The organism is Bacteroidota bacterium (assembly GCA_013696965.1).
Classification (GTDB): Bacteria; Bacteroidota; Bacteroidia; order JACCXN01; family JACCXN01; genus JACCXN01.
This window is the reverse complement of the sequence record JACCXN010000093.1, coordinates 1-57,671: the sequence shown is the minus strand read 5'-3', so window position 1 is coordinate 57,671 and position 57,671 is coordinate 1. Positions and strand designations below refer to the sequence as shown.

Annotated in this window: 41 protein-coding genes and 3 tRNA genes (1 of these 44 running past the window's edge); 22 read left to right on the top strand and 22 right to left on the bottom strand. The window is 35.2% G+C overall.

Features of this window, described 5'->3' with window-relative positions:
* Nucleotides 1-1,460: the 5' portion of a polysaccharide biosynthesis tyrosine autokinase gene (locus tag H0V01_14235; protein MBA2584534.1), read on the bottom strand. It extends 907 nt beyond the left edge of the window; the window shows 1,460 of its 2,367 coding nt (coding positions 1-1,460); the start codon lies at nucleotides 1,458-1,460; its stop codon lies off the left edge, out of view.
* Nucleotides 1,461-1,688: 228 nt separating this feature from the next.
* Between H0V01_14235 and H0V01_14230 the strand changes: the two genes are divergently transcribed.
* From H0V01_14230 to H0V01_14210, 5 genes are all read left to right on the top strand, one after another.
* Nucleotides 1,689-4,784: a T9SS type A sorting domain-containing protein gene (locus H0V01_14230; protein ID MBA2584533.1), complete on the top strand. Its 3,096-nt coding sequence runs from the start codon at nucleotides 1,689-1,691 to the stop codon at nucleotides 4,782-4,784.
* A 34-nt stretch (nucleotides 4,785-4,818) separates the two neighbouring features.
* Nucleotides 4,819-5,046, top strand: a complete 228-nt coding sequence (locus H0V01_14225; GenBank protein ID MBA2584532.1) for a hypothetical protein — start codon at nucleotides 4,819-4,821, stop codon at nucleotides 5,044-5,046.
* A 27-nt stretch (nucleotides 5,047-5,073) separates the two neighbouring features.
* The gene (locus tag H0V01_14220) at nucleotides 5,074-5,595 is read left to right on the top strand and encodes an exosortase/archaeosortase family protein (protein MBA2584531.1); all 522 of its coding nucleotides are present in this window, start codon (nucleotides 5,074-5,076) and stop codon (nucleotides 5,593-5,595) included.
* A 300-nt stretch (nucleotides 5,596-5,895) separates the two neighbouring features.
* Nucleotides 5,896-6,267, top strand: a complete 372-nt coding sequence (locus H0V01_14215) for a GxxExxY protein (protein ID MBA2584530.1) — start codon at nucleotides 5,896-5,898, stop codon at nucleotides 6,265-6,267.
* 424 nt (nucleotides 6,268-6,691) lie between these two features.
* The gene (locus H0V01_14210) at nucleotides 6,692-7,162 is read left to right on the top strand and encodes a hypothetical protein (GenBank protein MBA2584529.1); all 471 of its coding nucleotides are present in this window, start codon (nucleotides 6,692-6,694) and stop codon (nucleotides 7,160-7,162) included.
* Between the two features lie 108 nt (nucleotides 7,163-7,270).
* Here the strand turns inward: H0V01_14210 and H0V01_14205 are convergent, their stop codons facing one another.
* On the bottom strand, nucleotides 7,271-7,879 hold the full coding sequence (locus H0V01_14205; protein MBA2584528.1) for a YceI family protein: 609 nt from the start codon (nucleotides 7,877-7,879) through the stop codon (nucleotides 7,271-7,273).
* A 250-nt stretch (nucleotides 7,880-8,129) separates the two neighbouring features.
* Between H0V01_14205 and H0V01_14200 the strand changes: the two genes are divergently transcribed.
* The 6 genes from H0V01_14200 (at nucleotide 8,130) to H0V01_14175 (ending at nucleotide 15,416) form a co-directional block, all read left to right on the top strand.
* Nucleotides 8,130-9,428 carry a serine hydroxymethyltransferase gene (locus H0V01_14200; GenBank protein ID MBA2584527.1) on the top strand — a complete coding sequence of 433 codons (1,299 nt, stop codon included), beginning with the start codon at nucleotides 8,130-8,132 and terminating at the stop codon, nucleotides 9,426-9,428.
* 194 nt (nucleotides 9,429-9,622) lie between these two features.
* Complete coding sequence (gene fahA, locus H0V01_14195; protein ID MBA2584526.1) at nucleotides 9,623-10,894, top strand: fumarylacetoacetase; 1,272 nt, start codon at nucleotides 9,623-9,625, stop codon at nucleotides 10,892-10,894.
* Nucleotides 10,895-10,945: 51 nt separating this feature from the next.
* A complete protein-coding gene (locus H0V01_14190; protein ID MBA2584525.1) occupies nucleotides 10,946-13,150 on the top strand; it encodes a bifunctional (p)ppGpp synthetase/guanosine-3',5'-bis(diphosphate) 3'-pyrophosphohydrolase in 2,205 nt (734 codons plus the stop codon).
* A gap of 76 nt (nucleotides 13,151-13,226) precedes the next feature.
* Nucleotides 13,227-13,736, top strand: a complete 510-nt coding sequence (locus H0V01_14185) for a transcriptional repressor (protein MBA2584524.1) — start codon at nucleotides 13,227-13,229, stop codon at nucleotides 13,734-13,736.
* 2 nt (nucleotides 13,737-13,738) lie between these two features.
* Entirely contained in the window at nucleotides 13,739-14,107 is a 369-nt protein-coding gene (locus H0V01_14180; protein MBA2584523.1) for an STAS domain-containing protein, read from the top strand.
* 28 nt (nucleotides 14,108-14,135) lie between these two features.
* Nucleotides 14,136-15,416, top strand: coding sequence for an adenylosuccinate synthase (locus tag H0V01_14175; protein ID MBA2584522.1), 1,281 nt, complete (start codon nucleotides 14,136-14,138; stop codon nucleotides 15,414-15,416).
* Nucleotides 15,417-15,777: 361 nt separating this feature from the next.
* Here H0V01_14175 and H0V01_14170 read toward each other — a convergent pair whose 3' ends face one another.
* From H0V01_14170 to H0V01_14140, 7 genes are all read right to left on the bottom strand, one after another.
* Complete coding sequence (locus H0V01_14170) at nucleotides 15,778-17,025, bottom strand: MFS transporter (GenBank protein ID MBA2584521.1); 1,248 nt, start codon at nucleotides 17,023-17,025, stop codon at nucleotides 15,778-15,780.
* The gene (miaA, locus tag H0V01_14165) at nucleotides 17,022-17,936 is read right to left on the bottom strand and encodes a tRNA (adenosine(37)-N6)-dimethylallyltransferase MiaA (protein MBA2584520.1); all 915 of its coding nucleotides are present in this window, start codon (nucleotides 17,934-17,936) and stop codon (nucleotides 17,022-17,024) included. Before miaA ends, H0V01_14170 begins: the two co-directional genes overlap by 4 nt.
* On the bottom strand, nucleotides 17,936-18,556 hold the full coding sequence (locus tag H0V01_14160; protein ID MBA2584519.1) for a hypothetical protein: 621 nt from the start codon (nucleotides 18,554-18,556) through the stop codon (nucleotides 17,936-17,938). The genes miaA and H0V01_14160 overlap by 1 nt, the downstream gene beginning before the upstream one ends.
* Before the next feature lie 41 nt (nucleotides 18,557-18,597).
* On the bottom strand, nucleotides 18,598-20,031 hold the full coding sequence (locus H0V01_14155) for an HD domain-containing protein (protein MBA2584518.1): 1,434 nt from the start codon (nucleotides 20,029-20,031) through the stop codon (nucleotides 18,598-18,600).
* Nucleotides 20,032-20,038: 7 nt separating this feature from the next.
* Entirely contained in the window at nucleotides 20,039-20,602 is a 564-nt protein-coding gene (locus H0V01_14150) for a Sua5/YciO/YrdC/YwlC family protein (protein ID MBA2584517.1), read from the bottom strand.
* Nucleotides 20,603-20,683: 81 nt separating this feature from the next.
* Nucleotides 20,684-21,853 carry a glycosyltransferase family 4 protein gene (locus H0V01_14145; protein MBA2584516.1) on the bottom strand — a complete coding sequence of 390 codons (1,170 nt, stop codon included), beginning with the start codon at nucleotides 21,851-21,853 and terminating at the stop codon, nucleotides 20,684-20,686.
* The gene (locus H0V01_14140) at nucleotides 21,850-26,268 is read right to left on the bottom strand and encodes a translocation/assembly module TamB domain-containing protein (protein ID MBA2584515.1); all 4,419 of its coding nucleotides are present in this window, start codon (nucleotides 26,266-26,268) and stop codon (nucleotides 21,850-21,852) included. Before H0V01_14140 ends, H0V01_14145 begins: the two co-directional genes overlap by 4 nt.
* Before the next feature lie 90 nt (nucleotides 26,269-26,358).
* Here H0V01_14140 and tsaD point away from each other — a divergent pair, with 90 nt between their 5' ends.
* The gene (tsaD, locus tag H0V01_14135) at nucleotides 26,359-27,390 is read left to right on the top strand and encodes a tRNA (adenosine(37)-N6)-threonylcarbamoyltransferase complex transferase subunit TsaD (GenBank protein MBA2584514.1); all 1,032 of its coding nucleotides are present in this window, start codon (nucleotides 26,359-26,361) and stop codon (nucleotides 27,388-27,390) included.
* 1 nt (nucleotide 27,391) lies between these two features.
* Nucleotides 27,392-28,066: a hypothetical protein gene (locus H0V01_14130; protein MBA2584513.1), complete on the top strand. Its 675-nt coding sequence runs from the start codon at nucleotides 27,392-27,394 to the stop codon at nucleotides 28,064-28,066.
* Here the strand turns inward: H0V01_14130 and H0V01_14125 are convergent.
* From H0V01_14125 to H0V01_14115, 3 genes are all read right to left on the bottom strand, one after another.
* Nucleotides 28,037-28,903, bottom strand: a complete 867-nt coding sequence (locus H0V01_14125; GenBank protein ID MBA2584512.1) for an alpha/beta hydrolase — start codon at nucleotides 28,901-28,903, stop codon at nucleotides 28,037-28,039. The two genes, H0V01_14130 and H0V01_14125, sit on opposite strands and share 30 nt — an antisense overlap.
* Before the next feature lie 14 nt (nucleotides 28,904-28,917).
* Entirely contained in the window at nucleotides 28,918-30,966 is a 2,049-nt protein-coding gene (locus H0V01_14120) for a M13 family metallopeptidase (GenBank protein MBA2584511.1), read from the bottom strand.
* 222 nt (nucleotides 30,967-31,188) lie between these two features.
* Nucleotides 31,189-34,344 (bottom strand): UvrD-helicase domain-containing protein, encoded by a 3,156-nt coding sequence (locus tag H0V01_14115; protein ID MBA2584510.1) that lies wholly within the window; start codon nucleotides 34,342-34,344, stop codon nucleotides 31,189-31,191.
* 149 nt (nucleotides 34,345-34,493) lie between these two features.
* Here H0V01_14115 and H0V01_14110 point away from each other — a divergent pair, with 149 nt between their 5' ends.
* From H0V01_14110 to H0V01_14100, 3 genes are all read left to right on the top strand, one after another.
* The gene (locus tag H0V01_14110; protein ID MBA2584509.1) at nucleotides 34,494-36,641 is read left to right on the top strand and encodes a S8 family peptidase; all 2,148 of its coding nucleotides are present in this window, start codon (nucleotides 34,494-34,496) and stop codon (nucleotides 36,639-36,641) included.
* Between the two features lie 254 nt (nucleotides 36,642-36,895).
* Nucleotides 36,896-37,291, top strand: a complete 396-nt coding sequence (locus H0V01_14105) for a hypothetical protein (protein ID MBA2584508.1) — start codon at nucleotides 36,896-36,898, stop codon at nucleotides 37,289-37,291.
* 4 nt (nucleotides 37,292-37,295) lie between these two features.
* The gene (locus tag H0V01_14100; protein ID MBA2584507.1) at nucleotides 37,296-38,759 is read left to right on the top strand and encodes a hypothetical protein; all 1,464 of its coding nucleotides are present in this window, start codon (nucleotides 37,296-37,298) and stop codon (nucleotides 38,757-38,759) included.
* 124 nt (nucleotides 38,760-38,883) lie between these two features.
* On the opposite strand, the gene H0V01_14095 is transcribed toward H0V01_14100, so the two are convergent.
* Nucleotides 38,884-40,353 (bottom strand): NAD(P)/FAD-dependent oxidoreductase, encoded by a 1,470-nt coding sequence (locus H0V01_14095; protein MBA2584506.1) that lies wholly within the window; start codon nucleotides 40,351-40,353, stop codon nucleotides 38,884-38,886.
* Between the two features lie 82 nt (nucleotides 40,354-40,435).
* Here H0V01_14095 and H0V01_14090 point away from each other — a divergent pair, with 82 nt between their 5' ends.
* Both H0V01_14090 and H0V01_14085 read left to right on the top strand, forming a co-directional pair.
* Complete coding sequence (locus tag H0V01_14090; protein ID MBA2584505.1) at nucleotides 40,436-41,134, top strand: hypothetical protein; 699 nt, start codon at nucleotides 40,436-40,438, stop codon at nucleotides 41,132-41,134.
* A gap of 57 nt (nucleotides 41,135-41,191) precedes the next feature.
* Nucleotides 41,192-41,710 carry a YkgJ family cysteine cluster protein gene (locus H0V01_14085; protein MBA2584504.1) on the top strand — a complete coding sequence of 173 codons (519 nt, stop codon included), beginning with the start codon at nucleotides 41,192-41,194 and terminating at the stop codon, nucleotides 41,708-41,710.
* A 48-nt stretch (nucleotides 41,711-41,758) separates the two neighbouring features.
* Here the strand turns inward: H0V01_14085 and H0V01_14080 are convergent, their stop codons facing one another.
* The 5 genes from H0V01_14080 to H0V01_14060 all read right to left on the bottom strand — a co-directional run bounded on the left by H0V01_14080 (nucleotide 41,759) and on the right by H0V01_14060 (nucleotide 49,828).
* Entirely contained in the window at nucleotides 41,759-44,395 is a 2,637-nt protein-coding gene (locus H0V01_14080; protein MBA2584503.1) for an aminotransferase class III-fold pyridoxal phosphate-dependent enzyme, read from the bottom strand.
* Complete coding sequence (locus H0V01_14075) at nucleotides 44,392-45,564, bottom strand: N-acetyltransferase (GenBank protein ID MBA2584502.1); 1,173 nt, start codon at nucleotides 45,562-45,564, stop codon at nucleotides 44,392-44,394. The genes H0V01_14080 and H0V01_14075 overlap by 4 nt, the downstream gene beginning before the upstream one ends.
* A gap of 2 nt (nucleotides 45,565-45,566) precedes the next feature.
* Entirely contained in the window at nucleotides 45,567-47,066 is a 1,500-nt protein-coding gene (locus H0V01_14070) for a radical SAM protein (GenBank protein MBA2584501.1), read from the bottom strand.
* Nucleotides 47,063-48,412: a cytochrome P450 gene (locus H0V01_14065; GenBank protein MBA2584500.1), complete on the bottom strand. Its 1,350-nt coding sequence runs from the start codon at nucleotides 48,410-48,412 to the stop codon at nucleotides 47,063-47,065. Before H0V01_14065 ends, H0V01_14070 begins: the two co-directional genes overlap by 4 nt.
* 81 nt (nucleotides 48,413-48,493) lie before the next feature.
* Complete coding sequence (locus H0V01_14060; protein MBA2584499.1) at nucleotides 48,494-49,828, bottom strand: radical SAM protein; 1,335 nt, start codon at nucleotides 49,826-49,828, stop codon at nucleotides 48,494-48,496.
* A gap of 138 nt (nucleotides 49,829-49,966) precedes the next feature.
* On the opposite strand from H0V01_14060, the gene H0V01_14055 reads away from it, so the two are divergent.
* Entirely contained in the window at nucleotides 49,967-51,052 is a 1,086-nt protein-coding gene (locus tag H0V01_14055) for a GNAT family N-acetyltransferase (protein MBA2584498.1), read from the top strand.
* 271 nt (nucleotides 51,053-51,323) lie between these two features.
* On the opposite strand, the gene H0V01_14050 is transcribed toward H0V01_14055, so the two are convergent.
* The 3 genes from H0V01_14050 to H0V01_14040 are packed head-to-tail and all read right to left on the bottom strand — an operon-like array spanning nucleotide 51,324 to nucleotide 55,906.
* Nucleotides 51,324-52,643 carry an ABC transporter permease gene (locus H0V01_14050; GenBank protein ID MBA2584497.1) on the bottom strand — a complete coding sequence of 440 codons (1,320 nt, stop codon included), beginning with the start codon at nucleotides 52,641-52,643 and terminating at the stop codon, nucleotides 51,324-51,326.
* A gap of 2 nt (nucleotides 52,644-52,645) precedes the next feature.
* Nucleotides 52,646-54,139 carry an ABC transporter permease gene (locus tag H0V01_14045; protein MBA2584496.1) on the bottom strand — a complete coding sequence of 498 codons (1,494 nt, stop codon included), beginning with the start codon at nucleotides 54,137-54,139 and terminating at the stop codon, nucleotides 52,646-52,648.
* Nucleotides 54,140-54,145: 6 nt separating this feature from the next.
* Nucleotides 54,146-55,906: an ABC transporter substrate-binding protein gene (locus H0V01_14040; protein ID MBA2584495.1), complete on the bottom strand. Its 1,761-nt coding sequence runs from the start codon at nucleotides 55,904-55,906 to the stop codon at nucleotides 54,146-54,148.
* A gap of 344 nt (nucleotides 55,907-56,250) precedes the next feature.
* On the opposite strand from H0V01_14040, the gene H0V01_14035 reads away from it, so the two are divergent.
* From H0V01_14035 to H0V01_14025, 3 genes are all read left to right on the top strand, one after another.
* Nucleotides 56,251-56,337 (top strand) — tRNA-Ser (locus tag H0V01_14035).
* A gap of 65 nt (nucleotides 56,338-56,402) precedes the next feature.
* Nucleotides 56,403-56,477, top strand: a tRNA-Pro gene (locus H0V01_14030).
* A 97-nt stretch (nucleotides 56,478-56,574) separates the two neighbouring features.
* Nucleotides 56,575-56,648: transfer RNA gene (locus tag H0V01_14025), tRNA-Arg, on the top strand.
* 118 nt (nucleotides 56,649-56,766) lie between these two features.
* Here H0V01_14025 and H0V01_14020 read toward each other — a convergent pair.
* A partial coding sequence (locus H0V01_14020) for a RimK family alpha-L-glutamate ligase (protein MBA2584494.1) occupies nucleotides 56,767-57,671 on the bottom strand: 905 nt, incomplete at its 5' end.

The following is a 57,671-nucleotide window of genomic DNA, read 5'->3' as shown; positions in this document are numbered from 1 at the left end:
GACATTGCAGATTCGATCACTTTTGTTTCCGGTATAATACCTGCTCTGGCTATCACGGTATTTGCCTTTTTCTCTAACAAATAAAGGTACATTTTTTCATTTACCTGCAGCTTCCTGTTGATATTCAACATGTCCCGCTGAGTTTTAGGAATACTTTTTATAATTGTTTCATACTGCCTTATTTGAGCTTTAATATCCTCAATTTTAGATCTAATTGCTTTTTTAGAATTAGTTAAATAAACCAAAATGTCTTTTCTTAAAAATTCAACTCTTTCTTTCATTTGCTGTAAACCGGCATTTTCTTCCTTTGCGCTGAAATACATGGAATTAATTCCAATTTGCATGGTATATAATTCATTTACACTTTTTTTCAAAAAATCATCATCATCATTTATATAGACAGCAGGAGGTAATAATCTTGTTTCCTTAGCATCTTTAGAACTTATTATATATTCTTCTAGTGATGCAATAGATTGAAGCAATAACTCCAGGCTTCTCTTTTGAGAGTCATAAGTTAACAATTTATCAAAATACTCTTCTGCTTCTCTTGACAAATTAAGAATAGATTTATTGCTCCTGTATTTCTCCAGGTCATCTTCAATTTCCGACATCATATCTATAGCCTCTGTCAATTGCCTGTCAATATAAGTTAAGGTGTTTTCATTTACATCAATTTTTGATCGAAGGGTATAATCTATATAAACTTTTGACAAAGTATCCAAAAAAGTAACTGCCCTAGCTGGTATTTCGTCCTCCAAAGTTATTTGTAAAACACTTGTATATTCCACATTTTCCACAGACAATGCATTTTTATATTTCCTTACAAGACTGCTTTTTGTATGTACTTTAAAAAAATAGTCTATCTCTTTTAAATTGGCAATTGTCTGACTTGTAATTCCAGGACTTTTATCTACCCGAATAACAAAATCAGTTTCGTGAATATCAGCATCAAAAGATAACACTTTTTTTATATTCACCTTGTCTTCTTTTTCATAAATCAACTGATACTTATTTTCATCAATTATTTTAAATTGAACGGGCTTTTCAAAGAGTTGATTATTTAATAGAGTTATGTGTATACGAAAAGGCATTGATTCATAAACTTCTGTTGTTTTAAGTCGGCCAATAATGAAATAGGATACATCTAGATTAAGTTTTGCAACTGTTTGTTCTATTAAATTGTAGGAGGTAATTACTCTTTTCTGATTTGAAATATCTTCATATGCTCCATAATAACCTAAACCTTTGTATAGTTGATTTTGGTAATCATAAGTTTCAGATGATTTTATTAAAATTTGTGTACGTCCAGCGAAAACATCTGTGAGCTTATAGGTATAAATATATGCTATGCTAGCTGAAATTAAAACAAACAAAAGCATAATATACCAGTTTTCGATAAAAACCTTCCATACCTGTTTGAGGTCTTTACTATCAATAATACTTCCTTTGTCTATAGCCATTCAAGTGATAATAATTCACAAATTTAGAATTTTAAACGAATTTTGATTATATTAATTGTATTTTTACGGCTTATCAAAGACTAATTATATTTATTGTAATCTTGAATTTTAATATTAATAGGTGAAAATTAAGTAAAATTCATGTAGTTCTTGTTAATAACTCCTGAAACAATTTATTTGACTAGACGTATAATCTAAATAAGCAACAAAATAATTAAAATGATTCCCATGAAAAAATTTATACTTTTAATTTCGGCTCTTTTGCTTCTCTGCTTATATTCTTATTCCCAAACTGGTCCTGGTGGGGTAGGAAATAGCTCAAGCAATGCTGTATGGTTTGATGCTTCAAAAATGAGTTTGAACAATAATGATTTGGTACCCTCTCTGTTAGACTTTTCAGGCAACATCAGAAATGGCAGCCAAGCCACCGGTATAAGAAGAGCCAGATTTTTAACAAATCAAATAAATGGTTTACCAGCTTTTAATTTTGATGGAAACGATTTTTACACTACTGGATCCATTGCTGCTTTAAATACTAATACGATCAGTTATTTTATTGTTGCAAGGACAAGTACCACTAGTGAAAATCAAGATCTAATTTCAGCTAATTTTTCTTCCACTAATACGGCTTATTCTGACAGGTTATGGGGAGCACAAATAAGTTCATCTACTGGAACCTATCGGACTTTTAATAGAAGTTCAACAGGGGCGAACATTATTAATTTAGGCTATCAGGCTGGATTTCAATTTATTTCATCAGTATGGAATGGCACAACTGAATTTAATGGTTATAGAAATGGGAGTAGCTTTGGCAACCTAACCAATGTAAACAGCAACCCTATTGGCAATAATTGGCTGAGAATTGGAGCTTCATCTTCAACAAATTTAAACTTTTATTATCGCGGAGATATTTCAGAAATAATTGTTTATAATACAAACCTTAATATTACCCAAAGGTTAATTGTAGAGAATTATATTTCATCAAAATACAATCGTTTAATTCCAACTGATTTATATGCTTTCGATACCCCTGGAGGTCACGGATTTGAAGTTGCAGGAATAGGACAAACAAGTATTACGGACAATCATACTAACGCCCGAGGCACAGGAATTGTCCAAATCTCTACTCCTTCCGATTTAAACAACAACGAATTTTTATTGTGGGGGCATGACAATGCAGCACTAACCATAAATACCAGCAATGTCCCTACTGGATTTATAGGGGGGGAACGATTAAACAGAACCTGGAGAGCCGGTCATACTGGCAATTTAGGAACAGTAACTGTTAGTTTTGACCTTACTGGAATTTCATTTAATTCCAGCAGTTTGGCTGTTTATATTGACAATGATGGTAATTTTACCGATGCTATTGCTCATACTACAGGCTTTGTATATGATGCTAATACAAATACAGCTACTTTTACAGGGGTTCCTCTTTCCAATGGGAATTATTTCACTATCGGTACAGCTGGTCCAATTATTAGCGTTCAGGATGGAAATTGGTTAAACCCAAACACCTGGAATTGTACTTGCATACCAACCACAATAGATGCTGTTATTATTATGCCGGGACACACCGTAACCGTTGACCCTAACGGAGTAGCAGAGGATTTAACTATCAATGGAACTTTGAATTTTGGTGCAAACGGGGTTTTATCTATTTACAGGAACATTGCAAATAACGGGCTAATCGGTTTTTCCAATGGAACCATAGTATTTACCGGCACAGTAAGCCAAAGCTTTACCGCAACTCAGCTTACCAGGCTAAGGAATATTACGGTCAACAACGCTAATGGCTTAGCCATTTCATCAGGAACCTATGAACTTTATGGATCACTTGAAATTTTAGCAGGAAACTTGGATAACTCAGCCAACAATTCCTTTACCTTGGTTTCTAATATTGCTGGAGATGCAAGGATCGGGGCTATACCAGCAGCATCATCTATTCTTGGTAATTTTATTGTTCAGCGCTATGTAGCTGCAGGACTAACGGGATACAGGTTTTTAACCTCAACAGTATCAGGGAGAACCCTAGCCGACTGGAATGACGACTTTGAAATGAGAGGATTTCCAGGAATATTCTCTGGCACAGTTAGTGGCAATCCTTCCATGTATTATTATGTGGAAGCATTAAGTACACCTAATGATGCTGCCGGATTCCGGGTTCCTGCAAATATATCTCATCCATTGAATCATGGCGAAGCATGGTGGGCCTATATGGGTACGGGACAAACTAATACAGCACCAATAAACATAGATGTAACCGGTCCACTTTATACCGGAACAAGAAACATCTCTCATATAACTTACACTGATCATGCCCCGGTTGGTCCTGATGCGCATGATGGATGGAATTTAGTGGGAAATCCTTTTGTTTCAACAATTGATTGGAATTCTTTAAACAGAACTAACCTTTACAACAGAATACAGATATGGAACCCTGCAACGGGAAGTTTCGGTGTATACGATGGAGTTGCCGGAACAAGTACCAATGGTGTTACAAATCTGATTGCTTCTTCGCAAGGATTCAATGTTCAGGCATTTGCCACTCCAACACTTTCGATTCCTGAAAATTCAAAATCTGTTATCAACAAAACTTTTGTAAGAACTGCTTTAACTGATGCAAATGCATTTAAACTGAATCTTTCAAATAACATGGACATTTATTCTGATGAAATTGTTGTACGGTTTAATCCAAAAGCTTCATTAAAATATGACGAAAATGATATTTTGAAATTGGCTGTTCCTGATAATTCAGCTTCTTTTATAGCCACAAGATCAGATAATGTATTGCTTGCTTTTAATACACTACCAGAGGCACAGGAAGAATACTTCATACCTGTAGTAGTTAAAGCCGGATCAGCGGCAAGGTATACAATTGGTTTTGAAAACATTAATGCCATCGCCAACAATTATAATGTCTATTTAAAGGACCTTAATAATGAGGTTAAATTGGATATTTCCAAAGACCTGACTTATTCTTTTAATATAACTGACCCAAGTTCAGAAAAAAATCTGGTTTTACACTTAGTATCAAAAGGACATGGTAGCGAGGTAACTCTTACTACTGATGAAGTGCGCAAGAACAATGAACAGGTAAATGTTTTTTCAAGCCAAAATGTGCTTAACGTAAATTTTGATTTAAATACACAATCTGATGCAACAATTACCGTTTATAGCCTGCTTGGGCAACAGTTGTTCACACAGGTAATTAAGAATGCACACAAAAACAGTGTTCAGTTAAATTCAAATTTAATTGAAGGTGTTTATATTATTTCAGTTGAAACAAAGGATTTAAAAATTGCAAGAAAAATAAATTTTTAAATTTGCACTTTAAAATCAATTACAAAAAAGAACAATGACAACTAAAAAGCTTAACACAGTACTGTTCCTTACACTTCTTTTTATAGTATTCCCATTATTTATACAAATTGGTTTTGGCCAACCTGGCCCTCCAGGTGGTGGCACGCAACCTTGCTGGCCCCCTTCAGCCTGCATTCCTATTGATGGAGGTTTAGGCTTTCTTATGGCAGCAGCTGTTGCACTCGGAATAAAAAAAATACACGATAAGAAAAAAACAATTTAACCGGGAATTTTCCCGGTTTTTTTTATCATGCATAAATCCGTAATCAAAAATCCTGTTTCTCTTTTTTTCTTTAAAGCTATTGGTCTTTATATTGTATGGTACCTATTATATGATTTATGGATTCATCCTGCAGGAAAATTGGATCTATTGGTTATAGATAACCTTATTTATGCAAGTTCAGGGATTTTAAAATTGTTGGGATACCAGTTAATTGATTACCCCTACTCTGCTGCAATCCGAAGCATGGGTATTGATGGGGCTCACGGTCTTTGGGTTGGAGATGCTTGTAATGGTTTAACGCTTTTTGCTCTTTTTACAGGATTTATAATTGCTTTCCCTGGTCCGGTTAAAAGTAAATTATGGTTTATTCCTTTGGGGTTGCTTTCGATACATCTTATTAATATTTTAAGGATTACAGGTTTGGCTGTAACTCAGCTTTACTTTCCGGATTCACTTGATTTTAATCATACTTATACCTTTACTTTTTTAGTTTATGGTTGGGTGTTTTTGTTGTGGCTGGGTTGGGTACGCTTAGCCGGAAAAGTTTAGTGAAACTCTGTGACTCCTCTGTGGTCTCTGTGTAATTTAAATTGCAGGGACACAGCAAAAAGCAAAGACACGTTATTGTTTCACAGAGTTGCACGGAGAAGGCACAGAGGACCACAGAGAGGTTTGGGAATTGAAATTAAAGTTCGGAGAAACTCAGTGTAACCTTGTGACTCCTCTGTGGTCTCTGTGTAATTTTTAATTGCAGGGACACAGTTAAAAGCAAGGACAGTTTTTGTTTCACAGAGTTGCACGGAGTAGGCACAGAGGACCACAGAGAGGCTTGGTATAATTTATATTTTTATGGAAATTAATTCAATTACTGAAAAAATTATTGGTTGTGCGATTGAAGTACATAAATTTCTGGGGCCTGGTTTATTGGAATCTGCTTATGAGGAATGTTTAGTATTCGAATTGCAAAAAGCAGGATTAAGTTTTGAAAGACAAAAAGCTGTTCCTGTTATTTATAAAGAAATAAAATTAGATTGTGGTTATAGAGTGGATATTTTAGTTGAGAACAAAGTTCTGATTGAATTAAAAACTGTTGATGTTTTAAATCCCGTTCATGAAGCTCAAATTTTAACTTATTTGAAATTTTCCAATAAAAGAATAGGTTTACTAATAAATTTTAATGTAACTCTTTTAAAAAACGGTATCAAAAGATATAAACTTTAAGTGACACAGCAAAAAGTAATGACAGTATTGTTACACAGAGTTGCACAGAGAAGTCACAGAGGACCACAGAGAGGTTTGGGAATTGAATTAAAGTTTTGGGAAACTCTGTGCCTCCTCTGTGGTACTCTGTGTAATTTAAAATGCAGAGTCAGAGCAAAAAGCAAGGACAGTGTTTTTTCACAGAGTTGCACGGAGAAGGCACAGAGGACCACAGAGAGGTTCAGAAATTGAATTAAAGTTAGGAGAAGGCACAGAGGGCCACAGAGAGGTTTGGGAATTGAATTAATGTTTTGGGAAACTCAGTGTAACTCTGTGCCTTCTCTGTGGTACTCTGTGTAATTAAAAATGCAGGGACACAGGACAGTTATTGTTTCACAGAGTTGCACAGAGAAAGCACAGGGACCACAGAGAGGTTGGGAATTTTATGAAAAAAAAGGTAATAATATATTCTTTATTAATTTTGGGCTTATTGCTGGGGCTTGGGCTATTCAGGGATTTTCTGTTTACTAATATTAATTTTTGGTTGTATGAATTGTATTACCAAAGAGGGGATTTTGAGCTTCCTGCCTCTCTTAGCTCATTCAATAACTTTAGTTATGCACAACTTTATTACTTTAAATGGGTATTAACTGTCCTGTTTAGTTTGTTGTATTTATTGGTTTATTTATTGGGAATATGGATTATTTTCAGACAGAAAAAATTTTTAATCTGGACAGTTGCTGCTTTTGTTTTTATTTATGTTATAGCAGGTTGTTTTTATATTTATGGATGGGCGTTTAATGATTTAAAACAAGGATATCAGTTTGCACGCACTTTTATGGGTTTTGTTCAATCTCCTTTTTTGCTAATGCTTTTAATTCCTGCATTTATGCTGGATAAAAAAGTTCAGATTTAAAAACTGCTGGATTTGGTTTGGCAGGAACTCTAATTAGAGGATTTCTCATTGCGTTCGGAATGACCGGGTCTCCTCAAAAGAGAAGGAATTTCACCTTTCATTTCATTATCATATAGGCTCTGTTAATACCTTATATGTAACATCAAAAGTCACAGTTACTTGATCATCAGTTACGTAAGTGCCATTCATGGCTATTGGTGGTGTAATATTAAAATCGGTCATATTAAAGGAAGTGCTCCCTTGAAAAAACAGTCTTGATTTTTTTGTCCTGCCAATTGCATCAAATTGTATAGTCCTGCTTTGGCCGGCAACATTCAAAATTCCTGAAACACTTAGTAAGGTGGAATCTGCTTGATGTGTTAAACTTAATACTTCACTTAATCTAAAAGTGATGTAAGGATATTCAGTATAATTCAGAGCTTCATAAGCATTGGCATCCATTTCTCTATTTCCACTTTTAAAGCTTTCTGAGGGCAAAATCACTTCAAGAAGATTTATTTTTCGGATTTTTTCATTTTGGAAAACCATATTGGCTGAACCGGAAGCTTGATTGGAAATCATTTCCCATTTATTTACATTGGAAGAGCCTTTAACTGTTATAAAAGCTACTTCAATTACGCTAACTCTTTCTTGCTCTTGAATATTAAAGTAAAAAAATGCCAGTATTACAAAAATTACAGGCATAAATAAATAATAAGGTGCTCTTTTATTAAACATTGATGTATAAATTAAACTCCTTATTAAAAATACGATTTTTTTTTACTTTTTTCTCTGCTTTTAGGATTCTGCTATAGTGCGTGATGGTAATTATTTCACGGAGTTACACAGAGAAAGAACAAAGGACCACGGAGTTTCCCTAAAGATTTTTATTTAAAGAGAATATTTTTTGAAATGTCTTTATAGAATTACTAATTTTGAAAATCAGGAAATAAAGTGGAGAATTTAAGAATACATACAATAGAAAAACATGAAAAGAGATACCTTAATTTTTGATTTGATTGAAAAAGAACGTCATAGACAGACTTTTGGGATAGAGTTGATTGCCTCAGAGAATTATGTGAGTAAACAAGTACTTGAAGCGGCAGGATCGGTGCTTACAAATAAATATGCGGAGGGTTATCCTTTTAAAAGATACTATGGTGGATGTGAAGTGGTTGACCAAGTAGAAACAGCAGCCATAGAGAGAGCAAAAGAACTTTTTAATCTACAATGGGCCAATGTTCAGCCTCACTCTGGCTCACAAGCCAATGCAGCAGTAATGCTAGGGGTTTTAAATCCGGGTGATACCATACTTGGCTTTGATCTTTCCCATGGCGGACATTTAACTCATGGTTCACCCGTAAGTTTTTCAGGAAAATTATACCGCGCTACATTTTATGGAGTGGAGAAAGAAACAGGAAGAATCAATTATGATAATGTAGAACAAATAGCAATAAAAGAAAAACCAAAATTGTTGATTTGTGGTGCATCTTCCTATTCAAGAGATTGGGATTATAAACGATTAAGAAACATAGCCGATAAGGTTGGAGCATTGTTAATGGCTGATATTGCCCATCCTGCAGGATTAATTGCAAAAGGCTTAATGAATGATCCTGTTCCTCATTGCCATATTTTGACTACTACCACGCACAAAACCTTAAGGGGACCAAGAGGAGGAATGATAATGATGGGTAAGGATTTTGAAAATCCCTGGGGATTGAAAACTCCAAAAGGCGAAATTAAAATGATGTCTGCAATACTTGATGCTGCTGTTTTCCCAGGAACTCAGGGTGGACCACTTGAACATATTATTGCAGCCAAAGCGGTTGCTTTTGGAGAAGCTTTAACTGATCCTTTTAAAAATTATGCGGTTCAAGTAATGAAAAACGCAAAATTAATGGCAGAATGTTTTGTTAAAAAAGGATACCATGTGATTTCTGATGGAACCGAAAATCATTGTATGCTAATTGATCTTCGATCAAAAAACATTAGTGGTAAACTTGCAGAAAACACCCTGGTAAAAGCAGATATTACCGTAAATAAAAACATGGTTCCTTTTGATGATAAATCACCTTTTGTTACTTCTGGGATACGAGTAGGGACAGCAGCTATAACAACGCGGGGATTAATTGAAAATGACATTCCTGAAATTGTTGAATTAATTGACCAGGTATTGGTAAATCCGGAAAATGAAAAAATTATTTCTGGAGTTAAGACAAGAGTAAATAGTATGATGAAGGATTTTCCCTTGTTCGCAATGGATAGTAAAACAGAGCCTGCTGTTTAAAGAAAAGGAATTTTTAAATTACCACAAAACCTTACCGATTTAAAAATCGGTAAGGTTTTAATTTTTTAAAAAAATTAAAACCTTACAGGACTTGTTGGTTCCGCCCTGAAAATCACTTATAAAAAAACCTTTTTTAAGGCTGGTTTTATTGCTATTTTCCCTTCAAAAAGTGTATTTTAGCCAAAATTATAAGAATGAATGATTTAAGCAACCCGAATTTAGTTTCCTGGATTAATGTAGAAAAGGATTCTGATTTCCCCATCCAAAACTTACCCTTTGGAATATTTAAGACCTCGCAAACCGCACCACACCTGGCAAGCATTATTGGGGAGTTTGTAATTGACCTTGCCTTGCTAAGCAGGCTGGGTTATTTTGAAGCATTTAAAATAGACCAGTCAATATTTGCCAATAATAGCCTAAACGATTTCATAGGATTAGGAAAACCTCTTACAAATGCAATAAGAACAAGAATTTCAGAACTATTGAGAGAAGAAAATCCAGAATTGCGTGAGAATAGTGAACACAGGGAAAAAATATTTCATAAAGTCTCTGAAGTTCAAATGTTACTTCCGGTTGAAATTGGTGATTATACAGATTTTTATTCAAGTATTGAACACGCAACAAATGTAGGCACCATGTTTCGTGATCCTGAAAATGCACTTTTGCCAAATTGGAAACACATTCCTGTAGGATACCATGGCAGATCTTCATCCATTGTAGTTTCAGGAATTGATATACACAGGCCAAAAGGCCAGACTAAAGCAGATGATGCTGAAAATCCTGTTTTTGGTCCTACAAAACTTTTGGATTTTGAACTGGAAATGGCATTTATTATTGGAAAACAAACTGAGATGGGTGACACAGTAAGTACTGACGATGCGGAAAAACACATTTTCGGAATGGTTCTGTTTAATGATTGGTCGGCAAGAGATATACAAAAATGGGAGTATGTTCCACTTGGGCCTTTTTTGGCCAAGAATTTCGCCTCTTCATGCTCTCCCTGGGTTGTAACAATGGAAGCACTTGAACCCTTTAGAATAAAAGGCCCTGAACAAAAACCAGAGGTGCTGCCTTATCTTCAATATCAGGGAGAAAAAAATATCGATATACATTTAGAAGTGCTAATTCAACCTGAAAAGAGTACTTCGCACACAGTTTGCCGTTCAAATTTCAAATATATGTATTGGAATATGAATCAACAACTGGCCCATCATACAGTAAATGGCTGCAATATCCGTATTGGAGATCTAATGGCCTCGGGCACTATTAGTGGACCAAGTTCCGACTCTTATGGTTCTATGCTTGAATTAAGCTGGAAAGGCACTAAAGCAATTCCTATGGCTGATGGAACTGAAAGAAGATTTATTCTTGATATGGATACAGTAATAATGCGTGGTTATGCACAAAAAGATAGGTTAAGGATAGGATTTGGGGAAGTAAAAACAAAAATTCTTCCTACACGTTAGTATATATTAGGCATTTTCATTAATTAAAAAAAATATTATTCCCTTAATGCAATGGCTGTAATTGATATTGAAATTGAAAAAAGAGAAATTCTAAGGCGATACCGAAGCCTTTTGAGGAGTTGCGCGAAAATTACAGACAAGCAGGATAAAGCCAATATTCGTAAGGCCTTTGATATTGCTTTGGAAGCCCACAAGGACACGCGCAGAAAATCAGGCGAACCTTATATTTATCACCCTATATCTGTTGCTCAAATAGCAGTAAGCGAAATAGGCCTTGGTGCCACTGCCGTAATATGTGCTCTTTTGCATGATGTAGTGGAAGATACAGACATTTCTCTAGATTATATTGAATATAATTTTGGAAAAAAAGTCACAACAATTATAGATGGATTAACAAAGATTTCAGGCGTTTTTGATCATTCTTCTTCCCTTCAGGCTGAGAATTTCAGAAAAATGTTACTTACCCTTTCCGATGATGTAAGGGTAATTCTTATCAAGCTTGCGGACAGACTGGATAATATGCGAACTCTGGATTACATGCCAGTGCAAAAACAACTTAAAATAGCTTCTGAAACCCTTTACCTTTACGCTCCTCTTGCGCATAGACTGGGCTTGTATAATATAAAAACAGAATTGGAAGATCTTGGTTTGAAATACACAGAGCCGGAAATTTATGAATCTATAACCCATAAGCTAAAAAAGACGCAAGCTGTAAGAACACGGTTTATCAATAGTTTTGTAAATCCAATTAAAAGATCTTTGAATGAACAGCATTTAACCTATGAAATAAAGGGGCGCCCTAAGTCTTTATTTTCCATTTGGAATAAAATGAAAAATAAAGGGATTCCTTTTGAGGAGGTATATGATCTTTTTGCAATCCGAATTATTATTGATACAAACCCTGAAAATGAAAAATCGGATTGCTGGAAGGTATATAGCATCGTTACGGATTATTATACCCCTAGCCCTGAGAGGCTCAGAGACTGGATTTCTACTCCTAAGGCCAATGGTTATGAATCACTTCATACTACTGTAATGAGTCCAACCGGAAAATGGGTGGAGGTTCAGATAAGGACGAAAAGAATGGATGAAATAGCCGAAAAAGGTTATGCAGCGCATTGGAAATACAAGGAATCAGGAAATGAAAGCAACCTGGATGAGTGGATAAATAAAATCAGGGATTTATTAGAAAAACCTGATGGCAACGCCCTTGATTTCATGGATGATTTCAAACTCAATTTATTTGCTGAAGAAATTTATGTGTTTACACCAAAGGGTGAATTAAAAACCCTGCCTCAGAATGCAACAGCTTTGGATTTTGCTTTTGATATACATACGGATGTAGGCTTAAAATGCATTGGGGCAAAAGTAAATCAAAAACTTGTTCCTTTAAGCTATATGCTAAAAAGTGGAGATCAGGTGGAAGTAATTACTTCAAAAAAACAGGAGCCTAAAGAAGATTGGCTGAAATATGTAATTACCGCCAAGGCAAAAGCAAAAATTAAAGATGCGTTAAAATCAGAAAAAAAGAAAATAGCCAAAGAGGGAAAAATATTTTTGGAGAAAAAGCTGCATGGTTTTAAAATTCCTGCCTCTCCGGAAAACCTTAAACAAATATTATCCTTTTATAAAATAACTACTTTACATGATCTTTTTTACCGTATTGCTGTTGGAAATATTGAACTTAAAAAGCTAAAAGAGCTTAATTTGATAAATGGAAAACTCGAGGTAAAGATTCAGCCGGCAAAAAGCGATAAAAAGAATTTTGAAAAGATGATAAGTTCGGTAAGGGGACTAGATGCAAACATGCTTGTAATTGGTGAGAACCTGGACAAAATTGAATACAAGCTTTCCCCCTGCTGTTCCCCTATTCCAGGTGATGATGTTTTTGGTTTTGTAACCATTAATGAAGGAATAAAAATTCACAGGATTAATTGTCCGAATGCTATTGAATTAATGTCTAATTATGGCTATAGGATTGTTAAAGCCAGATGGACAAGCCAGGAATTAATTGCCTTTTTAGCAGGGATAAAAATATCGGGTATTGATAATGTGGGAATTGTAAACAGAATTACACAAATTATTTCAGAGGAGCTCAATGTGAACATGCGATCAATTGGTTTTGAAAGCCATGACGGAGTATTTGAAGGAATCATTATGGTTTACGTTCATGATACCAATCATTTAAAAAATCTAACCGCGAAACTCAAAAAAGTGTATGGTGTAACAAATGTTGATCGTATTGATTATAAATAAATAAGGTATTTTAGTATGATTTCAGCCAATTTGATTAATTTTACACCCCTATTGATATTCACCCATTTTCATTAAAATGTCAGGCATACTTGTTAATGATAAAGTAAAGACTATTTTTTGCGCTTATCTTGAAGATAAAGGCCACAGGAAAACACCTGAACGTTTTGCCATACTCAATGAAATTTACTCCAATGAAGGACATTTTGATGTAGAGTCGCTCTATATTATGATGAAAAACAAGAAATACAGGGTAAGCCGCGCTACATTATACAATACTATAGAATTATTACTTGACAGCAATTTAGTGCGTAAGCACCAATTTGGAAAAAACCAGGCGCAATTCGAACGTGCTTATGAATTTAAACAGCATGATCATCTTATTTGTACTCAATGTGGAAAAGTTGTAGAGTTTTGTGATCCAAGGATCCAAAACATTAAAACCTCAACAGGCAACTTTTTTGAATTTACAATTCATTACCATTCTCTTAACATGTTTGGCATTTGCAATACATGTTCAAATGGAGATACTAAGGGTAATTCAAAAACAAAAGCTGTGGAAAAGCAGAATAACCCTAATATTAAATAACCATGGAATTCAGTTATCAAATGGAAGTAAAAGACAATATTATTATTGTTTCATTACAAGGAGAACTCATTGAGAAATTCCAGGCTCAGGCACTTCTTGAAGAATTAGAAATAAGATTGCAAGAATCAAATAGGATAATATTAACACTTCAGGATTTGAAGTATCTAAATAGTTCCGGGCTTAATGTGTTGATTAATATTCTTACCCGCTTTAGAACAGCTGGTGGGGAAGCGGTAGTTTGTTGCCTGTCAAAAAAGGTAAACGAATTGTTTTTGATCACCAAATTAAATTCCGTTTTTACAGTGCTCAAGGATTTAGATGAATCCGATGCGTATTTTAAAAGCACAAAAGAAAAACCAACGAACAATTAAGCATTCCAATAAAATTAAAAGAATAAAAATGAAAGCAGACGTATTATTAGGGCTCCAGTGGGGCGATGAAGGCAAAGGAAAAATTGTAGATGTACTTACACCAAAATATGACATAATCGCTCGTTTTCAGGGAGGCCCAAATGCAGGGCATACACTTGAATTCAATGGTATAAAACATGTGCTTCATACCATTCCTTCAGGGATATTTCATAAAAACTGCCTTAATGTGGTTGGAAACGGGGTTGTGATTGATCCGGTTATTTTCAAAAAAGAAATTGATGCTTTGGTAAAAATGGGAGTTGACATTAAAAAAAGCCTACTTATTTCAAGAAAGGCTCACCTTATTTTACCTACCCACAGGCTCCTGGACGCTGCTTCTGAAGCTTCTAAAGGAAAAGGGAAAATAGGTTCAACTTTAAAGGGTATAGGACCTACGTACATGGATAAAACAGGACGCAATGGCCTGCGTGTTGGTGATATCACTACCTCTGATTTCAAAGACAAGTATGATTTCCTTGTTTCTAAACATTCCCAAATACTTGATTTTTATAACTTTTCATACAATCTTCAGGAATTTGAACCAGATTGGTTCGCGGGTATTGAACTATTAAAATCACTTACCCATATTGATAGTGAGTATTTTATTAATGAAGCACTTAATAACAATAAATCGGTTCTTGCAGAAGGAGCACAAGGTTCATTGCTGGATATTGATTTTGGTTCTTATCCTTTTGTTACCTCATCAAACACCATTAGCGCGGGTGCATGTACCGGCCTTGGAATTGCACCAAATAAAATAGGAGATACAATTGGAATTTTCAAGGCTTATTGCACCAGGGTAGGAAGTGGTCCTTTTCCAACAGAATTAATGGATCAAACAGGGGAGGATATTCGTAAAAAAGGCAATGAATTCGGATCCACCACAGGTAGATCAAGAAGATGTGGATGGCTTGATTTGCCTGCTCTTAAATATGCAATCATGCTTAATGGAGTTACAAAACTAATGATGATGAAAGCAGATGTTTTGAGTGGTTTTGAAACCGTAAAAATTTGTACCCACTATTTATATAATGGTCAAACAATTGAGACCATTCCATACGATGTTTTATCCGCTGAATTAACACCTGTATACAAGGATTTTAAAGGATGGAATGAGGATTTAACCGGAATAAAATCCATAAATGAAATTCCTGCCACATTGAATGCATACATTACCTATATTGAAAATGAATTAAAAGTTCCCGTGGTAATTGTATCAGTAGGCCCAGACCGAACACAAACCTTGATGAAGGAAGTTGTTCTTGCATAAATTGATTGGGTTGTGCCTTAAACTGCCTTCGCTTATTTGCTAAAGTTTTTTTAATACTTAAATTCAATGAAGTTACCCCAAAAAAACGGGGGACATTCATTGGATTAAAGCTTTCTGCTGTAACTGCTCTGAAACATTGTTGCACAGAGAAGGCCCAGAGGACCACAGAGATTCCCTGATTTTTTTTGTGAAGTTTCATACCACTCTGTGCAACTCTGTGACTTCTCTGCGCTCTCTGTGTAATTTAAAAAGGAAATCTGCTGAAAATGCACTGTTTCATTGTTTCACAGAGTTCCACAGAGCAGTCACAGAGGAACACGGAGATTCCCTGATTTTTTAGTGGTTTAAGAAAAAAGATAAATTAAATTTTAATTAAGCCAGATTTAAGCCTTTTTTCATAATCAAGCATTACCAGGTAATACAAAAATATTCCAAGTCCATAGAGCACTGCAGTTATCATGAAAACTTTTACATAAGCAATTCCATTTTCCCTAAGAATTTTAAAAATTCTGGAACTAATGTACCAGCTTCCAGACCAAATTGTTGAAGTTAATGCACTGGTTATTTCCCTGTTTTTAGGTCCTACATAATTCATCATTACTTCAGAAGTCATAGGACCGGCCATGTTCATGAGTGGCTGTCGAATAACATAACATAAAATTGCAATTGGCACTGCCAGGGCCCAGGCAGCAAATAGTTCAGTTGTGGCCAGAACTACAAGTGCAAGTACTGCAACAGTTTGAGTTGCCGGAACTGCAAGCATGTAGCCGAATCTTGCTTTTATTTGTGGAACAAGTAAAGCACCAATAGCAACCAATACTGCGGAAATGGATCCATAAATTGCAAATTCATGGGAATCTACTCCATGTACATTAAAAAAGAAAATACCTATAAATGGAATGGTAAGTCCTGCCCCTGTTGCTATTACAAACACAGGGAACATAGCTTTTGCAATTATTTTCCAATCAAAGTCCCCAAGGTTTAATTTTTTAAGGTTTAATGGTTCTTCAGTTATATTTTCTTCAATATCAATCCTCATAATAAAAAAGATACTGATAAAGCCTAAGCCAGCAATAATTTGAAGAATTAGCATTTCATCAAAAAAAACAGGGTTTAGGGTACTTAATAAAAAAATTAAAACACCACTGGAAATTCCTCCGAAACTATAGGTTGCAAAACTCAAACTTATTGCCTCTGTATGGGTATCTTGCTTTGCATTGCGAAGAATAAAAGGAAGAGCTGTAATTTGAAAACATAAAAAGCCTATGCCCCATAACACTTGTGAAACATACAATAGCCATGAAACATGATAGTGAATTCCATAAACTATCAGAAGTGAAAATATGGGGATTGAAAGACTGGCAAAGATAAAAACAGGCTTTATTTTTCTTCCCTTTATAAACAAACCCATTGGAAAAGCCAGCAATAAAGTTCCAAGAAAACGATAGGAAATAAAATCAGCGCTCTGATGGTCTGAATATCCCTCTTTTTGCATGAATACCAACATAATTAATAGAAATGCAGAATTTATCATTTGGATAAACAATTCGGCAAAAATCAAACTAAAAATGTGTTTTTCTAATTTTTTATATTGGCTTATTATTCTCACTGATTTATATGCCTTTTAATAAAATCAAAAATTTTGGGTTTATCCCCGGCATCAAACCAGGTAATCTCTTTGTTTTTCCTAAACCAGGTTAACTGGCGCTTGGCATATCTTCGGGTATTTTGTTTTATAAGCATTATGGCCTGCTGCAAATCAATATTCTCTACAAAATAATTGATTAATTCTTTATACCCTACAGTTTGAAGTGCATTGTTTTTTTTATAAGCTAAAACTCCCCTAACCTCTTCTACCAATCCCTCCTTAACCATTTCATCAACACGCAAATTAATTCTTTCATAAAGTTCATCCCTTCTTCTGTTAATTCCAACATAAAGAATCTGAAAGTCTCTTTTTTGACTCTTTTGAGTCCTGAAAGATGAATAAGGCCTGCCACTGGAAAGGCAAACTTCAAGTGCCCTAATTAAACGTTGTGGGTTTTTTAAATCAACTATTTTGTAATATTCAGGATCTTTTTGATTCAGGAGCTCAGTTAAATGATTAAGTCCTTTAGTAAGTACCATTTCATTTAATTGTTCCCTAATTTCAGGAGCAGAAGCAGGAAGTATGTCAAAACCATTGCATACCGCATTAATATACAATCCTGATCCGCCGGTTAAAATAACGGCATTTTGGGTTTTGAATAGTTCTTTCAAAAGACTAATTGCATCCTTCTCGAAGGTAGCGGCATCATAATCATTTGCTATTGAAACTGTATCGATGAAATAATGCTTAACTGAATTTAATTGAATGGCGGTTGGTTTTGCAGTTCCAATATTCAATTCCTTGTATAATTGCCTGGAATCTGCAGAAAGAATTACTGTACCAATGTCCCTGGCAAGTTCAATGCTCAAATCTGTCTTTCCTACCGCGGTTGGGCCCAAAAGTACAATGAGCAGTTTTTTTTCATTCAACATTAAAAATCTTCGTCATTTTCGGAACCTTCGATAAATTCATCAAATTCTGCTTCCTCTTCTCCCTCATCAAAAACTTCCTCACCCTCCAAATGTTTAGAATCCTCTTCATCCACCCCTGTTTGGGAAAAACCTTCACTATCAGTCATATTATTCGCCTCTTGGTAGAAAAGACTATCATCTATTTCCAATCCGTTTTCCAAAAGATTTTCTCCATCAAGCTCACCTGGTACAAGGTTGATTTTATTGAATTGAGCAGGTGCAATGCCTGTTGATTTAATACAAACAGGGTATTGAGTCTTTTGATCTCCATCCACAATTTTTACCAATTCGATGGTAAAAGACCATTTTATATCAGATTCATATTCATAAATGAATTTCTGATGGGGATCTTCAATAAAATCAAGCAGTTTGGATGTTTTTAATTGTTCATATCCTATTTTCCTGTCTTTTCTCCAATAATCATCACTGGTAAAGAAAATAGCAGGTGATATACCATCAAAATTTATAGAGGCCTGTATTGCTGCATGAAAATTTTCAAATGTTTGTCCCGGTTTAATTTCTATATCTCTTGATACTTCTTCAGGATCATCAAAAGTTACTCTGAATTTATAAACAACCATATTTTCTTTTTTTTCTGAATTATTTTCAAATACTATATTGATCAGTGCTCAGCTTTGAATTTGCTTTGAGGTTTTATTTTCAGTCCCATTTCAACGCCTTTTTTTAACATAAAATTATACACTTCATTGTATTCATTTTTCACCTCTCCTTCTAATACCGCTTCTCTAATGCAGTTTTTAATAATACCAACTTCTTTAGATGGAGATAAACCAAAAGTTTCCATTATTTCTTGTCCGGAAACAGGAGGTTGCCAATTTTTAAGCTGATCTTTTTCTTCTACTTCCTTAAGTTTCTCTCTAACCAATTCAAAATTGGCTAAATATTTTTCAACTTTGTTTTGGTTTTTTGTAGTAATATCAGCCTCGCAAAGGATCATTAAATCATCAATATCATTTCCTGCTTCAAACAAAAGCCTTCGAATTGCAGAATCCGTCACAGTTTCTTTTGACAGAACGATTGGTCTTAAATGAAGCAGCACGAGTTTTTGTACAAATTTCATTTTTGCATCCATGGGTAATTTCAAATCCTGAAAAATTTTCGGAACCATGCGTGCTCCTTTATCTTCATGCCCATGGAAAGTCCAGCCAATACCTGGTTCAAATCTTTTAGTTTTCGGTTTTGCTATGTCATGTAAAATTGCAGCCCACCTCAACCATAAATCCTCTGTATGCTGCGAAATGTTATCCAACACTTGCAAAGTATGGTAAAAGTTATCTTTATGTCCTTTGTTGTCAATAATTTCAACGCCAAACAAATCCGTCATTTCAGGAAAAATTATGTGTAACAGCCCGGTATCAAACAATAATTTAAAGCCGGTGGATGGTTTTTGGGAAAGTATTATTTTATTTAACTCATCCGTAATCCTTTCCTTAGAAACTATTTCTATTCTGTTTTTGTTTTTTTTAATGGCCTCAAAAGAATTTTCTTCAATTTTAAATTTAAGTTGAGAGGCAAAACGAATAGCACGCATCATGCGTAAAGGATCATCAGAATATGTTAAATCAGGATCAAGGGGGGTGCGTATTGTTTTATTTTCAATGTCCTTAAGGCCACCGAAAGGATCAAGAAGTTCACCGAAATTATTTTTATTCAGGCTAATTGCAAGGGCATTTATCGTAAAATCCCTTCTGTTTTGGTCTTCCTCAAGGGTTCCTGCTTCCACATCAGGTTTCCTGGAATGTGATCGGTAAGATTCTTTTCGTGCGCCAACGAATTCAATTTCCAGGTTTTCATATCTTAACATTGCCGTTCCGAAGCTTTTAAAAACAGAAACTTTTGTATTTGAATCGATTTTCCCAGCTACTCTCTGGGCTAGTTCTATTCCGTCTCCAACGGTAACAATATCAATATCCTTGGATAGTCTTTTCAGAATAATATCTCTTACATATCCACCTATAACATATGCAGGTGCGTTAATATCCGCAGCCGCTTCAGAAATTAACTTAAATACAGGGTGGGATAAATGCTGTTTCAAAAAATAATTATTTCTGTAGGATTTTTATTTCTCCATTCGCTTTTAAACTCATAACTGAAGGTGATGAGAAAGAAGTTTTATTTTCCTGCTGCAAATTTACGACATAATCAGCTTTCTGCAAAATTGTTTCTGCCAATCCTGGAATAAGCCACTTCTGGCTTTTAGCTGCCATGGCTAAAGGAATCCCTGCCAAGGCCCTTATACCCCTATTGGAAATCTGCCTAATAATTTCATCCTTAGCAATATATATGGAAATTGTATGGTCTTGATTAAGAAATTCCTTTTCAAAGCCTGATGGCCGGTCATATTTAAGAATCAATGGTTTTGTTGCATTTTCAATTAAATCATAGGCAAGATTAGGAATATCTTCTAATAGCATTATTAATTTCGATTCATTCTCAGCAATTACCAATGATTCAATATCCAGAAGATTTTTTATTTCTGTTATTTTTTTAACAGCTTTATTATTAAAAGCATTGGCAGCAAGGATCTGTCCAATGGAAGATGTAAACAGAATAATTCCACATTTTTTTAGAATGTCTATGCATTGACCAAGTTCGTTATTGTCCATTTTTTTTTAAATTATAAAATAATTGGAAATTCTATCTTAATTGAATACCTGTTATCTCAGATTGCAAAGTTAATGAAATGATTAAACTGATTTTGTGATTTCTGAATTATATCCTGTTATTAAACCATACATGTTCATGAGTTGTGTTGAAGTATTTTTAGCACTGAAATTTTGGGCATATATTAATCCCTGCTCCACCCTGATTTTTCTCTGGTCTGAATCATTTAAAATAGCCTGAATCTGTTGGGCAATCTCCTCTGGGGCCAAAGGGTTAATAAGGCATGAAGAAGGTCCTGCTGCTTCGGGTAATGAGGAACAATTTGAAGTAATTACCGGCACTTTACACAACAGGGCTTCAAGAACAGGAATTCCGAAACCTTCAAACAACGAGGGGTAAATAAAAATTTGGGCATTGTTGTAAATAAACGGTAATTCTGAATTTAAAACTCCTTGTGGAAATATCACTTTATTTTGAAGCTTATTTGATGCAATAAAATCGGTAATAATTTTAAAATAATCTTTCCTTTTGTTCCCAATAACTACAATTGGAAGATTAAAATTACCAGGCAGTTGATTTAAGGCCTTAAGCAGTGAAAGTAAATTTTTTCGCTCCTCAATCGTTCCAACATACAGCAGGTAATTTTCTGGTAAATTGTATTTAATTTTAATCTTTTGGTAAGTGAGTTTATTTTCTTCAAAAGAAAAATAGCTTGGGTCACAACTTTGGTAAACAACATAAATCTTACTCGGATTGATATTAAAGAATTCAGTAAGGTCATTTTTTGTCTGAGTTGAAACAGCAATTATACTATCAGCATCCATGCATGCTTTCTTAAATTTCAATGCATACATTGTTCTGTCAAAGGCAGGATAGAGTTTGGGGTATCTTAAAAAAATAAGGTCATGTATGGTAACAATGGATTTAGCGCCAGAATACTTGATATTAAAAGGAAGCTCATTGCTAAGGCCATGGTAAATAATAGCCTTGTTTCTACTTATCTCTTCTGTTATTTTCCATGATCTCCATAAGGGTGAAATTAATTTACCAGTAAATGTTTGGGGGAAAATCAGCTCTGCATTCTGGGGTAGATCAGGAAAACAATTTTTTTTATTGCTATTGGGAACGGGGGAAAATAACTTATAGGAATTCTGGGGATAAAAATGACATATGTTTTTTATTAGTGTTCTGGAATAATTTCCCAGGCCGCTGGTGTTAAAAAAAGCCCTTTTGGCATCAAAAGCGATTATCATAATTTTACAGCCCCATCATTTTCAGTTTCTTCTACTTCAGAATCATTTTCTTGCTTTTTATCTTTTCGTCTAATTCGGTTTCGAAACTGGTTGTATAATTCTCCAAAAGTATTGAATTCAACCCTATAAAATAAACCCACACCTTGCGTATAATTGCTGTTTACATCTATTTGATTGGCGCCAATTGGTCTGTTAAATCCTTTTACTCTAAATCGTCCATCTTCACTAATTTTATATTCAACATTAAATTCTCCAACCATATTATTTGTTTGTTGCACTTCTGCCGCTGGGTTATTGGAAACACCAACATTTCCATCCAAAATAACACGATCATTGAGCACCTGAGTAGAGAGTGCAAATTCAAACTCCTGGCTGGAAATCTCATCACCCGGTCTATAATTAACACCCACATCAAATTCATTGCTTATTTGGGAAAGCCAATTGCTAAGTTGGTTAGAGAGCAATTCGGTGGAACTGGTTACTCCTGCCTGTGAATATTCTGCACCACCTGCAACATTCAAGGGGGGCACAAAACGATTGAGCGTTAACAATGCAAAAACCTGTTGGTTGAGTTCCTGTTCATTGTAAAGCAAAACCTGGAGCTGGCTTTTAGTAAATTCATCTGCTCCGGGCAGTTTAATATCAAAATGGATTTCAGGACTTAAAAGATCTTCACGCATATTTAACATTACATTTACCGGAACTCTTTTCCTTGTGGTATCAACAGCTATTTGCTGTCCTAAATCATGCAAAGATGTTCTTAATTTATAAATAGCATTAATATCAAGTTTTGCATTATATGGATCACCAGTCCATTTAATTGTGCCTCCTTTTTCAACCTTAAATCGTTTGTTAATTACGTTCATTAGGGTAAAAAGATAATCTCCTTCTTCAATTGTATATTCTCCGAATATGCTGAATTTTCCAAGGGTATTTATTTCCATTGTTAAATTTCCTTTGCCTTTGCCTTTAATTACATCGCCAATTTTAGGGTCAAAAATAATTTGAACTTCTGCATCTGGAGTAAGTTCAAATTCAAAATTCATTTTTATACCTGACAGATCAACCTTGTATTCGTCTTTTACCTTAACAATTGTTGTATCCTTATTAATAAATGTGATGAAATTAGAAACAGTTAATTCCTCTGAACCGGTTAATGGGATGTAAAAAACAGTTCCTTTTTCACTTTTTGCGGTAATATCAATGTTTAAATTTTCAACAGGGCCATTAATATCTACTTTTCCAGTAACAAAGGCTGTTCCGTAATATAGGGGATTGTGAATTTCCTGAGTATTCAAAACCATAAAATTTTCAGGAAGCAATGTTAAATTAAATTCCAGTTTTTCGAAATTGCTGTGACTTAAGCTTCCATTTGATATTGCCTTGTTTCCACGGGAATCAAAGAGGCTTAGGTTTTCAAAAAATATTTTATTGTTCTCTATACTAATTTCGTGGCTGAATGTATAATGTGTATTTAAATATTTGATCAAACAACCTGCTTTTTGCAGATTAATTTTTCCTTGGATTAAGGGTTTTGTGATTTCACCATTTATGGTAACCTTTCCGGTAGCCAGCCCACGTAAATCTGATACCCATTCCTCCAGGTATTGATCAACCATTTGAAGTTGCAACTTTTCAAGCTTTACAACCAAATCAATGTTGTTCTTCTTTTTATACGGAAAATAATTACCTGAAATTTCAAAAGTTGGAATACTTCCTCTTAAAAAGTGTCCATCCAGCACAATGGATTGATTTTGTGTATTCCAGGTTGATGAAATTACTCCATCACCAATGTTTTCCTTGTTTACACTTAACTTTTTGAGACTTAATTTTGATCCAAAAAGAACGTTATTGTAAATATCCGAAACGAATGCAATTCCATCAATAAACCCAGCAAGCTCAATACCGGATGGACTTGTAAGGACATTTAAATTAGCCAGATTAAATTCCATAAAACGCAGTTGCAACTTATCATCCGCATTGTTTGTTAATGTTCCATTAATTTCAATGTCTTGTGATCCAGTTGAAAATAGAAGGTCCTGAATCTTAATACTCGTTGAATCAAAGTATAAAGGGCTTTGAGAAGAGGCAATCCAAAGAGAATCAGAAATAAATATTTCGGAAGGATTAAGTTGGAGTTCAAATTTTGATAAGCTGTTAAATAAAACAGAACCTGTTATACTGGCCTTGTTTTTTATTTCACTCAAATTGTCCCACTTTACCTCATAAACCATTAACTCTTTCTTTGTTCGGGTATCAATCATGAAATTTTTCAAGGTTATGCTATCGCTCAAAAAGGTTTCGGCACATCCCAGGTTTAGTACGAAGATATCATTTTCGATATTTGAATTGATGAAAAAATGTTTCAATTCAATACCATAAAGATTAATTTGAGAGGAATGTCCCTTGAGTTTAAGTGAATTTTTTTCGGATTCAAAACTTCCGTATAGCTTGGTATTTTTACCTATTTCAAATTCTGGCAAAAACAGCTCTGTTATGGGCTGAATGTCTTTTAAATTAATGTCGTATGTAAATTGTTGTATTTTGTTTCCAGGAACTCTCAATTGAGGAGCTTTTATATCACTTGAAATTATATTATCAAATACATCTAAAATTGAGGCATACATGTATTCAATACTAAATATTCCCTGCAGATTTATTTCAGCCAGGTCCGATTTTAAATTTAAAACTTTATCTCCATTATCACTATGGGAATTCAGGCTTATTTTATTGATAAAATAGGATAAATCCATTTCTGAATAATATGTATTATTTACATCAATTGTACCGATCATATTATCCAGGGAGTTGCCTTTTAAATTGAAAACAATATTTGATGTAATATTGGAACTGGTATCTCTGTTTATTAAATTTAAATTGGCTAATCTGGCACTGCGGATGCTTGTTGTAAAAAGAAATTCAGGCAAAATTCCATTAAAGTCAATCGAGCCATCAAAGGACATATCCAGGTTTTCATCATCTACCACTAATGATCCATTAAATAATTCCTGAGCTATACTTCCTTTAAAATCGATGTTTTTATAATGATATCGGTTCAATTCAATCCTATTGATGGTTCCGGTTAAATCACCTTTAATTTCATCCTTTGTTATCCCACTTCCCTTAACTTTGGTAGAAAGGCTAATACTTCCTAATTCTTTAATATCCAAAAATTTTCCCAGGTTAAAACTTTGTGTTGAAAGCGATCCTTTGTAATATGGCTTATTTGTTATTGAATCAAAACTAAGAGAAATGTCAGAGGAGAGCTTTCCCAGGGCAGTGGTAAAGTCGCCATAAGCCACGAAATCATTAAAAAATCCAGAAAAATCTCCTTGGAAACGCATATTGCCAAGAAGGTTTATATTGTCATTTGTTTTAAGTCTTGTTCCTGTATCAAAAGGAGGAAGAGGAATATTATCCAGGTCTTTTTTGTTTGTTATAAATTGTTGTATGTTTAAATGCCAATATGTTTCATCAATTTCGGGTAAGCCGTTTATATTAACATCTCCTTTAAATGAAGTTAATTCCCCGGTTAAAATACGCAGGTTTCTTCCTTTTAAATGATCAACCGTACCTCTTACTTCTCCTGTTAATTCCACTTTTTTATCTATTCCCCTTAAATAAGGTGCAAAATATGAAACATCAGAAAAGTTAACTACAGCCTTTTGGACATTGTACTTCATGTTAACATTGGTAATAAAATCTTTCCAGTCCACCCAATGATCATATTTAAATGACAAAAAGGTTTTAACTTCACTCTCAGGAGTATGAATAAAAAGATTTTCCATAATAAGCTCAGAAGAACAAATTGAGGCCATGGCAGAAAGGCCATTAAGTATAAATCCACTTTTTTCCTTAAGACTTATGTTTTGTATTTCAGCAAGAATTGTATCGCCTTTAAATCGAATGTCGGCTAATTTCAAATTTATATTTTCAGCTTTTATATCCCAATAATTCACTCCAAAATCCTGTACAGGCATATTTTTATCCTGGTAACTAAACTTGGAATTTACTAATTCAAGGGAGGAAACATCAATATCCCATGCTTGCATTGATGAGGTGTCATTACTTTGAAAAGCATCAAGTAAAAACTGAAAGTTAATATGATCTTCCCCTTGCTTGAATTTAATATTTATTTCAGCCTGGTCAAGAATAATACTGCTAAAAGAAATCTTGTTTTTCTGAAAACTAAGCAAGCCAATATCGATCTTTATTTTATCAGTGTAAAGCAAAGTGTCCTTGTCTAAATCCTCCAAATAAAGGCCTTCAAGGACAATCGTTTTAAAAAATTCAATATCCACGCCTCTTACAGTTGCCACCGTACCTGTTTTTGCTGAAATCCAAAGTGCAGCTTTTGAGGCTAGCCATGATTGCGCTCTGCTGTCTCTAATAGCAAAGCTTAATATGGTTAACAACAGTATGACTGTAAGCAGTGAAAAAACTAATATTTTAACAGTTTTTTTAATAAATTTGTAGGTTGAATTTTTTTGATAAAATTATGCTTAATGTCTGACAAATCTATAATAATTTTAGGTATTGAGTCCTCATGCGATGAAACTTCCGCTGCCGTGCTTGCCGATGGCAAAATTCTTGCCAATATAATTGCCTCACAAAAAGTTCATGAAACATACGGAGGTGTAGTTCCAGAACTTGCATCAAGGGCGCATCAGCAAAACATTGTACCGGTTGTTGACCAGGCAATAAAAGCATCAAAAATTGATAAACGTAATATTAGTGCAATTTCATATACCAGAGGACCAGGATTAATGGGTTCCTTATTAGTTGGTGCCTCTTTTGCAAAAGCAATGGCACTTGCACTAAATATTCCACTTATTGAAGTAAATCACCTCCAGGCCCATATTCATGCGCATTTCATAATTGAAAAAGATGGATTTTCAAATCAGCCGGGTTTTCCATTTTTATGTTTAACCGTTTCAGGTGGACATACTCAAATAGTAAGGGTTAATAATTTTTTCGAAATGAAATTATTGGGTGAAACCATTGATGATGCTGCAGGAGAGGCTTTTGATAAAATTGCTAAAATTTTGGGGTTTGCTTATCCCGGAGGGCCTTTAATTGATGAGTATGCAAAAACAGGAGATGCGCAAAAATTTAATTTTACACATCCCAATGTTCCCGGATATGATTTTAGCTTTAGCGGTTTAAAAACAGCCTTTATGTATTTCATTAGGGATAACATTAAAAGAGATTCAGAGTTTATTGTAAAGAATAAAGCAGATATTTGTGCTTCTATTCAAAAAACTATTGTTGATATATTAATGCAAAATTTAAAGCAGGCTGCAATTGATCATAATATTACTGAAATTGCATTGGCAGGAGGAGTTTCTGCAAATTCACTTTTAAGAAAAACATTAAAAAATATCGGAGAAGAGAGAAATTGGAAGGTTTATATTCCTAAATTTGAATATTGTACAGATAATGCTGCAATGATTGCAGAAACAGGTTTCTTGAAATTTAAACACAATGAATTCAGCAGTCAGGAATTAGCCCCTGTTGCAAGATTAAAGTTTATTTAAAATGAATTTAAAGGCAAATTGCTTTATTTATATTTTTTGCATCCTGCTATTTCCTGTTATTGGGATAAAAGCACAGGAAACCATTAAAAGGCCAGTTAATCCTCAGCCTTTTTCTGTGGTTTTTAAAACAAATCCTCTTCCTATATTATGGGGACCTGTATACTTTACTTCAGAATACAGAATAGTGAATGAATTTGTAGTAGGCCCTAACCAATCTTCCCAGATAGGAATTTCCTTTCTTGGAAAAAGCCCCATTTTTACTTTAATTGACAATGCAATGAGTCAAAATGGCACGTTGAAAATTATGGTAAGGGGAATTAGAGTTCAGCTTTCGCACCGCTTCTATTTGAATCGTAAAGACACTTATGCCCCCGAAGGTTTTTACCTAGGCCCGCTTTTTTCATATTCCACCGCAAGATTTACAAATAAACATCTCAATATTTATAATGTATATATCCGTTCAACACACATTAATTTGAATATGATAGGAGGCTATCAGCTAATTTTGCCTGGAGATTTTGTTATAGATATGTTCAGTGGGTTTGGTTATAAGGAGAATACATGGGAGGAGCATACTCCTCCTACAATTACACCCATAAATACGGATGATTTCGGGCCAAGCTACAATTCAAATTTTAAAATTATCTTAGGTTTTAATATCGGCAAGGCATTTTAAAAACCCGCAGGTTTTATTAAATACTTTTAAAAAATCATTTTCCAGCACTTCAGAAATATAAGGATGTGTTGTTCCAAATGTATGGTCAGCATGCTCAAGAAGAAACAGTTCAGCAGAAGGCATAAGCTTTTGTAATTCTTCAACATCGGTTGCTAAAACAACATCATCGGCAGTGCCCTGAACAAGTAAACAAGGTATTTTAAGCATTGAGGCAGCTCTTGGAATGTCAATTCTCTTTTTGTTTTTAACATAGTCCTCAACAATCTGGTAATACATAGGCATCATTTCATTTGTTCTGAAATTTTGCACATAAATTACTCCATTTTTTTTCCAATATTCCATTTCTTCAGGAAGAAAACGGTTTTCAAAAGTACAAGGAGCTGCCCAGGTTACCACTTTTTTTATCCGTGGATCTTCATTGGCTTTTAACAGGCTTATACCTCCTCCGCGGCTATGCCCTACAAGAAAAATGCATTCCGGCTGTACTTCATCTCTTAAAAAAATATTTGCCTGCACCCAATCAATAACAGTACCCAGGTCATCAAGTTCTATTGAAAAATTATTGTTGGCAAAAGCATCAAGATCTGAAAACTCATTGGTATCGGTAGGCGTTATACCATTGTGGGAAAAATTAAATTTAACACATACAAAATTCTGGTTTGCAAATTCCCTGGCCATAAGGTTAAAATGTCCCCAGTCCTTAAATCCTTTAAATCCATGAGAAAAAATAATAACAGGTTTTTTCGAGCCATCAGCAACACAGGTAACATCAACCATTACAGGACGTTTATGCCTACCCTCAATCAATATATTACCTGATTTATAAATTTCTGTCATTTTCAATTAATCAGTTACCAAATTTTTGCTCTGTTATTCTCCTCACGATACATTGCATCGCCAGGTTTTACCCCAAAAGCTGCATGAAATTCGGGCATATTGGATAAGGGTCCTAAAACACGGTACATTCCTGGAGAATGTGGATTTGTTAAAATCATGTTTCTTAAATGTTCAGGACGCATATTTATTTTCCAAACCTGCGCCCAGCCAATAAAAAATCTTTGTTCGGGAGAAAAACCATCAATTACAACTCTTTCTTTTCCTAGCAGGGATTTTTGATAAGCATAATAGGAAACGCTCAAACCGCCAATATCAGCAATGTTTTCACCCAATGTTAACTGACCGTTAATTGCCAGTTCCTCTGAAACTTTGTAATTATTGAACTGTGTTACAAGCACATTTGTTTTGGCCTTAAACTGTTCCATGTCTACTTCCAGCCACCAATTTTCCAGATTTCCTTCTGAATTAAATTTGCATCCCTGATCATCAAAGCCATGGGTAATTTCATGACCAATTACAGCTCCCATACTCCCATAATTTATTGCATCCTCGGCATCAGGATTAAAAAAGGGAGCTTGCATAATTGCAGCAGGAAAAACAATTTCATTTCGCAAGGGACTATAATAAGCGTTAATGGTTTGCGGAGACATACCCCATTCTGTTTTATCAATTGGCTTTCCAATTTTATCAATCATTATTTTATGATGGAATTTTCGTGCCCTTAAAAAGTTCCCTACATAGGAATCCCTGTCAACTTTGAGCTCCGAAAAATCTTTCCACTTATCCGGATAACCAAGTTTTCTATTAAAAGAGGCAAGTTTTACTAATGCCTTGTTTTTTGTTTGATCATCCATCCAATCCAACTGTAGAATTCTTTCTTTGAAGGCTGCAAGAAGGTTATCCACCATTTCATTTACCTTTTCCTTCGATTGAGGGCTGAAAGCTTTCTTAACATAAGCTTGTCCCAATAACTCACCCATCACATCATTACTTGCAGCAAGAGCTCTCTCCCAACGCGGTTTCATTTCCTTTACGCCAGCAAGAATTGTGTTGTAAAAATAAAAATGTTCTTTTTCAAAATCAGAATTAATTTTTGGAGACACAAGGCGGTATAAATGCCATGTATTGTATGTTTTCCAGTCTTCTGGTTTTAAGGTTTTCATTAAATTTTCAACTGTATTAAAGTAAGGAGGATGGCTTACAATTATTTCATCCACTTTAGTTATTCCTGTGGCTTCAGTATAAACTTTCCAATTGAAAGATGGCGTAATTTTTTGCAAATCAGAAAGCTTTAACTTATTGTAACGCTTTTCAATGTCACGCTGCTCAGTTCTAGTTAATGAAGCATTTGCCAATTCCGTTTCAATCTTTATTACAGTTTTTGCTTTTTCTGCCGGGGCCTTGTCCTTTAACATTTCAAACACTTTGGTCAAATACTTTAAGTATTCCTTTCTTATATTTATAGATTTTTCATCCTCTTTTAAATAATAATCCCTATCAGGCAAACCCAGGCCTCCTTGTCCTGCATAAGTTATATGCACTGAACTGTTTTTTGCATCCTGGCTAACATAGAAACTAAATAAAGAAGATACTCCAATACTATGCAAATGAGCCAAAAGGGAAGGTATTTCATTGTTTGATTTAATGGCATTTATTTTTTTTGTTTCCTCGGCAAGTGGCTTAATACCATCCAATTCAATTTTCAATGTATCCATTGCAGTATAGTAAAAATCGCCTATTTGTTGATTGATACTTCCCTTTAATGCACTTTTATCCGCTGCTGCCTGGTCCAGGATTTCATGAAGCAAATTTTCGCTCCGCTTTTTCAATTCACTAAAACTTCCCCAACTTGATTCCGTTTCGGGAATAGGGTTGTTTTTAGCCCAATTGCCATTTGCAAAATGGTAAAAATCAATACGCGGATCAATGCTTTTATCCATTGATTCAATTGAAATTCCGCTTTTTTTAACAGGTTCCTTACCAGATTTATTCGCTAATTTAAAAGCAGTGAAAAACAATGCTAAAAAAAATACTGTAAGTTTTAGAAAATAGAGCTTTTGCATTTTTTTAATATTTAAATAATTTATCTTGCAATTTAATTAAAAAAGAATGCATCCCAAAATTTTTTAGCATTTTCAGACTTTTTAACAATTGAATTAAATTTATCCTGTATGGGTTTCTGTTTATGCTAAGAATAAACACTCGGACATGAAAAAAATTAAAAAAAACGAATAAAAGGCATTTTAATAATGCAAATCATCCAAACCAGAAATTTAGTAGGGGATTTACATAAGCTGTTCCACAACAATTTCTTCGGTATAAATCAAATATTTTTGGATACTTTCAAATCCCATATCAATCAAAACTTCCTGGTATTTATCAAGCTGATTGGAATGCTTCTTTAAATTTCTTTTTCCAGTTTTAAAATCAATTATTACAGCATTTTTATCCTGAATAATGACTTTGTCAGGGCGGTAAGAACTTCCGTCTGGGAGCAAAATTTCCACTTCGTTTTTAACATTAAGCAGGGGCGAAAACCAAAGAGCAATTTTTGGATGAGTAACTATTTGAAGTAATTTATTTTCCAATTTTACTTTTTCTTCACTTAGAATTATTCCCTCAAAAACCATTCGTTCAAGCACAGGTTCAATTTGAACAATTGAATTAATACGGGAAAGGGCAAGATGCAGCAATTTACCGTATGCCATTTGTTCATCCAGGTTTTCAATATCCCAGCGTTCTGGGGCAAGCCTTGTAATGTTTATTTTATTATTCCAGGGCTCTGAGATAATGGAATCCAATAAATAAGTGGAAGGATAATCTTTAGAAACTCTTTGCAGGGATGGTGTTTTGGTTCCAAAGGTATATGTATTACATTCACAATCCCATTGCCCGGCAGCTTTAAAATAATCAATAAAATAATTTGCGAGATCTTTGTATTTGGAAAGGGAACTTATTATGTAAAGCCTATCTTCTGGCCGTGTCATTGCAACATAAAGAATATTCATGTTATCCAGTTTCGATTTATTTACTTCTTCGCTATAAAGAGGGGCATAAACAGTATCCTCCAATTGCTTATTTGCAGGAACAACGGCTGAACTGAGATTAACAACGGAACTTTTATCTAAATTAATCCAGAAATTATCTTTTGAATTTTTGGTCCTCCAATTGGCAAAAGGGAATATCACTATCGGAAACTCAAGACCTTTTGATTTATGAATAGTCATGATATTTACAGCGTTTGTTCCCTGGGGAATTACCACGGATAATTTATCTTTTTTATCCTCCCACCATTCCAGGAAACTAACTATTCCTGCAGTATTACGTGCAGTAAAATTATGAACGCTTTCCAAAAAAAACTGAATATAACTGTTTGGTTTTTCACTTAATTCAAAAATCCTGAATATTTCCTCGCAAATTTCATACAAAGGCAATTTAAGTAGCCTAACGGAAGAAAAAACATATCCTTTTGCCGACAATTGTTTCTCCAGGCTCAATTGAGATGGCCTTAAAGCTGAAAGCGAATTATGAATTTCAGACTGATTTTTAATTTTGTAAAGCAAAACAAACTGCATTATTTTAGCCTGTAATCCAATATCAGCGGGATTAATCAGATAACTTAAAAAGTTAACAGCAAACCTTACATCTTTGGAATTATTAATTAGTAAACTCTCTGAAGATATTACATCAATTCCCTGTTCAATAAGAAATCGTGCAACCAAAGATGCTTCCTGGTTTTTGCGAAATAAAATTGCAATATCCTTTAATTTATATCCATCTAAAAGTGTATCATTTATTATTTCATGAATTTTTATGCAGTTGGTTTGTTCCAAGCTTAATTCAGCCAAATTTTTCTCATCCAAAAATTCCACCTGAACATACCCTCCCTGATTTTCTTTTCTGAAATTCTGGTTATGATTGTCGTAAATTGTTTGATAGCCTATGAATAAACCAGTTGATATTTGATTAAAAAATCTATTATTGAAATCAACCACTTCCATTTTAGAGCGAAAATTACTGCTCAATGGTTTTTCAATGTAATTTCGTTCAAGAGAAGCCTGTCTTTCTGCTATAAGTAAATTTGAATCCTGTTTATATACTTTAGGAAGCATTGCAAACTGTTCTACTTCCCCACCCCTCCAACGGTAAATGGATTGCTTACCATCACCAACAATCATGTTGAAATTTCCACCGGCAAGTGAATTATCAAGTAAAGGAAGCAGGTTTTGCCATTGAAGAACAGAGGTATCCTGAAACTCGTCAATTAAAAAATGCTTGTACCGCTCTCCTATTCTCTCATAAATGAAGGGTGCAGGCTCATTTGCAACTATCTCAGAAATTATTTTATTGAATTCTGAAATGTGAAGGATGTTGTTTTCTTTTTTTAGCTGGGCAATTATTTTTTCGATTTCATTTAGAACCATCAAACTATAAATATACTTGTAAATCATCTTTAACAAGAAATATTCAGCAAACCTTTCGCTCACAATAAAATCAGCCCGGTAAAAGAAGTCTTTCAACAAATCTTTAATGCTATCAATGTCAGATTTATCATTAATTGTAGCTTTACCTGCATGCCATTTATCCGCTTCAATGTTTTTTGCAACAGTGGGTGTAGGCTTATAGTTGTCTGTTCTTCTCTCTTTTAAGTATGAAAAATATTTAGGTATCCCATTGGCTCCTCCTGCAAAAGCTGCTGGCTCAACTCCTACAGAATCAATAAGCATTGTGGCTTCATCTCCAATTAAAGCAAGCTCATTTTCAAAAGCAGTTGTATAATTTTTAATCTGATTTTTAATATCAATAAAATCAGAAAGCTTTAAATGTTTGAGTTTTTCCAGGTATTTGGAACCATCATCCCCTAACATTTCCCCTGCAAATTTCCTCAGATCCCTTTCAATATGCCAGTCTTTTTCCTGGTTTGCTTTTGATTCTGTAAATTCAACCAGAACTTCTGTAAATTCCGGATTTACTCCAACTTTTGAAATGAGAAGGTCAACAGCTTTTGAAAGAAGGTTTTTTTCATCCAGTTCTATTTCAAAATTAACGGGCAAATGTAAATCATGAGCAAAGGTACGAATGATCTTATGTGTAAATTTATCAATGGTGCAAATGCTTAAATCCGAATAATTGTGTAAAATATGCGTTAACACCGCGGCACTTCTAGTTTTTATGATTTCCTCGGTAGTGTTGAGTTCTTTTACAAGATCATTAAGCAAAAATGCAGGAGTACCTTCTGGTTTTTTATCGCCTGAAATTATTTTAAGAGAATTAATAACGCGCTCTTTCATTTCACTAGCCGCCTTGTTGGTAAAGGTAATTGCAAGAATTCCTTTGTAACTTTCGGCATGTGGTGAGGCAAGAGATAATTTAAGGAATTCCTTTACCAGGGTATAGGTTTTCCCCGAACCAGCAGAAGCTTTATAAACAGTAAAATTCATTGCAATTTGTTTATCGGATATGTTGTAAAAATATTGATTATAATTAAGAATAACGCGTAGGATTGTAATTCTATCTTACTTTTACCAATACATGTTAGCTAATTAACTATTTATTTTCTTATTATTGTAATTCAAAACCAATCCTTGATATGATAAAAATTACATCCCTAAAAATAGCTCTTTTTTCATTCTCTCTTTTTTTATTCTTCAATGTTTCCTTTAGTTACGGGCAAATGGAGAAAAATTACCGTTCAGGAGAGTTAATGATCCAATTGCAAAAAGATCAAACACTCAAGGATTTCGAAAGCGCTTTCCCTGCCTACGAAATATTGGATGTTATTTCTGAAAGTTGGAAAATTTATTTAATAAAATTTGAAGATTCAGCAGCAAATGAAAAGCGCATGGTAGAGAATTTTTCAAAAAGCAGAGTGGTAGCAAAAATTCAACGCAACCATAAGGTGGAATTAAGAAACACATATCCTGACGATCCAAGTTTTGGCAGTATGTGGGGACTTAACAATACTGGTCAATCAGGTGGTAAAGTTGATGGGGATATTGATGCTCCTGAAGCCTGGGATATAACAACCGGTGGCTTGACAGCTACAGGAGATACAATTGTGGTGGCTGTTATTGATGGTGGTTTTCAGTTAACTCACCAGGATTTAAATTTCTGGAAAAACTATGGAGAAATACCAGGAAACGGGATTGATGATGACAATAACGGTTATATTGATGATGTAAACGGCTGGAATGCTTATAATAACAATGGAATAATTACTTCCGATAATCATGGAACTCATGTTGCTGGAACAATTGGAGCAAAAGGAAATAATACCCTAGGGGTAACAGGTGTTAATTGGGACGTACAGGTAATGGCAATTCAAGGAGCCTCTGGGAATGAGGCAACTGTAATAAAAGCCTATGGTTATGTTTTTGATCAGCGCAAATTATATGATCAGACAAATGGGCAAAAGGGAGCATTCATAGTATCAACTAACGCTTCCTTTGGCGTTGATTATGGTAATCCTGCTAATTTCCCTCTTTGGTGTGGAATATATGATTCTTTGGGAACACTTGGAATTTTAAATGCTGGGGCAACTGCAAATATTCATATAAATATTGACAATACCGGTGACATTCCAACAGCTTGTGCTAGCCCTTTTATGGTTTCGGTTACAAATACAGACAGGAATGACAATAAAAACAGTGGAGCTGGTTATGGGTTAACAACAATTGATTTAGGAGCCCCTGGAACAGCGATAATGTCAACAATTTCAGGAAATTCATATTCAACTCTTACCGGAACTTCCATGGCTACACCCCATGTTGCCGGTACAATTGCCCTTATGTGGGCTGCAGCTTGTACCGATCTTATCCAGGAATACAAAAGCAATCCAGGTACAATTGCACTTATGATGAAAGAATTTATGCTGAACAATGTTGATCCAATAACTGCGCTTCAGGGCATAACAGTTTCAGGAGGAAGGTTAAATGCGCATAAATCATTACTGGCAGTGGTAGATTATTGCAATTCTGCGCCCATGCCTATTGTTAATGGAGATACAACCTGTATTGGCACCTCCACAGAGCTTATTGCTTCTTCAGGTGTAGTTGGCAATGAAGTTCATTGGTTTAGTAATCCTACTGGAAGTCAGATTCACATTGGAGATACTTTAACAACACCTATATTGTACCAAAACACAACTTTTTATGCTGCAAATTATGATATCACTAATGCAACATACAGCAATAAAAAATCTATTTTGGTTAAAGTTGTAAATCCAATTCTGGCCCTTATTTCTGATACTATGATAGAAATTCCGGGTGGTACTGCCCAATTATGGGTAAACGCAAACGGATCAACTTATAATTGGTCTCCTGCTTCAAGCCTCAATGACGCAAGTGCTTCAAACCCCATGGCATCTCCTAATGCTACAACCACTTATACAGTAACAGTAACTGACAATGATGGATGTATTGGTATTGACAGTGTAAAAGTTACAGTGAAAGATATAACTTCCCTTTCAGGGCATAGTGCAATTCCTGAAGTGAAAATCTTTCCAAATCCATTTAAGGATGTTGTAGTTTTTGATTTTTCTAATAGCTTTTCATCTGGTGACGAGGTAAATCTTCAAGTTTATGATTTAATGGGTAAAAAAGTTGTACACGCCAAGGATATTTCCGGTGATAAATACATTTTAGAACGAGGTGAATTAACTGCAGGTATTTATTATTACACCCTTGAAATTGGAAAATTGAATATTGAAATTCGCAACAAATTAATCGTAGTTGATTAGTTAAAAAAGCATTGATTTTCACTGTAAATTCATATCCATTTTTACTATTTGGAAATAAAAACAGGCAATAAATTTTGTATTTCGAAAGCAATACAATAAAGAATTTGGTATAATTAAAATTTGAGTTTTGGATCACACGCAAATGAAAAGCAATTTTTTTTCATTACAATTTTCCTTTCAAAAATCAGTTAAAATTATCATTCCCCTTTAAAAGATTGATTTCTCATTTATTTCACATTAAAAAAATGTCATTTATGAAAAGTAGCCGATTTATTATCTCCATACTCTTTTTAATGATTTTTATATTTTCTTCATGCAAAAAAGCAGGCATAGGAGGCAATGTTGAATTGGCAGTGAATGTGAAACATCATAATACATTAATTCCTAATGCTGTAGTTTATATTAAGTATGGAGCAAGGGAATTTCCAGGGACTGAATCAAAAAATTATGATAATTCTGCAATATGTGGTGATCAGGATCATTTAACTGGTCACACGCATTTTAGTAATTTAAAAAAAGGATATTATTACCTCTATTCAGTGGGTTGGGACAGTACCATAAACATGACAGTTGCTGGAGGGGTTCCTGTTCAAATCAAGGATAAGGCAGGAGAAATGATCATTGAAATCCCAGTTTCTGAACAACATTAAAGTTTTGAGGCAGAGCCAATCATTCTATTTAATTGTTTTAGGACTGATTTTAATTATCGGATGTCGTGTAGATCCTCCTATTGTTAATATTTCAGAAAGCCATTATCCTAAAGAAATAGCAAAAATTATCCTTAGCAAATGCGCTGTTCCAGGTTGTCATAATAACATAAGTAAAGATGCTGCGGGTGGATTATCTCTGGAAACCTGGGATAAAATGTTTGAAGGCAGCAGAACAGGTGCAATTACAATACCTTTTAATCATAGGCAAAGTCCTCTTTTTTTATTTGTAAATACTTTTGATGATTTGGGTCTTTCAATGAAACCTACAATGCCGGTAAACAATACGCCATTAACCAGGGAAGAAGTTGTTTTAATAAGAGACTGGGTTGAAAATGGAGCCCCTGGTGCGGATGGCTTGGTGAAATTCAGCGAAGATCCAAAACTCAAAAAAGTATATGTTGTTAATCAAGGATGCGATTTGGTATCAGTGATCGATCAAAAAACAAATTTAATTATGAGGTATGTAGAGGTAGGGAATAAACCTCTAATTGAGGCACCACATATGATTAAAGTTTCACCTGACGGAAAATACTGGTACGTTATTTTTACTGCAGGTGATGTTATTCAAAGGTATAGAACAAGCGATGATTCCTTTGCGGGTGAAGTGTTTATAGATGCAGGTAATTGGAACACATTTTCAATAAGCTCTGATTCCAAACAAGCATATATTATTAATTGGGCTTTTGCAGGCAGCGTTGCTGTGGTTGATCTTGAAAACATGTTGCTCCTTAGGTATTACCAAGGACCTACAGAGTTTAAAACTCCTCATGGATCAACACTTTCTAAAGATAACAAAACCCTTTATATCACTGCCCAAGATGGGAATTTTATTATTAAAGTTGACATCCAAAACATTAATTTTCCTGAAGTAACTCATATATCTTTAGACAACAATCCTATAAACTCTATGAGTAGTTTGGATCCCCATGAAATTGAAATATCTCCTGATGGGACTAAATATTATGTTATTTGTCAGAAAACAAATGAAATAAGAGTAATGGATGTGGCAACAGATGAGCTTCTAACGGTTATTCCCACGGGAGTTTTCCCACAGGAGTTAATGTTTTCAAAAACTTCTGATTATGCCTTTATAAGCTGTACTGAAGATACCCAGACATTCCCTGGAGAAAGAGGTTCTGTTACGGTTATCAATTACAAATCAAACACCTTTGTAAAGCATATTTATACTGGGCATCAGCCTCATGGAATTGCTGTTGATGATAAAAGCAAACAAGTTTATGTTGCACACCGCAATCAGAATACTTCAGGTCCTGCACCACATCATAGCACTTATTGTGGAGGAAGAAACGGATACATGACAATTATTGATATGAATAGGTTGGAGCTACTTTCTTCTAAAAGGTACGAATTATCGGTTGATCCTTATTTTATTGACATCCGAGATTAAATCTTAAAAAAAAACGCTTTAGAATTTTCCTTAGGCATTCTGAGTTTAATAAACATAACCCTTCCAAAAAGTTATTAAAACTTTACATTTTCTTTTAAAACATATTAATAATCAGTGAAATAATTTAAAGTGGAGAACAAACACCATTTTCACAACGGTAACATTGTAGTTTGTCTTTAAATACAGAGGCTTTAAAAATCGATTTTCCTTTAAGCATTCTAAAACATTCCTGGATACCTTCAATAATGGAAGGATGAGGATGCATTAAATTTGTTATCTCATCAATTCCTTTATTCATTGAAATCAATAGTGCCACTGCTTGAATGGCACTTGAGGCATGTTCTCCAACAGCACGCATTCCAAGGATTTTCATATGTTTATCATTGGTTACTAATATTTTAAAAAATCCTGTTGTTTTTCTCATAGCAATGGCCCTTGCTATGCAGGAATAATCATATTTAACCAGCTTATATGTAATTCCCTTGCTTTGGGCTTCCTGTTCATTCATTCCAACTACAGCAATTTCAGGGTTAAGGAACATTATTGTAGAAATATTATCATAAATAATCGGGGGAATAGGTCCATCAAACATTCTCACCACTGCATGTCTTGCTTCACGCTCTCCAACATTAACCAAAGCCAATCGGCCTGATACATCTCCTGCGGCATAAATGTTAGGAATACCTGTAAGAGTATCTGTTTCATGAATATATCCTGCTTTTGTAAGTTTCACACCTGCATTTTCCAATCCAATTCCCTCTACATTTGGAACTCTTCCAATGGATAACAAAGCCTTTTCTACCTTTATTATCTCTCTTCTTCCATCTTTGTGGGATATTTCGTATTCTACTTTACCATCAACTATAGCCATGCGTTCAAGTTTGGCCTCATTATGCACTGTTACTCCATTTTTTCGAAAATTTTCTTCTACCACTTTTGCTACATCTTCATCCTCAAAAGGGAGAATTCTATCCGCCCTGTCAATCATGTATACTTTTGTTCTTCCAAAATTTGAAAAAATGGTGGCATATTCACATCCAATAATACCGGCACCTAATATTACAATACTTTTTGGGAAATCTTCCAAATGATGAATTCCATCACTTGTTAAAATTATTTTTTCATCCACAGGAATATTTGGCAATTTCCTGGGCCTGCTTCCTGTTGCAATTAAAATATTTTCTGCCCAAATGGTTTCAATAGTCCCATTTTCCTTGGTAATTTCAACTTCATTGGCCGAAATAAGCTTTCCAGTTCCCTTTATATAATTAACAAAACCATTTTTTTCCTGAAGAATACGCAAATGGCAGCTCAATTGAAATTTCCTTTCAAAAATCGCTTCATTTACCGTTTTATTAATCTCCCTATAAGTTAATTTTTCTGTTATACCGTTGCCGGCAATCTCACGTACTGTTTTAATTTTTTCAGAATATTCCCACATTGCTTTTGAAGCCAGCGCCCCATCATAAACTCCAGCTCCTCCAAGTCTGGATTTTTCGATTAACAAAACTTTTTTTCCAAAGTCTATTGCTCGCATAGCTGCTGCATACCCGGTAGGCCCTCCTCCAACAACACATAAATCATAATTTTTCATTGACATTCATGTTTTTATTAATTCTTCGGGATAATTTATTAATTTGGTAGTGAAAATACTAATAAAATAAAAAAGATCAACCATGGTAAAAATAATCACGGCTTTAAGTATAACGATTGTGAGTGTGATTTCATTTTCATCAAATGCGCAAAAGCAGGTTTCCGAAAAAACCAAACTTATTCGTTATGTGCCTTTGGGCGATTCGTATACAATTTGCCAGGGAGCTAAATTAAGTGAATGCTGGACTGAATTACTTACGGTTAATTTATATAAAAAATCAATACCTATTGAACTTATTACAAATCCTGCAAGATCAGGATGGACAACAAAAGATTTAATAGAACGGGAATTGCCAGCATTTGAACTTTCCAGGCCAGATTTTACCACCCTGCTTATTGGAGTTAATGATTATGTACAGGATGTGCCGGCTGATTCCTTTAGGAAAAACCTTTCTTTTATTATTGATAGAATTCAGGCTATTTTACCTGATAAAAACAATCTAATTGTAATTTCAATTCCTGATTTTAGTGTAAAACCAGAAGGAGCTAAATACAGCAAGGGGAGAAATATTTCGGCAGGGATAATGCATTACAATGAAATTATTTTTCAGGAGGCAGCAAAAAGAAAGATCAGAACAGTAGATCTGTTTACCATTTCACAGGAAATGAAATACGACAAGGAAATGGTTGCAAAGGATGGATTACACCCTTCGGCAAAGGAATATGCAGTATGGGAAAAAATAATTTTCCCTGTTGCTTATGAGGTTTTAAAAAAGAAATGATTTAATTTTAAATTCTTGCAAATACATTAGGTAATAAATGGAAAGCATTATAGTTTTGTGGTTATGAAACTTCAAGACCTTGCTGATTTAGCTAAAGATGCTGAGAAAGCCAATAATAAACTTACTGCCAAACTGATTAAAACAACTCCAAGAGATCTTGATACAACAGCCCAAGCCCTTCATGAGAAAGCATTTGAAAAAATAGATTGCATGAGTTGTGGCAATTGCTGCAAAACAACAAGTCCTATATTTTATCAAAAAGATATTGAACGATTATCAAAACATTTTAGAATCAGGCCGGCAGCTTTTATTGAAAAGTATCTTTTTTTTGATTCAGAAGATGATTTTGTACTTAAAGATCCTGCTCCTTGTCCATTTTTAGGTTCAGACAATGATTGTATGGTTTATGAACATCGCCCGATGGCCTGCAGGGAATATCCGCATACAAACCGCAAACGCTTTCACCAATTATTACAACTTACGGTTAAAAACACTTTTATTTGCCCTGCTGCTTATGAGGTTATGGAGGGTTTAAAGAAGAAATATTTAAACCCCGAACAAAACAATAAGGATTAAATTTTTTTAAAAATTCAATTTTCGATGCGAGAATTAATTCATCTATTTTTAAAGGCTTCTTTCTGTTTTTTTTCTTCCTAAAGAAAATCCTTGTTGCTCAATAATCCGGGTAATTTCCATAACAGATTTAGTTGTTAAATCACCGGTAAAACGCTTTCCCTTTATTTGGGCAAACCCAAGCCCAAATGTTTCTGCCATACAGGCAAAACATTCGCCTGGCCCAAAAGGCAAGATAACAGACTCCAAGGCTTGTTCCTGGCTACCTGTTCCTGGTAATGCAGCAATACCGCCTTTAATATAAGTTATGTCACTCCGGCTTACAAGATCATCAGATGCATTAGGTGGTACCGATATATCCAGCACAATGGCGCCTTTCTTGACATGTTTTAAATATAAAACTGCTCCTGGCTGGTTTGTTCCCAGTACAATCACATCAGCATGAATAGCAGTTTCTATATCATGGGTAAAGCTTAAAAAAGGAGCAGCTGCTTTTTGTAATTCATTAAAACTTGAATCTGAAGAGCTTATATTCTGAAACCCTATGAATTGGGAAGGAAAGTTATTTCCTTTGGAACTGTTTTCAATAAAAGCCCGTATGTTTTCCTGTATTGCTTGTGAATTTGCTGGATCTTGCCGGTAAACCAGCGTCATTTTCGCACTATCCTTTATCAGGGTTTCTGCAATTACCGAAGCAATGTTTCCAGATGCTCCGATTATACAAATGTTCGGATTTTTTACTTTCTTTTCCTGGATGGCCAAGCGTATCGCCTGAATGGCAAGGCTTGCTGTGTAAGCATTCCCCGTGGTGAGTGTGGCTGAGGATGAATTTACATACATTCCATTGCCTGTTATGATGCTGGTGTATTGGCCTAAGCCTATGCTTCTTGCACCCTTTTCATTGGCCCAATCTATGGCATCCTGTATTTTTTTTATCCATTCAAGCCTCTTGCCTGAACGAAGGGCTTTAAAAAACGATGTGCTGGTAAGTGGAATGCCTAAGAATACAACATTCATTTTCTCCCCAATAGCATTTTCCAAGCTATCCGTATGATAAATGGTGAAAGACTGCTCCTCGCGAACTTCATCAAGAACCTCTTCAAGATTTTCATCCCCATATCCTTCAACCAAATCAACTATATGAGAAAGATGCCCAAGATCAATAGGATGGCAAATAAAAACAGCCGCATCTGAAGGAAAATAATTTGTTTGTACCTGAGCAGGCAATGGTTTAAGTATTGGTTGGCTTGACAGGGGAATCAAGTGGCCGAATAAATACTGTAAGTTGCCTTTTTTTACGGCCTCAAAAAAATTAGCCAGTCCTTTTGTCAAATGCAGAAAATCAGCATTGTTGAACTGAACTGAGGGCTGAATACGGAAAGCCATTGGAGCAGTGAGCGTTGGATACATCCTTATTTGTTCCCTGTTTAAAAGGATGGATGAAATCCAGTAACCTAATTTATGCAGGTCCTTAAAAAATTTAGTGATAAAAGAATTGTTTAAAGCTTCTTCCCTTAGCTCAATGGCTGCCATCAAACCTTCGCCACGGACTTCTTTGACAAATTCAGGGTACGCTGAAGCAAAATTCTGCAGCTGTTCAACTAAAGGAAAATAATCCTTATTGCTTTTTTCAATACAATCCAGAAATTCATTGGCAGCATAGCATCCAAGAAAATCTTCGCTAAAGCTGGAACTGTGATAGGAGTATATGTTTTCATCGAAAGTAGCAGCTTGGTAACAAAGTGCAGAAATTTTAGCCAGCCCTGCCCCGAGTGCCTTGCCAAAGCAATAAATATCGGCAGTAAGTATTTTTCCAGGGAGTGCAGAAAATGGGCCGGTGCGGTATAATCCGCATTGTATTTCATCGGATATTACTGGTATACTCCACTTTTTCTGAATGCGGGACAGTGCGCTTAAAAAATGTTCCGGTACTTTTACCACACCACCTTCCCCCTGTATCGGTTCAATGATCACAGCACATACCGGACAACATTGCTTTTGTTGCATCCGCTGGGTTTTTGAATTGAAATAGGTATATGTTTTTACATAAACTGCTATGATATCTTCTAAAATTTCTTCCGTAGCCAATATCTCCACGCCATTTATAGCCATTGGGAATTCAGCTTTATATTGCGGATTGCCCATAACAGAAAGGGCTCCTAAAGTTTTTCCGTGAAAGCTACCTTTCAGATGTATTATTACAGGTCCATCCTTTAAAAAGGCATAGGAAGCTTGTATTTCTTTTTTGATTCCTTTATCTCCGTTATACAAATAATTTATGGTGCGGGTTTGTTCCTGATGCCATTCTAACTTTCGTTTTTCCCATTTTTTAAGGCATATTTTCAAAGCAAGTTCAATAATCTCCGTACCCGTATTTGCCAGTTCACAGCGCCAGTTCTTTTTGCCGGCATGATCTTCAATCCGGCTTATTAGTTTTTCAAAAAGCTTTTCTTTTTCGGGGCTTTTGCTACCTTGAATGAAGTTAGGAGGGAAAGTGGAGATGTTTTCTGCGATTTTTTTCACAACAGGATTATTGTGCCCCAGCAAATTTATCCCATAAGAACCGGTTACATCCAATACACAAACTTCTATATTTTCATCATTCTTGTAAAATAGGTGGTTAGCGGTGCCGCTTGTGTAATTCACATTAAGCCCGAACAATTCCAGCATTTTATCTTTCTTAGTCATAAAACTTTATTTTTAGCGGCAAATACTTTCATTTCAGGCAGTGTATATTCAGGGAAAATCACAGGCTTTAACAGGGTTATTATTTTGTGAACCAATGGTTTTTTGGCTTTAAAATAAAAAACCAAATCAAAAGTCTGCCCTCCAAGGCGCATTTTTGGATAGTAGGAGGTTTGTCCCAAATCTATTTTCTTATACCCTTCCTTAATGGCAAAAATCACCAAAGCACTAAGTAAATTGTTGTAACTTTCATAATCATCTTTTTCATCTTCTTTCCCAGTCCAAAGAAAAACGAGCTGTTCCCTTAACTTTATGAAAATAAACATTCCGATAATTTTTCCACGAAAAACCATAGATAATGCTTTTAATTGCTCCTTATACTGAGAGAAAAAATTACTGAAAAATGCCAGATTTAATGTTTCAAGACGGGTTTCTGCCCTGTTTAAAACAAGGGTATATAGTGCGTAAAAATGTCGGGCGTCAATATCTTCAGCATTCAGAATGGTAAAAACAGGAGCATTTTCATTTTTAGCAGATGTGAAATAATTTTCAACAAAAGTGGGATGTTTATTTTCGATTTTTTTCCAGCCACTAAGGATTTGCCTCCTGTAATTTGCCCGCAGTGAATCCATGTATTCTCTGTGAGTATTAAAGGGAAGAAAAAGGGTGGTTCCCGGTAAGCTCGGTGCCTTAATATATCCACTATTAAGAAGAGATAAAGAAACTGACGGTTCAGAAAACTCTTTAAAAATACTGACCGGGATTTTTTCTTCTGCACACCATTTATCCATAAATTTTATGGTTTCATTCAATATGGGTCCTTTGTCATTTTCATCTTTCCACCTGATATTGTTTTGTCCGGCAGATAGGGGTGTTCCGCAAAAGCATATCCTGCATTTGAAAATTCCAGACAAGGATTTTTTTAAGATTTTTACAAAAACATTATCTCCCGCAAAAAGACTTAAATCTATAGTAAATGCACTGCATACCGCAGATCCTAGGAGTTGTTCGTTTTTATAAAAAGTCAGGAAACGCATATCCGCATTTTCAACAGCTGCTTCCTGGATAGCCTTGAGAAACCTGTAATGGTGAAAAATATCATCCTCGCATAGGATGCTGTTCCATGTGTTTTCAGGTATTTCGCTGATATGGCGGAAGACTTTTAAATGCATATTTAGACAGCTTGCGTTTCTTTAACCTGGCTGAAGGATGGATGGCGGAATTTTGAGCCATAGCTTAGCCCTATTACAGGTTCTCCTTTATACTGAGCAATGGCAATTTCTTTAGGCGTATGATCCAGGTGAGCTGTTGCAAATTGTCTGCCTATTTTAAGTGCTCCTGCAATGATCCTCCAATATTGTATGCTCCAAATGGATGGAAGAGTGCGGAAAGTATTGTGGTTAGCTCTCCTAAGATTAAGAATTGTTTTTGCATAAAGTTTAAGTAGCTCACGGTAATAATCTTTTAAAGGCATTTTTGTTGGGCAGAGTTGGTGTGAAAGGTCAAACAGGCCATGTGCATCTTCGGGGACCGTGAGGTTTTCTTTCAGGCTGGCATAATCTTCAGCGCCGGGCAAAGGTGTAGCTGGTGAAATATTCACATAGTAAAGTTTTGTTTCTTCGATAAAATCCCAAAGGCGTGCCCAGTCCGCTTTTTCATAATGTGCAGCGGGTATAAGAGAACCGTAGGTATCAATTTTGTGCCTGCGAAGCACTTCGATAGCCTTTTTATTGTAATCCACCGGACATTGCTTGTTCATGCTGTTTAATTCTTCGTCTGTAGCGGCTTCCAGCCCTATGAAAACGGCTTTCAGCCCAAGCTCTGCCCATTCCTTAATAATCTCCTCGTTTTCTGCAATAAAATCGGCCCTTGCATAGCAGAGATAGTTTTTGTGGATACCTTCGGCTTTTAATAAATCGGCCAGTTTCCGCAAGCGGCTTATGTTGATTAAGAAAATATCATCCACAATGTATACCTCCTTTGCTTCAATTGTTTTTAATTCTTCAACGATGGATTCGGGAGACCGGCTGTAAGGTGTTCCGCCAGTTATTTTCCAGGTAAAGCAAAAATTGCATCTATACCAGCAGCCCCATGTGGTTTTCATGGTTGCCACAGGGGAATGCATCAAATAATAGTACTTGTGTTTCAGGTGTTTTACCAGGGAACGGTCGGGTAGCGGCAGGGTATCTGCTTTTGGCATGTAAGCCCGTTGAGGTGAAAATTCCAATTGGTTTTCAGCAATAGGTATGGCCACACCCGGGAGCCCGATAATAGGCTCATTGTTTTGGATTTTTTGAATAATTTCGGGCAAAAGAAAGGTGCCATCGCCAATCCCAATTACATCCACAGCAACATCGGCAAAATCTTCAGGAATTAATGTGGCATGGATTCCGCCAACAATGGTTATAATATTAGGATTAAACCGCTTCACTTCCCTGAATAACTTTATGACTTCATTGGTGCCTGTTTTATAGCAGCTACTCACTACCACATCAGGCGAAAACTTTTCAAGTCTCTTTTTAAAGCCTTTTTCAACCAAGTTGTCAAAAATCATGACTTCATGCCCCTTTAGGTTTGCTCCGATATATTCCAGTTCCAAGGGCTCACATATCATAATGTGCTTTAGTCCGATGGTATGTTGAGGGACAGGTGGCCTTACCAGTAAAATTTTCATGTCATTTGGGTTTTAGTTTTTGAATCCGGCCTTCGCTCTGTTACATTAATAAGCAGAGGCTGGTTAGGCTTAAGTGTAGCCATTGATAAAGGAAGCACAGGTTCTGTAACATTCATTTCAAAGTCAAACTTTTGCAGAAACTGAGCCACTGCCAGTATCATCATAGGCTGAGCCAGGTAACGGCCAATACAGGAATGTTTTCCGGCACCAAAAGGGATATAGGTATAATCCTCAGGTTCTGTTTTAAATCTTTCAGGGATAAATTCATTTGGGGATTGCCAGTATTTCGGGTTTCGATGCAGTGCATAAGTGCTGATAAAAAATGTATCTCCCGGTTTTGCGTACATCTCTCCAATCCGGACTTCTCCAATGGCATCACGTACTATTCCATGACTTGGCGGATACAGCCTCAATGCTTCTTTTAAAACCATTGCTGTGTACTCGAGTTGAAAAGCATGTTCCGGTTTAATCTGGTTGCAGCCTACCACTTCATCAATTTCCTGGAAGATTTTTTTCTTGACCCCAGGGTGTTTATGAAGCAGGTAAAATGCCCAGCCCATCCCAACTGCAGCAGTTTCTGTTCCAGCTCCAAGGTGTATAATTAGCTCATTTCGGATAATTTCCTTGTCTATGTTGCTGTTTTCTTTTAAAAAGCTGGATTCACTCAATAGTAGCCCAATTAAGGAATTTAATGGAGGGCGATCAAGATTTTTGGCGATAATATCATCTGTTATTTTACCAAAAAACTTCACCGATTTTTTATACCGCTGGTTTCTGCCATTAAGCCAGGCAGTATATGGCCTCCAGGGAAAAGCAGATCGCCATGAAATAGTTTCTTCCCCATCAGCGATATAATGTGCAATGGTATCACACAAGCCATCATGCTCTTTCCCAAATAAAACTTTCAGCAAAATAGCCACATTTAACTCAGAAAAAGCATGAGTGATATTCAGGGGCTTTGAATGTGTTTCCCATTCTGCAAAGTGGGATTCATTTGAACGTATCACCTCATGGAGGTGAATTTCAGCCTGAGCCTTGGTATAGGCTTTCATCTGGAGCTTTTTCATCCAAACAAATTCCTCTCCTTCATAAGTTCCCAGGGCATCTCCCACTACGGCACGAAGCTGAGCCCAATAAATCTTGCTCTTAATAAAATTTGCATCATTCTTTATTAGGATATCATGTAAGGCTTGTGGCCCGGCTACCGCATAGATAGAATGAAAGGGAAGTTTAAGTTTGAATAGATCGCCATATTCGGCCATGTTTTCCTCAACCGAAACAGAAATGTTATGGACAAACTTCAGGGACTCAATAAATGAAGGATTTTTAGTAATATACGACTTCATGTGCTGGTGTTTTGGCTCATTTTATAAAGTAACCGCCTTCTAAGAGCGAAATTAAAATCCTGGTATTTGGAATTACTTCCATTATACAATTCCGGGTGTTATGCCTCGATTAATGTGGTTTCTGTAAACCACATTAGTTCCAAGTACAAATAGGCGCAAAAATGGCCCAAGCCCAGCTGGGTTTGCCTTTAGCCGTTTATAAATATTTTTCCTGGAGTAAAGCTTCTCATATAGCTTCCAATAGCCCTGCTGCAGTGTTTCTGCTGACATGCCCTTGGGGTGAAATACAGCAGAACCCCCTACATACTTTTGAATGTCATAATCGAAAATCCTGCCTTCATCCTCAAGTTGGCGATACATTGGCGTTCCGGGCACAGGGGTTAAAATGTACATCCTTGGCAAAGCAATATTGTTACGCATTAAAAAATCAAAGGTTTTTTCAAAAACAGTTTCATCATCCCCGTCAAGGCCAAGTATCATTTCTGTGGAAATTTCAATTCCCTGTGCCCTTATGTTGGCAAAAGCTTTATCATATTGTTTGGGCTCATTCCATTCCTTGTCAATATGAACTAGGCTGGCTTCATTTATAGTTTCGATACCGAAAGACAAAATACGGCAGCCCGATTTATAAGCAAGCTTCAGCATTTCATCATCTTTTGCAATTTGCAAGCTGCATTGGCTAATCCAGATGATTTTTTCAGGGATAAGTGCCGTCCATAATTCCTTGCAATAATTAAAGTCCACACCTATGTTGTCGTCAATAAATGCAATGTACTTGCTTCCTGAGGCTTTGGCTGCCCTAACATCACGTATAACCTGTTCTACAGGGCGTTTCCTGTAACTTCTCTTAAAAAACTGTGAAATGGAACAAAATGTACATGGAAAAGGGCAGCCGCGGGTAGCTTGTACCGGCCGCCAAAAGCCATAGTATTTAGCATCAAAGGCTTGATAATCGGGTACCGGAAAACAATTAACATCAGGTACTTTTTCCATATCATAAGTATCCTTAACCTCTCCCCTTAGGTAATCTTGCAAAAAACGCGGCCAGGTCTCTTCCGCTTCCCCATTAATAATTACATTGCAATGTGGGCGTGTCCAGCTATCCTCAAATAAAGAAATAGCAATACCTCCCATTACCACAGTAGCGCCTTTTGCCTTAAAATAATCACCGATTTGATAGCCGCGCACAACGCCAGCCCCTCCCATTCCTGTAAGCCCCACAATATCCCATTGCTCGTCCCATGGAATGGGCTGGGATGTTTCACAAACTGTGTGTACCTCAAACTGGTCTTTAGGTGTGTGGGCCGAAAGCTGAGCCATGGTTAGCCCTGGTAGATATGTCTTTTTCTGCACTATCGGCTTTCCTTCTTTATCCAGTCCGGTAGGGCTAATTAGTAAAATTCTCAGCTTCTTCATAAATTAATCTTTCAGTAACAAATAAACGAAATTTTAAAGCATTAAATTGATATTGATACTTTTAATTTGAACCTTTATCCCCTAAAATTTAACTTTCGTAAAGACAGATAAATTTACGGTATACCAAAAAATATAGTAATGAAAATATCACAGGTAATCACAAAAAGGCAATTCTCGGATTTTATACACTTGGGCGATATTATCCACAGAGATCATCCCCAATACATCGCCCCGATAAAGATGCTTTTGCGCCAGACCTTTAACAGGAAGAAAAATCCATTCTGGGAAAAGGCTGATTATGTACTTTTTGTTGCATATTCCGGAAATCAGCCGGTTGGAAGGATAGCCGCTATTTGTTTTAAAACCAAGCAGGAAGGCCATTTTGGTTTTTTTGACTGTATTAATGATTTTAATGCTGCCCTCTCTTTGATAAACGCTGTAAAAAGACATTTTAAAGAAAAGAATATTTATTCATTCACGGGGCCTTTAAATCCAAGCATTAATTACGAGTTAGGGGTTCTTGATTCAGGTTTTGAGCAACAGGCATTTTTTATGATGAATTATAACCCCCCTTATTATGGAAAGCTTTTGCAACAATTGGGAGCAAAGGAGGAGATGTCCTTTTCAGCTTTTGAGCAGCCATGTGGAATCAGGGATGAGAAAATTACACGAGTTTGCAGGCTTTTAAAAAAAAGGTATCCAATAAAGATAGATGAGATAGATTATTCAAATTATGACAATGAAGCTAAAAAACTTTGCAGGATATATAATGATGCATTTATAAACCACTGGGGCTATGATCCTTTTACTGAAAAAGAATTTGTTTACATGGCAAGGTCATTAAAATCAATACTCAACAGAAGGCTGCTTTTCACCCTTTCGTTCAATGGCGAACCGGTAGCTTTTATACTTGCTGTGCCTAATTTGAACGAAGCCATACAACATTTGCCGTATGGTAAGTTCACCCTAACAGGCCTTTGGAAGTTTTTTAAAACAAAGCAAAAGATTAAATGGGTAAAAGTTATGGTTATAGCTGTTAAGCAAAAGTATCAGCACCTAGGGCTTGGCAGTATACTTTATGCTGAAATGGCCAGTAGGGTTGAACAGGAAGGATATTTGGGAGGAGAAATCAGTTGGGTAGCAACGGAAAATTTGCGTATGAACAAAATAGTTATGGAAATGGGTGCAAAAAAAACAAAAGAATACAAAATATACCGGTTTTAAGTTTTCAAAAACAACACGGATCATTGGCGGAATAAGTATTTTTTTGATTTTGAATTAGATTCTGGTTTTTAGTATTTGGCAAAAGAAAATGTAAAATTAGCTATAGCACAAAGTGAATTTATTGCATCATTCTGAATATAAGGTATAAAAAAAAGTAAATGTAATGCATTCTTGAAAATTAAGATATTCATGCAAAATTCAACCCCTCTACTTGCGCCATACTTATTAATATTAACAAAAACAGGGGTAAAAAATTTACAGTAAAAAAATTTTATCTTTTCTGCCTCGGATCAAGAGCATCTGTAAGGCCTTCTCCTACGAGATTGTAAATTGTAACAGTGATAAATATGGCAAGGCCAGGGAAAATTGCAAGCCACCAAGCAGATGTTGATTGTCTTGCTGAAGAAAGCAACGAACCCCAAGTCATAGTTTCTGCAGGAAGTCCAATTCCAAGAAAAGACAATGTAGATTCAATAAGAATTGCGGTTGCTATTCCAAATGCAATGGCAATTAATACAGGAGAAAGCGCATTTGGAATGGCATGTTTGAAAATTGTTCGCATTTCACCGAAACCCAATGCTTGAGCAGCTTCAATATATTCAAGCCTTCTTACCCTTAAAAGTTCGGCACGAATAAACCGGGCAATACCAGTCCATGAAGTAAATCCGATTATTGCCATAACAATAAATATTGAGGGTTTGGCAATTGCTATAATTGAAATGATAAGAAAAAGTGTTGGAATGGAAACCATTACCTCAATAAGGCGAGAAATAATAATATCAACAGCAACATTTATTTTAACGGCAAAAAAGGGAATGGCTTTTAAGAAATGACTTAGAATATTTGCAACCCCCATAAAAGCTATCAGTATAATCAAACTTATACCAAATTCAAATAAAAAATTCGCAAAGGAATTATTTATAGCATCTGCTAAAATATAAGAACGTGAACCAAAGGCATAAAAAATAGCAACAAGGAAAAAAAGGGGATTTAAAACTATTCTTGCTCTGGATATTTTCAATTTATCATCTCCAAAATAACCTGCAAGTGAGCCTAACAAAATACCTATTATTGAAGCAATGCTCATTGAAATTAAACCAACCAGCAAAGCAATCCTGGTTCCATGTATCATACCGGCCATAACATCCCGTCCTAGTTCATCTGTTCCTAACCAATGCCTCCAATGTATGGATTTAACTCTTTGATCATCAAAAGGACCAATTGATTGTGCATTTGCAAAATCAATGTTTTTGGGCAAATAAGGAATCGGTGGAAAAACAACCCAGTCATATTGAAGACTATTCCATTCTATGTTTTGCATTTCCACTGGCCAATTGGCAAATCCGCTTTCCACTACATAGGATTTAAAAACAGGGAAATAAACCTGTCCATTGTATTTGGCAATAAGCGGTTTTTCATTGGCAATAAAATCAGCCAATGCTGCAATGCTTGCAAGCAAAAGAATAAGCCACAATGAAAAAACAGCTAATTTGTTTTTTTTGAATTGCTTGAAAACACCTGGCCAAAATCCTTTTTTTGCAACTTTGGTAAGAGGCAACGGAGCAGATAAAATATCAGTTTCTTGTTGCATAATTAATTGGCTTTTTTTGTGAAGGAAATCCGGGGATCCACAACTGCATACAAAATATCTGCAACTAAATTTCCAACAAGGGTAAGAATTGCTGTAAAAAGCATTACAGTAAAAACAATTGGATAATTTCGGGCAATAAGCGCATCAAGACTTATCTTTCCCATGCCTGGTATTGAAAAAATATATTCAATTACGAAAGATCCTGAAATTGCAGCAGGGAAAATGCTTGCAAACAAAGTGATAATAGGAATTAAGGAATTGCGAAAAGCGTGTTTCCAAATTACTGTATTTTCATTTAATCCCTTTGCCCTTGCAGTTCTAATATAATCCTGGCCTAGCACATTAAGCATTCCTCCTCGCATTTGACGGGATATAAAAGCAAAGGAGGCGTAGGTAAGACAAATAAGCGGAAGAATGAAATGGTAAGCAGTTTCAAAAAACCTGTCCATGAAAGGGGCAGAAGAGGGTAAAGATCCAAGTCCAAATGCCGGGAACCAGTCAAAATAATCACCTCCGGCAAAGAAAATAATAAGCATTGTTGCTATCCAAAAATTTGGTAATGAATAAAGAACAAACAAAACAGTAGTAATTGATTTTTCAGTTTTTGACCCCTTTGAAACTGCAGATTTAACTCCTAAGGGGATAGCAACCAAATAGGCAATAAAAACAGAAAGCATGCTGAGCATAAAAGTCCATTGCATAGCATCCCATAAAACGGATGAAACAGGCCGTTTATCCTGGTATGAAATTCCAAAGTCGCCCCTTAAAAAGCCTTTACTGTTGAATTGTATATCCCTATCATTTGCCCAGGGAAGGGACGAAAGCCAGGGCTTGTCACCAAATATCCACCTGTGGTATTGATTGTTGAATCCGTACCAATGAATTGCAGGTATGTATTTGTTCATTTTGGATTGATTGTGAATTACATTATGCCATGCATTTTCTGTGGCGTTAAAATTGGCTTTTGCCTTAGCAAAGGAGTGATTTGATTCAAACAAAAAAGCCAAACCAGAAAAAACATTTTTTATTTTTGTTTCATCAAATATTGAATAAAGGGAATTTACATAATCTTTTGCTTTCCTTAAATCAGCCGAATTCTCATTGTCTTTATCAATTGCTAATAAAGCATATTCAAACTTTTTTATATTGTTGTAATAATCTCCAACATGTTTCCAGACTCCGAAATTAAATGAAATTCTTTCCATTGTTTCCTGATGCAGAGAATTTGATAACCTATATAAAGTATCCGTACGAGTGGAATTTGTAACACTAAAATAAAAAACAGGCAAATCAAGTCCCAGTTGATGTCTAAGGTCATTGTATGCCTTTTCAGTAGACATCTTTTCTGCTGCTTGTCCATCTCCCCCGGCACTTTTATTAAGCATGGTATCAACAGGGTCACCCGGGGCATTTGTACTTATTACAAAAGTAAGAAGTGATATTATGATTAAAGTAGGTATAAAAATAAATACCCGCTTTAAGATATATTTTAGCATTGTATATTATTTTGTAACTGAAAATCCTGATTCCCAATATCCAGGTCTCATAACTGATGTTTGAGCGTTATGAAAACGTTTATTAATGGCAATTTTTTCATTTCTGGCATATAAGAAAATATAGGAAACCTGATCATGTAGTATTTTTTGGAATTCCTTATTTAACAATGCCCTTTTATCTTCATCCAATTCAATACGTATAGCATCAATTAAAGCATCGGACTCATCATTTCCAAAACCAGTATAATTGGATCCACCATGATAGGATTCGGTATGGTAAATTTGTTTATGATCGGCAGGAACGGGAGTTGAAACCCAAGCTCCAAAATACATATCGAATTTATGACTTTTAAGATTATCAAGATAAATAGACCATTCCTGTGCAATTACATTTACTTTTATCCCTGCTTTCCTTGCTTCTTCCTGGAACATAAGTGCAACACCTTTTCTTTCATCATTACCCGAATTATAGGTGAAAGTTATTTCAAGCTCCACTAATTCACCATCAATTACTTTATCAACAGTTCCATTTCCATTTGAATCTTTCCAACCTGCTTCTGATAACAGTTTTTTTGCGGTTTCAACACTGTATTGGTAATGAGCTAAATCCTTGTTGTATGCCTTTTTATCTGAGGGATGGATAGGACCAATGATTCTTTGCGCCAGGCCATATTGAATGATTTCAATAATTTTAGGAACATCGAAAAGATGAGCCAGTGCCTGGCGGACTTTTTTATCTGATAATTTTTTGTTTTCAAGCTTGGTATTAATTCCTATGTAATTGTACTCTAAAAACCCTGGAGTATGAGAAACATAATTAGCAGTAAATTTTTCCGATTTTGGTAATTCAACGAAATCCTTTGCCTTTATTGTTCGTGCCAAATCTATATTTCCCGCTTTAAGGGCAACAATTCCAGTAGTTTGATCATTGATTGTCTGGTAAATAATTTTGGGGGAATTAACCTCAAAATACTTGTTATTTTCTGCTAATTTATTTCCCCACCAGTTTTCCTTTTTCTTCAAAACAATTCTTTGTCCTGTTAGCCACTCCTCCAGGGTATAAGCACCGCTTCCAATAACAAATTCTTTTTCTCTCTGGTATTTTTCTGAGTTAAAATCATTTGCAAACTCTACTATTTTAGGATCATCCGAAATTTTTTCAGCATTTTCAGAAAGTTCACGAATGGAAAATCCCTTCATTAAACCTTTAGGGTCAAAAATATTTTCAGGTAAAATAGAAAAATCACCACTGGCCGCTTCTGCAAGAATATAAACATCTTTACAAATAAAAGTCAGTTTAAGGGGATCTTGCTCATAAAACTGTACATCCTGAATAAATTCATAATAAGGCCTTAAGCGTTGGTTGTTTACTTTTGGATTTTTCATCACCTTTAAGGAAAACTCAATATCCTTTGCAGTAATAGGTGTTCCATTATCCCATTTAGCATCAGGACGAATAGTGTATGTAATTAACATTCCACCTTCGGGAGTTTTTATAATTTCTGGTCGTTCTGTGGCAAGTATGGGAACAAGTTCTAAGGTATTAAAGTCAATGGAAAGTAATTTCTGAAAAATATTTGTCATAATATATCCAGCGCCAGCATCCGAATAATTAAAAGGATTAAGCATATCTGCATCAGAGAGTTCCCAAACAGTAACTTCGGGATTCACATATTCCGTTTTTTGGTCGGAGGAGTTGCAGGATAAAATTAAAACACTGGCAAAAACTGCAAATAAAACCGTATTTAAATTTCTTTTAAGGATCATAATAAAACTAATTTTTTTTACTTAATTAAATAAGGTTTGTGTTATTTGGGTAAGTGTTGTATAACGTACAGGATGCAAATATAATATTCAAAATTAATTTAAGTTGTAAAATTAGAAAAAAGTGTTTTGAAATATCTTGTCTCATAAGGGTTTTATGGTCAAAATGAATGGACTAAAAAAAATTCCACTAAGAAATATAGTTAAAAGAAATAAACCTGAAAAAGCAGTATATTTTTAATCCCTACGAAACGTTATATATAAGATATACTGAGTTTTAAATAATAAGTTAATAATTTTGCTTGTAAATAGAATCTATTTCTATACATTTGCAATCCGAAAAAAAAGGAGAGATGGGTGAGTGGCTGAAACCAGTAGTTTGCTAAACTGCCGAACGGGTAACTGTTCCGGGGGTTCGAATCCCCCTCTCTCCGCAAAATTTGGAATTGATAAAAAAATTCCTAAATTTGCAGCCCTTTTAGAAATAGTTCTAAAAATTCGGGGTGTAGCGTAGCCCGGTTATCGCGCCTGGTTTGGGACCAGGAGGTCGCAAGTTCGAATCTTGCCACCCCGACTTAATGATTAGTTTAAAGTTCAACGTTGAACCTTTAGAGTTTGAGAAACAACTTGAAGCAAAAACCAGAAAACTTTAAACTTTTTAATTTTACAAAGGTTCCGTAGCTCAGCTGGATAGAGCAACTGCCTTCTAAGCAGTAGGTCATTGGTTCGAATCCAATCGGGATCACTTAATAAATGCTTATGCCCTGTAAATCAATGAGTTTTGCAGGGCATTTTTACATTTACTAACTACCTAACTAACTAAAGTTATTTTAAGATTAAAATTGTAGTTAAAACAAATGATTTTAATAATTAAAGGTTATTTCTGTTTTTCTCTGTGGGGGATGAATAGAGTTTTTATTATTAACTGTTTTTTCTTCTGTCATAACTGCTGCATTTATATTATCTGATTTTTTATAATTTTCAATAATATAATCAATTATTTTCCCTGCAATGTCAATTCCTGTAACCGTTTCAATGCCTTTTAAACTTGCGTTGCCGTTTACTTCTATACAATAGGGTTTTCCCTCAATATCTCTCATTAAATCAACTCCTGACACTTTTAAACCTACTGCTTTACTTGCATCAATAGCCATTTTAATTTCTTCATCAGTAAGTTTTATTTTTTCCCCTTGCTTACTTAATGAATAATTTGAACGAAAATCATCATCTAAAGCAAATCTTTTATAGGCTGCAACAACTTCATCACCAACTACATAAGCCCTAATGTCAAAAGTTGGTTTTTCCGTATCTATTTTTTCTTGGAGTATAACATTAACTCCAATTTTGCTAAAACTCTGTAATGAAGTACTTGCAGCAAGTTCATCATTTAAAATCATAACTCCAGCTCCTTGACTTCCTGCCTGTAATTTGGCTATACATGGCAAACCTCCAACTTTATCCAATAAAAATTTAAAATCCTGCGGTTGATTTGCAAATATTGTTTTAGGAACTCTTACTTTGTTTTGGCTTAGTCTTTGGCTTGTTTTCATTTTGTTACTGGCAGTTAATAAACCATCTCCAGAAGCACAAGAAAAAATCCCTAAATTTTTATTAAAATGCTCGATAACTGCTGCTCCATATTCTAAACCTGTTCCGATCCTTGGAATAATAGCATTAATACTTGTTTTTTTTATTTTGGTGTCCTTGTTATAAATTGCATCATATCCATTAGCCACGTTGGATAGATATAAATAAACATCAGTAGGAT

Coding starts and splice junctions, on each gene's coding strand:
- H0V01_14230 (MBA2584533.1), top strand. CDS start 1,689: ATGAAAAAATTTATACTTTTAATTTCGGCTCTTTTGCTTCTCTGCTTA.
- H0V01_14225 (MBA2584532.1), top strand. CDS start 4,819: ATGACAACTAAAAAGCTTAACACAGTACTGTTCCTTACACTTCTTTTT.
- H0V01_14220 (MBA2584531.1), top strand. CDS start 5,074: ATGCATAAATCCGTAATCAAAAATCCTGTTTCTCTTTTTTTCTTTAAA.
- H0V01_14215 (MBA2584530.1), top strand. CDS start 5,896: ATGGAAATTAATTCAATTACTGAAAAAATTATTGGTTGTGCGATTGAA.
- H0V01_14210 (MBA2584529.1), top strand. CDS start 6,692: ATGAAAAAAAAGGTAATAATATATTCTTTATTAATTTTGGGCTTATTG.
- H0V01_14205 (MBA2584528.1), bottom strand. CDS start 7,879: ATGTTTAATAAAAGAGCACCTTATTATTTATTTATGCCTGTAATTTTT.
- H0V01_14200 (MBA2584527.1), top strand. CDS start 8,130: ATGAAAAGAGATACCTTAATTTTTGATTTGATTGAAAAAGAACGTCAT.
- fahA (MBA2584526.1), top strand. CDS start 9,623: ATGAATGATTTAAGCAACCCGAATTTAGTTTCCTGGATTAATGTAGAA.
- H0V01_14190 (MBA2584525.1), top strand. CDS start 10,946: ATGGCTGTAATTGATATTGAAATTGAAAAAAGAGAAATTCTAAGGCGA.
- H0V01_14185 (MBA2584524.1), top strand. CDS start 13,227: ATGTCAGGCATACTTGTTAATGATAAAGTAAAGACTATTTTTTGCGCT.
- H0V01_14180 (MBA2584523.1), top strand. CDS start 13,739: ATGGAATTCAGTTATCAAATGGAAGTAAAAGACAATATTATTATTGTT.
- H0V01_14175 (MBA2584522.1), top strand. CDS start 14,136: ATGAAAGCAGACGTATTATTAGGGCTCCAGTGGGGCGATGAAGGCAAA.
- miaA (MBA2584520.1), bottom strand. CDS start 17,936: ATGTTGAATGAAAAAAAACTGCTCATTGTACTTTTGGGCCCAACCGCG.
- H0V01_14160 (MBA2584519.1), bottom strand. CDS start 18,556: ATGGTTGTTTATAAATTCAGAGTAACTTTTGATGATCCTGAAGAAGTA.
- H0V01_14150 (MBA2584517.1), bottom strand. CDS start 20,602: ATGGACAATAACGAACTTGGTCAATGCATAGACATTCTAAAAAAATGT.
- H0V01_14145 (MBA2584516.1), bottom strand. CDS start 21,853: ATGATAATCGCTTTTGATGCCAAAAGGGCTTTTTTTAACACCAGCGGC.
- tsaD (MBA2584514.1), top strand. CDS start 26,359: ATGTCTGACAAATCTATAATAATTTTAGGTATTGAGTCCTCATGCGAT.
- H0V01_14130 (MBA2584513.1), top strand. CDS start 27,392: ATGAATTTAAAGGCAAATTGCTTTATTTATATTTTTTGCATCCTGCTA.
- H0V01_14125 (MBA2584512.1), bottom strand. CDS start 28,903: ATGACAGAAATTTATAAATCAGGTAATATATTGATTGAGGGTAGGCAT.
- H0V01_14120 (MBA2584511.1), bottom strand. CDS start 30,966: ATGCAAAAGCTCTATTTTCTAAAACTTACAGTATTTTTTTTAGCATTG.
- H0V01_14115 (MBA2584510.1), bottom strand. CDS start 34,344: ATGAATTTTACTGTTTATAAAGCTTCTGCTGGTTCGGGGAAAACCTAT.
- H0V01_14110 (MBA2584509.1), top strand. CDS start 34,494: ATGATAAAAATTACATCCCTAAAAATAGCTCTTTTTTCATTCTCTCTT.
- H0V01_14105 (MBA2584508.1), top strand. CDS start 36,896: ATGAAAAGTAGCCGATTTATTATCTCCATACTCTTTTTAATGATTTTT.
- H0V01_14095 (MBA2584506.1), bottom strand. CDS start 40,353: ATGAAAAATTATGATTTATGTGTTGTTGGAGGAGGGCCTACCGGGTAT.
- H0V01_14090 (MBA2584505.1), top strand. CDS start 40,436: ATGGTAAAAATAATCACGGCTTTAAGTATAACGATTGTGAGTGTGATT.
- H0V01_14080 (MBA2584503.1), bottom strand. CDS start 44,395: ATGACTAAGAAAGATAAAATGCTGGAATTGTTCGGGCTTAATGTGAAT.
- H0V01_14075 (MBA2584502.1), bottom strand. CDS start 45,564: ATGCATTTAAAAGTCTTCCGCCATATCAGCGAAATACCTGAAAACACA.
- H0V01_14070 (MBA2584501.1), bottom strand. CDS start 47,066: ATGAAAATTTTACTGGTAAGGCCACCTGTCCCTCAACATACCATCGGA.
- H0V01_14065 (MBA2584500.1), bottom strand. CDS start 48,412: ATGAAGTCGTATATTACTAAAAATCCTTCATTTATTGAGTCCCTGAAG.
- H0V01_14060 (MBA2584499.1), bottom strand. CDS start 49,828: ATGAAGAAGCTGAGAATTTTACTAATTAGCCCTACCGGACTGGATAAA.
- H0V01_14055 (MBA2584498.1), top strand. CDS start 49,967: ATGAAAATATCACAGGTAATCACAAAAAGGCAATTCTCGGATTTTATA.
- H0V01_14050 (MBA2584497.1), bottom strand. CDS start 52,643: ATGCAACAAGAAACTGATATTTTATCTGCTCCGTTGCCTCTTACCAAA.
- H0V01_14045 (MBA2584496.1), bottom strand. CDS start 54,139: ATGCTAAAATATATCTTAAAGCGGGTATTTATTTTTATACCTACTTTA.
- H0V01_14040 (MBA2584495.1), bottom strand. CDS start 55,906: ATGATCCTTAAAAGAAATTTAAATACGGTTTTATTTGCAGTTTTTGCC.